Below are 56,740 nucleotides of genomic sequence, written 5' to 3' on the forward strand. Positions count from 1 at the left end.
CTGGGGCCGGAAGTATCCCGCGATCGTGAAACTGTGGGAGAACGCCTGGGAGGAGTTCACCCCGTTCCTGCGGTTCGACACCGAGATCCGCCGCATCGTCTGCACGACGAACGCGATCGAGTCGGTGAATGCCCGTATCCGCCGGGCGGTCAAGGCCCGCGGACACTTCCCCAACGAGCAGGCCGCCCTGAAGTGCGTCTACATGGCGATCATGTCCCTCGACCCCACCGGCAAGGGCCAGGCCCGCTGGACCATGCGCTGGAAGACCGCACTGAACGCCTTCGACATCACCTTCGACGGCCGCCTCTCCGCAGCCCGTCAGTAACTCCAACAACCCCAGTTACACCGCTCGTTTGACAGACCCCCGTTCGCGAGTGCCGGCCGGTGTGTGGCGTGCGCGGGGAACTGCCATCCCGTCCACCGACGCCCCAGGCAGAGCCGAGCAGACGCGGCCCATGGCGTCCAGGTCGTTCGTACAGTGGCGCGCTCCACCTGGACGCCATGAACCACGCCCGCTCCACGATGTGTGGGACGACGGCAGACGGGATGGCAGCCGGGGCGAGCGGTGCCGGTCCACGCTATACGCAGGCGCAACTCAATGTTGTGATCCAGTATTACGAGTTCTATCGACTGGCATTGCGAGCTTTATGAACTAGCATTACGAGTTCTATCGACTGGCATTGCGAGCTTTATGAACTAGCATTACGAGTTCTATCGACTGGCATTGCGAGTCGTGATTGGATTGCGAGTCGTGATTGATTGACTAGATTGGTAATGTGGCGGGGTTTCTGGCGCGCTCTGACCTGCGGGTTTGCACTTTCTGTGTGAGGTGCTCAGAATTAACCCACACGGCTGAAGAAGCTCCCCATAATGAGGGGAGAGGCCACCCGCGCGCCTCGACAACGAAGCGGGTGGCCTCAAGGTCCACAGCCCTTCGCAGGCAGGAACCGGTACCCACTATGAGACATCGACTCCGACAAATCCACCTAGCACCCTCGATCGATGGGTGCACCGTGGTACACCTTGTAGCACTTCTGACCGGAGCAGCGCTGATCGGTACCGGGCGAGCCACGGTGTTTGAGGCGACCGGATACGTGACACCCTTCCTGCTCCTTCAGGAACAGTGGGCAGCTCTCCGGGGTGCTCGCGATCCGCTGTACAGCCGCGAAGTACAGCAACCGCAGGGACCAACGGCAACCGATCCCACCCCTACGCCCACGAGTGACCTGGCGTGCAGACCTCGGCGACCGTTCCGCCCGTAGTTCGCATCGAGGGGGTCAGGGGTTCAAATCCCCTCAGGTCCACAACGCAGCAAGGCTCTCAGCGAGTTGGCTCGCAGAGGGTTCACGAAATCCCGTCCGATCGGAATGATCGGGCGGGATTTCGTCGTTTCTAGGCCGACCGGGGGCGGGTGACGGCGCGGGGGAGAGCGTTGCGGGTGCGGTGCTGGAAAGCGGCGAGGCTGACCAGAGCGGCGGAAATGAACCAGAGCATCTGGATGCCGAGGTGGCCGGCCAGGACAGTGGTGGAGAATCCGGCGGCGCTGCTGGCCTGCATGGCGCCGTAGGAAGGCAGAAGGCTTACTACGGGGCTGTTGGAGCCGGAGCTGGCGATGGGGTTCTGGAGGGCGAGGTCGATGACGGAGATCATGACGATGGTGAACATGCCCTCGACCTCTTTCCGCAGCAGCGAGCCGAGAGCGACGCCGAGGGCGCCGTAGGTCATCGCGGCGCAGAAGAGCGCTGCGGCGAGGAGGAGCGGCTGGCGGGGCGTCCACAGGAGACGGCTGACGGCAGTGGCGTAGGCGGCGACGGCTCCCGAGGCGAGGGTGAGCGCGGTGATCTTGGCGAGGAGCAGGTGGGTACGGGGGTAGCCGGCCAGCGCCAGACGACGGTCGAACGTACCGCCGGAGAAGGCGGAGGCGAACATCATGAAGCCGATGATGAGAGTGACGGCGTTGAGGGCGCCGGTGATCTCGGTCAGCTCGTTGCCGTGCGGGTTCAGGGTGTCCCCGGTGGCGCGCAGCTGGAACCGGATCCTCTGGTCGGGTATCGCCGCGTAGGCCAGTGCGGTCCACAGCGGGATGAAGCCGACGACGAGGGCCATGGCGAACCGGTTGCGCAGGTGCTCGGTCAGCGCGTACCGCGTGGCCGTGACGAAGAGCCGCGCATGGCGGTGACCTGTCATGCGGCTGCTACCTCCTGTGCGGGGTGGAGCAAGCCGCCTTCCAGGCGCCACAGTTCGTCCAGCCGCTCGGTGTCGTACGCGAGGTGGGAGACGACCAGGACGGAGCGGCCTTGCCGGCGCAGCAGTGCGGCCAGGTCCCAGAAGCGTTGGTACGTCTCCCAGTCGAAGCCTTGGTAGGGCTCGTCCAGCAGCAGCACCTGGGGGTCGTGCATCAGGGCCAGAGTGAGGTTGAGTTTCTGGCGGGTGCCTCCGCTGAGTGTTCCGGCGCGCTGCTGGTCGTACTCGCGGAAGTGCAGCTGATCCATGGCCTCCTCGGCGCGGTGGAGATCCGGGAGGTCGTACGCGGTCTGGAAGAACTCCAGGTGCTGGCGCACGGTGAGGGCGTCGTTGAGGACGGCGGCCTGTGGGCAGTAGCCGAACCTGCCGTGGTGGCGGACACCGCCGCGGTCCGCCCGCAGCTCACCGGAGAGAATCTTCAGCAAGGTGGTCTTGCCGGCCCCGTTCTCCCCGACGATCCCGGCCAGTACGCCCTCACGCAGCCGCAGGTCCACCCCGCGCAGGACCGGACGGTGACGACGGTAGGCGTGATGCACGCCGTTGACTTCCACTCCCGTACCCCCCATTCGAAACGATGTAAGTACTTACGGACTGGATGCTCAACAGTCCATCGCGCTGCGAGGACACGGCTTCGGCAGGAGCCGACGCGGCAAAACACCCGATGCGGTGAGACCCGGGGCATGCGGGAGGAGCCGGGCCGCAGGCCGCCCTAGGTTGCAGCGGTGACCCATGAGACCCCCTCGGCGACAGCGCCGTCGCCGCAACTGCCCACGCCCCGCGGCGAGTCAGCCGCCGAGCACTTCGGCACCCCTCACCCCCAGGCAGGTTCGGAAGCCTGGTGCCTCAACGGCCGCCTGCGCGCCGAGAACGGGACGGAGCACGTCTGGGTGCTGTGCGTCTTCCGGCACGAGAACCCGCACGACCCGGACATGCCCGGCTACGGGCTGCTGTTCACCCACACCGGTCCGGAAGGGGTTTCCAGCGGTACCTGGATCACTCCCGCTCTGTTGCAGGCCCTGAGCACCTCCTTCTGCGGGGACGAGGCGATGGATCCCAGGGTCCGTACCGCTCTCGCGGACGTGCTCGCCGAAGGCGTGCCCCTTCCGGACCGGCCGCTGGAGGGCGAGGTGACCGCGGGCACGGAATCGCTGGACCTCGTCCTGGGTGACCGGGCCGTACTGCGCCGGGAGAACGACGGCAGCTTCACGCTGACCGTCCGCAGCGAGGTGGAGCTGGAGCTGCGCCTGATCCCGGAGAGGCCGACGGTGCCGCAGTACGACGCCCGCGGCCACTTCCCGGGGCGACTGCCCGACGGCAGCGACGCGTTCACCTCAGTCTTCATCCCCCGGCTGCACGCCCGGGGCCGGCTCCGCCTGCGGGACGGCGCTCACCAGCGGGTGGAAGGCACCTCCTGGTTCGAGCACGACTGGGGCGGACACCTGTACTTCACCAACCGGGCGCGGGGCACCACCGACCACACCTGGCAGTGGACGGGCATGCGACTCGACAACGGGTGGGACATCACCGCCATCAGGGCCGAGCACACCGACCCGGTCACCGAGGAACGCGTCCCCGTCCTCACCCGGGCGACCGCCGTCCGCCCGGACGGCACCGTCAGCTACCACGACGACCTCACGTGGCAGGTCACCCGGGACTGGACCTCCCTCGCCACCCTGGAGACCTACCCCACCACGGTGAAGGTGAGCGTCCCGAGCCTCGGCCTGGACGTCGACGTCACCGGGCGCATCGCCGGCTCCGAGAACCGCACCATCATGGCGGGCCGGTCCCTCTGGGAAGCCGATTCCTCCGTGTGCGGCACGATGACCGGGACGCCGGTGCCGACCGGGACATCGGTGCCGACCGGGACCGGGGTGCCGACGGACACACCGGGATCGACCGGCGCACCGGTGTCCGGAACCGCCTTTCTGGAGAGCGTGCCGAGCTCCACGGTCGGCGACGTGGAACGCTACATGCGCCGCATCTCCCGGATCTCGCTCACCGAAGCCGCCACCGTCTACCCCGCGGGAGCGGAGACGGACGCCACCGCCCTCCACCTGCTCACCGGCGCCGACACCAGTCCCGCCTTCGACGGTGACACCCTCGACCGCCTCCACCAGTCCCTCATCGCCCCGCTGCGCCACATCCTGGACAACCCCGGCCGTTCCTGGCGCCCCTACATCAGCGCCTCTGTCTTCTGCCTCCTCGGCGTCGACCCCGAGCCCTACCGGCCGCTGACCGCCATCTCCGAACTCCTGCACACGGCCTCCGTCGTCATCGACGACATCGAGGACGCCTCCCTGCTGCGCCGTGGACGCCCCGCCGTCCACGCCCTCTTCGGCACCCCGACCACCATCAACGCCGGCACCCTCACCTACCTCACCTTCGATCCGCTCCTGGACCTCATCCCGCAGCACGACGCCGCCACCATGCTGCGCGTCCACCGCCTGTGCTTACGGGCCCTGCGCACCGGGCACGCGGGCCAGGCCCTCGACCTGACCGGCCCCCGTAACGCCTTCGAACACGCGGTGGCCACCGGCGACCACCACGATCTCCTCGATCAGGTCCGCACGGCTCTTCGGCTGAAGACCGGCGTTCCCGTCCGGTGCATGGCCGAGGCCGCCGCGGTGCTGGCCGGCGCCACGGAAGAACAGATCGGTGCTGTGGGCCGGTACTTCGAAGCCGTCGGCACCAGCTACCAGATCAGTGACGACGTCGCCAATCTTGACGGCGTCACCAGCGCTGCGGACCGAGCACAGGGTCGTACCTCCAAGACGCCCGCCGAAGACCTCATCAACAGCCGCATCACCTACCCTGTCGCCCACGCCACCGGCCTCCTCGACCCGGCCGACCGCCACCGCCTGCGCGACAGCCTCTACCAGGGCACCCCCGACGGCGCCGCACACGCCGCCGACCTCCTCACCCGCAGCGGCGCCCTGCACGCATCCCTGCACGACAGCCGGACGCTCGTCGACCAGGCATGGGCCCCCCTCCAGGAACTCCTCCCGCCCAGCCAGCACAAAGCCACCATCCGAGCCTTGGGCTGGTACGCGGCCCAGCGGCAGACCGACCCCGCCACCGACCCCGCCACGGAACCAGCACCGGTGGCCCGCTCGTAGCGCCCCGGCCGGGAGTGGTCAGGCGAGCGCGGCAATCACTCCGACACGCCCTGGCACTCCCCGGGTTCGACGGTGACCTCGCGACCGTACTCCGGCAGGACGGTGCTCGAACCATCCGCTCCCGGCACCGCGAAGCCGCCGGATCGCGAGGACGTCACGACGAGGCAGAACGGGTACTCGCCCTGGACAGTGGCCAGTTGAAAGCTGTCCTCGCCCGAGGGCATCACTTCGATTTCCCAGAAGGGGCCGATCCCTTCGGCCGCATCGTGCACCTCCTCCTCGATGGCGAACCGAGTCAACTTGCGGTCTGCGGACGACCCCTCTCCCAGGGCCGATGCCGTCGCCACCGCGACCGATCGCACCTCGCCGAGATCCCAGGAGGATTCGTCCGCGAAGTCCATGGCCCGGCACCCCGAGAAAGCGAGGAATCCGGCAAAGACCAACGTCATGACACGACTGACCCCGAGAACCGTGTCCGAGGGCTCGTTGGCCGCCGAGCCATCGTGGCGCCAGGACGTGACCCGCCGGTGGAGGCGGCGTTGATCGGCAAGGCTGAAGGCGGTCATGAGGGCCGCGCAGACGAAGAGGGTGACGATGACACCGGTCATGTCAGGGCCGCCCGACGCACGTCACACACTGGGGATACCTCCGGCGTCGGGGCAGCCCATCGCGAGGGCATACTGCCGCGAAAGATCCTGGAGGACCCTGACGTTCGCCTCCTTGGGGCTCTTCTCGCGCGGCCGGGACCCGTAGAGGAGTCGCGCGTGGACGATCGGCTTTCCGACCCCCGGTACCTCGCAGGCGAACCACAGGTCGGCACTGCCGGAGTCGCCATATGCCCGTAGCCCGACCGGAAGGCGTGCCAGTGCGACTCCCTCGGGTTCAGGCAGCGGAAGCCTCTCAACCTCTTCGAACGATACGTTCATCCGTGACGGACTCTCGTCGGGGTCGGCCACATCCGGCTCGATCACACAATCGGGCAGATCGCCCCCACCTCGCCGGTCGGGATCGTGCAGGCGATCCTTCAGCGCCTTCGCCCCTTCCTCGTAGAAGCGATACTCGAATCGCTTTGTCTCCGAGACCTGCTCCAACGCCCGCGCAGCCTTGGGCGACAAGCCGTCGCACACCTCCGTCGCCGGCACCGTCTTTTTGGCCGCCTCTTCCTTCTCGCCGCCGCCACATGCCGCGAGCGTCAGCCCGAGCAGAAGTCCACCCGCGAGCGCCGAGCCGCGGCGCCTTCGCGCTTGCCACCTCATTATTTGTCCCTTCGGATCCGGGGTGGCCCCGTGATCGCACTGTCGCGATCGCTGTGTTGCTCTCCGCGCCGTTGTGGGTCTTCCACGCGTTCAAGGCTGTTGGCCGCGATGTCAGCGCCGTCGGCTGTGAGTTGGTCGAGCCGCATACGCGTCTCCTACCGCTCCGCCGCAGAGCGTCACCGTATCCGCACCCTCGGACCCACCCGTGAACGGCCCATCACGGATGGGATCCCGTCCGATCGGTGAATCGGACGGGATCCCATCCGTGGTGCACGGGGAGAGTGACACCGTCGGCCTTGCGGCTGAGGCTTACGGCTGCTGCGCGGCGTACGCGCACGGCATGGAGCGGACCCTGTTGTCGAAGTTCGACGGGACCAGGACCGGGGCGTCCGTCGTGCGCAGGTCGGGGACCCGGGTCAGGAGTTCGCGGAACAGGGCCTTCATCTCCTGCTTGGCCAGATACGTGCCCAGGCAGTAGTGCGGGCCGCCGCCGCCGTAGCCGACGTGGGGGTTCGGGGTGCGGGTGATGTCGAAGGCGTCCGGGGCGGGGAAGACGGTCTCGTCGCGGTTGGCCGAGGCGTAGAACAGCACGACCTTGTCCCCCTGGCGGAAATCATGGCCGTTCATGCGGTGATCCTGGGTGACCGTACGGCGGAACTGGATGATCGGCGTCGAGTGGCGCACGATCTCCTCCACCGCCCCGTCCTCGTACGTGTCGAAGTCGCCCAGCAGCAGGGCGCGTTGCTCGGGGTGTCGGGTCAGCAGGTCCAGGCCGTGGGCGATCGCGTTCCGGGTGGTCTCCACGCCGGCGACCATCAGCAGGGAGAAGAACGCGCCCAGTTGGCGCCCGGTCAGCGCCTCGCCGTCGATGTCGGCGGTGACCAGGGCCGAGATGAGGTCGTCCGTGGGGTTCTTGCGGCGCTCGTGGCCGAGGTCCGCAATCATGCCCTGCATCCTGGCCAGCGCGCGCAGCCCCTTGCCCGGCACCCGGAGGCGGCTGCGGCCCGTACGGGAGACGCCGATGTCGCCCGAGGCGCGGTTCACCTGGGCGAGGATCGCTGGGCGTTCCCCGTCCGGGATTCCCATCAGGTTGCAGATGACCTCGAACGGCATCCGGGAAGCCGCTGCCGTGACGAAGTCGTCCGGCCGCAGCGCGAGTACGTCGTCCACGATGCGGGTCGCCACGGCCTCGATGTCCGCCTCCGTGCGGCTGAGGATCCGTGGGGTGAAGGCACGCGAGACGATCCGGCGCAGCTGTGTGTGGTGCGGAGCGTCCAGGTTGACCATGGAGTCACCGAACAGGGCACGCACCCAGCGCGCCGGCTCCGGCGTCGTGGCGCCCGGCGCGCTCGCGAACACTTGAGGATTACGGCTCGCCTCGACCACGTCGGCGTGTGTGACGAGGGCGTGGAATCCCCGCTCCGGTCGCCACCGGCTTTTCGGGCGCTCGACGAAGTACTGGGGTTCGCCCAGCCGGCGGAGCAGAGCGAATGCTTGTACGCGTTCCGAATGCGGAAGTTGCCAGAATGACGGATCCGCGAGATCCGGTCTCTCCGGGTGTTCTCTTTCGGCCGGGGACGGGGGCGGTTGAACCAGGGCTGTCATCTCGATTCCTTCCGTGGATGCGCGAGAATGGCGCGGGAGAAAGGCGTGATCAAGGAGCTTCGCATGGAACAGGCGTCCGCAACGTGCGGCTGGCCAGGTGCGTATGACTGGTAGTGGCACTGGGGAGCGAAAGGCATGGACCGGCGCGGATACGGAGAGATGCGGCTGGCCTGAAGTAGCCATGGCATTCCCCCACTTGGGTGACACCGGCTCACGGATATTCCCCACAGGCCACTACTGTCCCGATGTATGACCTCTACCAACACCGCTTCAAACAGCGTTCAGCACGCGCCCCGGCTGGGCACCCTCTCGGTGATTGCCTGGACCACCGATCTCTCCGAGACCGAACGCAATACGCCTTTTCTGCTCGCCTATTCGCTCGGCGACGGCCGGGACGGGCCGGAGGCCGGTGAGGAGACCATGCGTACGGTTCTTCAGGAGGTCGGGCTGATTCCCGGCGGCGATCTCGTCGATGTCTCGCTGACGACCAATGTGCCGATCAAACTGCTGGTGCAGGCCGGGCGGGCCGTACTGACGATGCCGTATCTGAACGCGCAGTGCCCGGTGCCTCCGGAGTGGGAGCGGGACGCGCTGGACAGCGGAAAGGTCTATTTCATCGTCGCCACCCGCCCGTGGGCCGAGGCGACGCCCGGAAAGCCGGTCAGCGAGGAGCAGTTGCGCGGATTCGCCGGAGACCTGGAGATGCTCTCCAGCGCCGCGCACTGTCTGCTGCCGGTCAGCGGCCTGCGCAGCTGAGTCGAAGAACCGGAGGCGGTGGAGCGGACGTCATGGCAACGGCATTGGACGAGAACACATCGGCCGGCGAAGAGACGGACAGCACCCGTGATGCGGTCGGCGGCGGGCGGGCGTTCGCGCTGCTGCTGGTGGTCACGGGTGCGGCCGGGCTGCTGGCAGCGTGGGTGATCACTCTTGACAAGTTCAAGCTGCTGGAGGATCCGGGTTTCACTCCGGGGTGCAGTCTGAATCCGGTGGTGTCCTGCGGGAACATCATGAAGAGTGAGCAGGCGTCGGTGTTCGGTTTCCCGAATCCGATGCTGGGGCTGGCGGCGTACGCGGTGGTCGTCGGTGTCGGTATGGGGCTGCTGGCGGGGGCGCGTTACCGGCGGTGGTTCTGGCTGGGGCTGAACGCGGGCATGTTGTTCGGTGTCGGGTTCTGCGCCTGGCTCCAGTACCAGTCGCTGTACAACATCAACTCGCTGTGTCTGTGGTGCTGTCTGGCCTGGGTCGGCACGATCCTGATGTTCTGGTACGTCACCTCGCACAACGTCCGCCAGGGCATGCTGCCCGCGCCGGGTTGGCTGCGCGGTTTCCTGGACGAGTTCACCTGGGTGCTTCCGGTGCTGCACATCGGGATCATCGGGATGCTGATCCTGACCCGCTGGTGGGACTTCTGGACCAGCTGACCGGAGCAGCTGACCCGGAGCGACCGTAGCGATGACAGAGCGGCTGTACGGAGCCCCAACTCCGTACAGCCGCCAAGTCCGTCCCGTGTACAACTCCGTCCCGTGTACGACGACTTCCGCGGCCACCGTCGTCGCCGCGGCCACCGTCGTCGTACGACCAGGGCCGACCTCGTCGCACACGACCCAGCGGGGGAGCGCTCTTAACGGGAGAGCACCTTGTCGAGCGAGAGCCCGCCGAGCAGGCCGCCCTTGCCGGTCCCCTTGTTGCTCTTACCGATCTTGCTGCTCTTGCCCTTGCCGGCCTTACCTGCCTTGCCGGTCTTCTGCTTGCCGCTGGCTTTCTTGACGCCCTTGGTGTTCTTGGTGTCCTTCTTCTTGTTCAGCCCGTCCGTGACACCCTTCACCGCGTTGAGGACGGAGCCGGGGTTCTCGGTGTCCAGGGCGTTGGTGTTCAGCGGCTTGGGGTCGCGCAGCCCCTGGCTGGCCACGGTGTCGAGGCCGTTGTTCAGGTTCAGGCCTTCGCCGGCGGCGAAGGCGGGGCTCGCGGCACCCAGAGCCATCACGGAACCGGCGATGATCGCGGCGACCTTCATGGGCTTCATTGTTGAATCCTTCTTTCAGCGATGTCTGTTGCGAGACAACTCTCGTTTCGCACAGGCCTCTTGGAGGTTCCCTTTGTGCGGCCTCGTCATCAGTAACGATTCCCGGGCATGGCGGAAACTCCGGACAGAGGGAATTCTGGGCCGGCCACCCGAAGGAAGGGGACTCACCTTCTCCTCGTGTCCAACACGCCTCCGCGTCGTTGGCGCACGCGAGTTGGCGTACGAGCGGCCGGCTGCCGGGAGGCAGGGGAAGCCCGGGAGGTGCTCCGGGACACGACGGAAAAGCCGCCCCGCCCCGAAGGGAAGAGCGGCTCCGTCAAGGCGACGCCGACGACGACAGTGAATTGTCAGCCGTTGACGCAGGTGTTGCCGAAGGCCGGGTTCAGCAGACCGATGACGTCGATGGTGTTGCCGCACAGGTTGATCGGCACGTGGAGCGGGACCTGAATGATGTTGCCGGACAGGACACCCGGGGAACCGACGGCCGCGGCCTTCGCACCGGCGTCGGCGAAGGCTACGCCGGAGGCACCGGCGACAGCGGCGGCGGCCGCGGTGGAGAGAACAACGGCCTTGGCGATACGCGACATGGAGAAAGGCTCCTCGGATGTGAGTGGGGCGACGTGACGCCGGGCGTGTGTGCCCCGGCTTATGGATCAACGCCGAAAGCACCCATCGGTTGCGCCCCCGAATGAGTGACGCTGTGGGCGGTACCTGGCCGGAGGCCCTCCGGGCCCGGGAATTGGGGGCCCGCCATCCGTGTGCGCGACCGGGTATAGAAGTCATTTTGTAAGGTCAACGAGTTTCCGCGCGTCTGACGTGATTTTCAGTCCGGGCTCTGTAAAGGTCCCTTCTTGTTTCGGTCTCTCGATACGGAGATGCCGTAGGCGGATTTCGTTGGTCTCGCTGTGAGGTGCAGCGGCTGATGGTGACGTTCGAATCAGCCTTCGATTCCGCTTTCCTGTTTTCCACGAGTGGAAAGAGTTGCGCGTGCAGCCTCAACGGCGCCTTTCCGGGACCGGTTTCACGGTGCTCCATCTGGTTCAGCCAGTGGACGGCGGTGTGGCGCGGGTGGTCACGGACCTGGTCGCGGCACAGGTGGATTCCGGTGTCCGCTCCGTCGTCGCCTGCCCCGATCACGGGCCGCTCGCCGAGGCGGCGGCCCGCCGGGGGGCCGAGGTCCATGTCTGGCGGGCGACGCGCGACCCGGGGTTCGGTCTGTTCGACGAGGTCCGGGGGGTCGCCCGGCTTGTGGAGCTGATCCGCCCGGACCTGATTCACGCCCACAGCGCGAAGGCCGGTTTCGCCGGCCGGCTGGCGGTCCGGGGCCGGGTGCCGACCGTATTCCAGCCGCACGCCTGGTCGTTCGAGGCGGTCGGCGGAGTGACCGAGCTGCTCGCGCGGCAGTGGGAGCGGTGGGCCGCCCGGTGGACCGACCGCGTCATCTGCGTCAGCGAGGCCGAACGGCGTACCGGGGAGCGGGCCGGGATCGTCGCCCCTTGGTCCGTCGTCCACAACGGAGTCGACGTCGGGCACTTCACACCGACGGGGACTCTGCCGGGCGATGCCCCGCCGACCGATGCCCGGGCCGCCGATGTCCTGGCCGCCGGCTCCCCGGCCGCCGATCGCACGGCCCGGGACTCCCTGTCGGCCGAGATCCCGTCGGCCGGTGCCCTCGCCGCGCGTGCCTCTCTGCCGCTGCTCGCCGCGCTGGAGCCGGCCACCCCCGTGGTCGTGTGCGTCGGCCGGCTGTGCAGGCAGAAGGGGCAGGACATCCTGCTGCGCGCCTGGCAGCCGGTCGTACAGCAGCTGCCCCAGGCGCGGCTGGTGCTCGTCGGTGACGGGCCCGACGCCGACGAACTGCGCGGCACGGCGCCGCCGTCGGTGCTCTTCGCCGGAGCCGTACGGGACACCGGGCCCTGGTACCGGGCGGCCGATCTGGTTGTCCAGCCCTCCCGCTGGGAGGGCATGGCCGTGGCCCCGTTGGAGGCCATGGCGAGTGGCAGGCCCGTCGTCCTCAGCGATGTGGACGGCGCGCGCGAGAGCCTTCCGCCGGGCCGGGAGGCGTTCTGTCTCACCCCGCCCGAGGACCCGCCCGCGCTGGCGGCCGCCGTGAGCGCCCTGCTCCGCGACGGGCCGCTGCGCGAAGCCATCGGCCGCCAAGGCCATCAGCACGTACTCAGCACCTACGACGTGCGCCGAACCACACGTGCCGTCGCGGATGTGTACCGCGAGGTCGCCGCCGTGCCGCGCCCCGAACGCAGAGAGCCGATTCCCCAGTGACCACGGAAAGCACCAGCGTTCCCCCGCCGTCCGGGCATGCGCGAACGACAGACCAGCTCACGGGACGGTCCGCGGCACGAGTCGCGATCGCCTCGCCCCGTGCCGCCACCCCCGACCGCCTCACGAAGCCGCCCCGCCGCCCGGCGGGCGCCCCGCTGCGCTTCGGCCTGCCGCTGTTCGTGGCGGATGTGCTCGCGGTCCTCCTGTCCACCTTCGTCCTCGACGACGAGCAGCGTGACCCGGCTCTGGCCGTCGGGCTCGTGGCGTGTGTGACCGTACTGAACGCGATCGCCGGGCTGTACCGCCCCGGTGTCGTCCTGTCGGGACTCGACCAGCTTCCCGCGCTCGCCGCCCGTATCGCGGTGTCGTGGTGCGTGGTCGCGGCCGTTCTCGCCGCGCTCTTCCCGGCGCGCGTCCTCGGCTTCGCGGTGATGCTGGCCGGCGGTGCCACACAGCTTGCCGTGGCGGGCTGCTGCCGCTCGCTCATCCATACCTGGCGGCGCGCGGTGGTACGCAACCGGCTGCGGTCCGCGCTGGTCGTCGGTACGGGCCCGGCGGCGCGGCGGCTGACAGCGCTGCTCGTCCGGCATCCGGAGTACGGACTGCGACCCGTCGGGATCGTCGCCCCCGCCCACGAGGACGGGGTGTCCGGCGGGTGGAGCGGGGACGGCGGCGGGGAAGGGGAAGCGGGCGGGAGCCAGGGGGACGGGAGCCGGGACAGCGGCGGTACGGGCGTCCACGCCCTGCCGGTCCTCACCTCGGCCGCCGAGGTCCAGCGCGCCGTCATCCAGACCGGCGTCCAGGAAGTGCTGTTCATCGGGCCCGGTGGCATCGGCTCCGGGGCATTCGAAGCCGCGGGTCCCGACCGGGCGGGTATCACCTCGTCGGGGCTCGGACCGTCGGGCGTCGGTTCCGGCGGTGTCGCGACCGGGACTGTCGGTTCCGGTGGCGGAGGGACCGGTGGCGAGATGGACCGGGCGGCCCTCAGCTCGCTGTTCCACGAATACGGCTGCGCCATCTCGTTCATCGGATCCGGGCCGTGGGACACGACCGTCCCGCCGGGCGGCATGGCGCACCACCTGTGGGGGTTCACCTGGCACCGCGCCGCGCCCCCGGCCGTACGCCGTCGCCGGGGCGGTACGGCGGCCAAGCGGCTGCTGGACGTACTGATCACGGGTCCGATCCTGCTCGCCGCCTCCCCGGTCCTGCTGACCTGCGCCCTCACCGTCCGGCTCTGCGACGGCCCCGGTGTGCTGTTCCGTCAGGAACGCGTCGGCCAGAACGGGCGCTCCTTCACCCTGCTGAAGTTCCGCACCCTGCGGCCGGCCGACGACCACGAGTCGGCCACCCGCTGGAACATCGCCGACGACCTGCGGATGAGCCCGGTGGGCAACTTCCTGCGCCGTACGTCGCTGGACGAGCTGCCGCAGCTGTGGAACGTACTGCGCGGCGACATGAGCCTGGTCGGCCCCCGGCCGGAACGTCCCTTCTTCGTCGCCAACTTCAGCAAGACCCACCCCGGCTACGCCGCCCGGCACCGGATGCCCGTCGGCATCACCGGCCTGGCGCAGGTGCACGGGCTGCGCGGTGACACGTCCATCGAGGAACGCTCCCGGTTCGACAACCACTACATCGACCACTGGTCGCTGTGGCACGACGTATGCATCCTTCTGCGGACCGCCGTCTCCCTGGTCCGTCCGGCGGGCAGCTGATGGCCGCCGACGCCTCCGGTGCTCTGTTCCTGACCGGCCGTCAGCCGGGTACGGGCGGTACAGGCGGTACAGGCGGTACGGGCAGTGCGGGCAGTGCGGCTCGCGCGGCGCACGCGGCCCGTCCGGCCCTGCGGACGCGCGCCGTTCTGCGCCGGGTGGCGCCCTTGCTGCCCGCGATCGCCGTCGTCGCGCTGCTCGCCGTACCCGCGACGCCGTCCGGCGACGGCTCAGGCGGGTCGGGGAGCGTGGCGGACCTGGCGTCCGCGCTGCTCGTCCTGCACTGTCTCGTACGCGTACTGCGGGAGCGGGCCCGCCCGTTGACCCGTACCGCCGCGCTGGTGCTCGGACTGCCGGTGCTGGGCGTCACCGTCGCGGCGATCACCTCGCACGATCCGGCGTCCAGCCTGCCCGGGGTGGCGCGTTACCTCCAGATCTTCGTACTGGTGCCGACCGCGCTGCTGCTGCTCCTGCGCGACCGCGCGGACTTCCGGTTCGTCGCCGGGTCCGTGGTCGCCCTCGCGCTGGTGCAGGGTTCGGTCGGTGTCGTGCAGTATCTGACCGGTACCGGCGCCTCGTACATGGGCGAGAACATCCGCGCGGTCGGCACGTTCGGGCCCAGCGATGTGATGGGCATGGCCACGGTCGTCGCGTTCGGACTGATCATCGCGGTCGGGTTCGCGCTCGGCATGGACGGTGACCACGGCGCCGGCGCGCCCCGCGGACAGCGTGTCGTCGCTCTCGTCTGCGCCGGGCTGCTGTCCGTACCGCTCGTGCTGTCCTTCAGCCGTGGCGCGTGGATCGCCACGGCCGCGGCGGTCGTGCTGCAACTGGCGCTCTCCGGACCGCGCCGGGCCGCCCGGATCGTGCTCGCCGCCGGGGCGCTGGGCGTGGTGCTCGTCGGCGGTCTCGGCATCGGCTCGCAGATGGTCACCGAACGCCTCGACAGCATCACCCGGGTCACCGACGCGCCCGACCGGTCCGTCACCGACCGCTACACCATGTGGGCGGCGGCCACCGGCATGTGGCAGGAGCGACCGCTCACCGGCGTGGGGCTGAAGGGCTTCCCCGCCTACCGCGACAGCCACGCCTCGCTGGCGCTCTCCTCGGCCAGCGACACGGCCGGCGCCGGACAGGGTTTCCAGCGTCAGCCGCTGCTCTCCCCGCACAACATGTATCTGCTCGTGCTCAGCGAGCAGGGGCTGCTGGGCCTGACCGCCCTGGCGGGCAGCTGGGCCGCGCTCCTCGTGTGCGCGCTGCGCGGACTGTCCGGCGCGCGCCGCTCCGGTAGGGGCGCCGACTGCGGCCTCGTCGTCATCGGGCTGCTGGTCTGTCAGTTGGTGAACTTCAGTTACGGGGACATCGGCGGCCCCTCGACCGTACTGACGGCCGTGATGTTCGGCCTGGCGGCGTGGTGGGCGCTGGGGTCGGGCCGGGACGGTTCGCGGGACCGGGTCCGTTCGCGGAATCAGGTCCGTTCGCCGGACCCGGGCCGCCGGGTGAACGAAGGGGCTGCCTCGGCGTGAGCGAGTTGAGCGACGTGAGCGATGTGAGCGACGTGAGCGATGTCAGCGGTACGAGGCGGTCTCTTCCCGCGGTCCCGCAGCCTGCATCCGCGGTTCCCGCTCAATCGGCTCCTTCTCCTAAGGAGGCGGGCACCGAAGGCGGTTCGGCGGGTGCCGGAGAAGGACCGGCGGACAGCGGTGGTGGGCCTCCGGGCTCTGGAGACGGACCGGCGGGCAGCGGAGGCGGGCGCGGCTCCTTCTTCTCCGGCCGGTTCCTGGCGCGGGCCGCGTTCCTCACCGCCCTGATGACCGCTGTCGGCTCGCTGCTCGGCCTGGTCCGTGACCAGACCATCGCGCATCTTTACGGAGCGGGCCCCGACACCGACGCCTTCCTGGTCGCCTGGACGGTCCCCGAGATGGCCTCCACGATCCTCATCGAGGACGCGATGGCGCTGATCCTCGTGCCGGCGTTCAGCCTGGCGCTGGCCCGCCGCGCCGCGCGGTCGGCCCCGGGGCCTGATCTGGCGCCTGACCTGGGGCCGGACCCCGTACGGCACCTCATGCGGACGACCCTGCCCCGGCTGTTCCTCGCGCTCAGCGCCTGCGCGGCCCTGCTGGTGGCCGCCGCGCCCTGGGTGGTGGCCGTGCTGGCGCCGGGGCTGCCCGAACCGCGACTGGCCGTCGACTGCACCAGGCTCACCGCCACCTGCGCCTTCACCTTCGGGATGGCCGGCTACCTCAGCGCCGCGCTGCGGGCGCACGGCAGTTTCGTGGCGCCCGCCGGGATCTACGTGGCGTACAACGTCGGCATCATCACGACGATGCTGGTGGCCGGCGACCGGTGGGGGGTACGGGCCGCCGCCGTCGGGGTCGCCCTCGGCGGCGTACTGATGATCCTGGTCCAGACGCCGGTCCTGTGGCACAGGCTCAGGGAGCGCCGACCGGCGACGGAACCCAGGTCGCTGCCGACGCCATCACAGGTACAGGTGCAGCCACCCACACCGGTACCGGCACCAGCACCGGCGCCGAAGCCCGAGCAGGCCCCCAAGGCCACCCCGAGCGTGTCACCCGTCGCCCTCGGCCTGCTCGCTCCCGTCATCGCGTTCGCGCTCAGCCGGCAGTCGCAGGTCCTCATCGAACGGTTCCTGGCCGCGCCGCTGCCGCCCGGTGCCATCTCGCATCTGAACTACGCGCAGAAGGTCGCGCAGATGCCGATGGTCCTCTCCCTCATGCTGTGCACCGTCACCTTCCCGGTCGTCGCCCGCGCCATGGCGGCGGGGGACACCGACCGGGCGCGATGGCGCGTCGAGCGTGATCTCGCGCTCGCCGGAATCATGGTGCTGGTGGGGGCCGCCACGGTCATCGCCTGCGCGCCGCAGATCATCGAAGTGCTCTTCCAGCGCGGTGCGTTCGACCGCGCGGACACGGCGGCCACCGCCGACGTGATGCGGGTGTACGCGCTCGGACTGCTGGGCCACACCCTGGTCGGGGCGCTCGTCCGCTGCTACTTCTCCGCCGCCCGCCCGCTCTGGTTCCCGGCGCTCGCCATGCTCACCGGGCTCGCCCTGACCACCGGCGCGGGCGCCCTCCTGGTGAACGTCTGGGGCGTGCTCGGCATCGCCGCCGCCAACGCCCTCGGCATCAGCGTCACCGCCGCCCTGATGCTGCACGGACTCGCCCGCCACAGCGTGCCCATCCGAACCCGCCGGACCACCGGGGGACTGGTCAAACTCTGCGCCGCCGCCGCCGCCTCCACCGGCGCCGGCTGGTTCTGCGGAGAACTCGTCAGCTCGCCCGTCCTGGGCGCGGCGGCGGCCTGCGTCGCGGTCGCCGCCGTCTTCCTCGTCACCGCCCGCGCCCTGCGGGCCCCAGAGATCGACACCCTCCTCCGTCCCGTCTCACGAAAGCTCGCGCATGTCTCACGAAAGGTCGCGCATGCCCGCTGACATGGTGTCCGACGGCCCTCCCTCCGCATCGCGCGGGCCGCGGCGCACGTCCTGTGCCCCCTTGTGGGCCGTCATGTACCACTCGGTCGCCGACTGTGCCGACGACCCCTACCAGGTGACGGTCTCGCCCGGCCGCCTCGAACAGCAACTGCGCTGGCTGCGCCGCCGGGGGCTGACCGGCGTCAGCATGGACCGCCTGCTGCGCGCCCGCGCCGAAGGGCGTGGCGCGGGCCTCGTCGGCCTCACCTTCGACGACGGTTACGCCGACTTCGTGGAGCGGGCCGTACCGCTGCTCCACCGGTACGAGTTCACCGCCACCGTCTTCGTGCTGCCCGGCCGTCTCGGCGGCACCAACGAATGGGACAGCCTCGGCCCCCGTAAGCCCCTCCTTACGGAGGACGGCATCCGGGCCGCCGCCGAGGCAGGTATGGAGATCGGCTCCCACGGGCTCAGACACACCGATCTCACCGAGGCGGACGACGCGCTGCTCGCCGCCGAGACCGGGCGCAGCCGCGAACTCCTCCAGGACCTCGGCGTCGGCGAGGTCGCCGGCTTCTGCTATCCGTACGGCACGGTCGACGCGCGCGCCGTCGAGGCCGTACGCGCGGCGGGCTACTCGTACGCCTGCGCCATCGACCCGGGGCCGCTCACCGGCGTGTTCGCCCTGCCCCGCATCCATGTCGGGGAGAAGGACACCGGCCCGCGGCTGCGGCTCAAGTGGGGGCTGCACCCCTGGCGCCGCGAGCCCGTCCCGGCCGACGCGTATCCGGCGCCCGCGGTGTCCGCCGGCCGGAGGACCGGACCGTGAGAGTGCTGCACATCATCACCGGTCTGGGCATCGGCGGCGCCGAACAGCAACTGCGGCTCCTGCTGCGGCACCTGCCCACCGACAGCGACGTCATCACCCTCACCAACCCGGGCGCGGTCGCCGAGGGCATCACCGCCGACGGCGGACGCGTCACCGACCTCGCCATGGCCGGGAACCTCGATGTCGGAGCGCTGCCCCGGCTGACCAAGCTCGTCCGGCAGGGGCGGTACGACCTGGTGCACACGCACCTCTACCGCGCCTGCCTGTACGGGCGGTTCGCGGCCCGCCTCGCCGGTGTACGGCCCATCGTGGCCACCGAACACTCCCTGGGCGCCGTACAGATCGAGGGCCGGCCGCTGTCCAGCGGCGCCCGCGCCCTCTATCTCGCCGGTGAGCGCCTGGGGACCGCGACGGTCGCCGTCTCCGCCACCGTCGCGCGCCGCCTCGAACACTGGGGGGTACGGCGCGACCGCATCCATGTCGTCCCGAACGGCATCGAGGCCGCGCGCTTCGCCTTCGACGCGGCCGCCCGCCGCGCCGCCCGCCGCCGTCTCGGGCTGCCGGGGGACGCCTTCGTGGTCGGCGGTGTCGGCCGGATCACCGCCGGCAAGCGCTACGACACGCTCGTCCGGGCTGTCGCCGAACTGCCCGGTGCCCGCCTCCTCCTGATCGGTGACGGTCCGGAGCGCGCGGCGCTGCGGCGGCTGGCCGGGGAGCTGGGAGCGGCCGACCGGACCGTCCTGCACGGTGCGTGCCAGGACCCACCGCCGGCCCCGCCGGCCCCGTCGTCCCCGTCGGCCCTGTCGTCCCCGACGACCGGGGGCGGGCCGGATCTGCCCTCGCTGCTCGCGGCCATGGACGTCTTCGTCTCGACCTCCCCCGACGAGTCGTTCGGACTCGCCGTCGTCGAAGCCCTCGCGGCCGGGCTCCCCGTCCTCCACGTCACCTGTCCCGCCCTGCACGACCTGCCCCCCGAAGCCGCGCCCGGAGCGCGACGGATCAGCGGCTCGGTGACCGGACTGGTCGCCGACCTGCGGCGGTTCCAGGAGAGCTTCGGCGAGGCCGGGCCGCACCGGCTGCCCGTACCCCCGGCCGTACTCCACTACGACATCTCCCACAGTGCCGAACAGCTGATGACCGTCTACGAGAACGCCGTGCGCGGTCCGGTCCCCAACCGAGAAGTGAGTTGCTCATGAGCACCCAGCCGAGTCCCCTACGGAGCCGTCCACGGCGTCTGGCCGCCTGGCCCGCCCGGTCCCTGTCGCGCCTGAAGGCGCCGTCCGCCCGGTGGTTGGTGCCGGTCGCGGCCCTGATCGGGGCGCTGGCCGGCGGGGCGTACGGGATGCTCCACACCCCCCAGTACACCGCCACCAGCCATGTCCTCATCGTTCCGACGAACAAGTCCGATCCGGCCACCGCGATGGGCTTCGCGACGGCGTACGGACGGGTCGCCTCCCAGGTCGCCGTGATCGGTGACGCGCAGGTCTGGGCCGGGGTGCCGACGGAGAGCCTCAAGACCGATGTCCAGACGGCCACGTCGCCGGACGCGCCGATGATCTCCGTGACGGCGACCGCGACCCGTGCGTCGACCGCGGTGAGCATGGCGGACGGCGTCGCGCGGTCCCTGGTCCTCAACGGCTCCCACATGCAGGGCAGTACGAACGTACGGGTGGTGCAGTTCTCCCGTGCCGTCAAGCCGACGAGCCCGACCTCGCCCACGGCGTGGCTGGCGGCCCTGGTCGGCGGCTGTGCGGGCGGGCTGCTCGGCGGGCTGGGGCTGCTGGTCCGTCCGAAGCGGCGGATCAGTGAGGTCCACGCGTCCGTCCCGGGCCCGGCGACTTCGTCCGCCTCGCAGCAGCAGCAGCAGCCGCAGCCGGAGACGGTGTGATGACCCCCGAGTCGGACCTGCGGACCTCCACGAACGTGGTCCGCGCAGCCTCCACAGCACCCGTAGCCCCTTCCGTCTCGTCCGTCTCGTCCGGCTCCGGCCCGGTGTTCACCACGGAACTGTGCCGCGACCCCGACCGCTTTGCCGCACTCGCCCCGGCGTGGCACGCGCTCTACCGCCGCTCCCGTACGGCCACCCCCTTCCAGAGCCACTCCTGGCTGCACTCCTGGTGGCTCTCGTACGGGACCCCCGGCCGCCTGCGGATCGTGCTCGTACACCGGGACGGGGAACTGGTCGCGGCGGCCCCGCTGATGCTGGTCCGCCGCCCCTTCCCGGTCCTCGTCCCGCTCGGCGCCGGTATCTCGGACTTCTTCGACGTCCTCATCGACGACAGGCACACGGAAGCCGATGCCGATGCCGATCCCCGAGCCGAGGTCCGCGCCGACGATGTGACCGCCGTGCTGGCGAAGGCCCTCGCGGACGCGGCCCGTACGGCGGTGATCGACCTGCGTGAAGTACGGCCCGGAGCCGCGGTGGAACGCGTCTGCGCCCACTGGCAGGGGCCGCGCCGCCAACTGGCCGACTCGGTCTGCCTCGAACTGCCGGCCATCCCCCTGGACGAACTGCTCCGCAGACTCTCCTCCTCACGCGCCCAGCGCGCCCGCGCGAAGGTGCGCAAGCTCGACTCCCACGACCTCGTCGAGCGTGTGGTGCCTCAGCAGGAGATCCCGGCCGCCGTCGGACGGCTGCTGGAACTGCACCGGCTCCAGTGGCAGGGCCGCAAGGTCACCCCCGAGCACCTCAGCGCGCGGTTCTCGGAACACCTGGCCCGCTCCGTCACGTCCATGGTCGAGCACGGCGACGCGCGGATGACCGAGTACCGGCTGGCCGGGACGGTGCGGGCGGTGGATCTCACGCTGATGTCCGGCCAGCTGGAGGGCGGCTATCTGTACGGGGCCGACCCCGAGCTGCGCACCAAGAAGGTGGATGTGGCCCTCATGCTGCTACGCAGCGCGGCGCGGCACATCAGTACGAGCGGCCGCTCCACGCTGAGCATGCTGCGCGGCACCGAGCCGTACAAGTACCACTGGCGCCCCGAGACCGTCCACAATCAGCGGCTTCTGCTGGCCCGGCCCCCACTGGCCCCGTTCCTGCGACTGCTCGTCGCGAGGGCGGCGGGCCGGGACCGGGCCGCCGCCCTCGTCAAACGGCTCCGGCGAAGCGGCGGCAAGGGATGACCTTGCCGCCCCGGAAGCGGCCCCGAGTCAGGATCGCCACATCTCGCGCTGGTGCTTCAGATGGTGGAAGGGGAGGCAGATCTTGCCTCCCAGCCAGTTCTCCAGCCAGGTACCGAGATTCAGCGCGTTGCACTCCGGCGTGGGGTTCGGGGCGGGCGCGGGCGTACGGCCGTACAGCATGGAGCGGAACACCCTCGACGACTTGGGATTCTTCTCGCACATCCATACGCCATGCGGGCAGTAGTCCGTGATGGTGTTGTACAGCGGCTTGTACGTATCCATCCACTGGAGCATTCCCCGCACATATTCGGGATTGTCGCCCTTGCTGAAGAGGCCCCACTCCGGATAGGAGATAACCTTCCCGTGCGCGGCCGCGAAGTCCACATGTTGTTGGAGCCCATAGGGCTCATTGACCTGATCAGCGAAATTCTGGCCCGTCGGCTGGTCGTAGGAATCCATCCCGATGATGTCCACGACATCATCGCCCGGATAGCACTCGGTCCACGGGACATCGTCCCGTCCACGGTTCGGAGCGAAGTCGAAACGGAACTTCTGCCCGGGCACGGCACGCATGGCGGTGACGATGCGGTTCCAGTATTTCTTCCACGCCCCCGGGTCGGGGCCGCAGCGATGGGTGTACGTGACTCCGTTCATCTCCCAGCCGAGCACGATCACCGTGTCGGGGACGCCCAGCCGGACCAGCCGTTCCGCGAGGGTCCGGAAATGGCTGTCGTAGTCGCCCTGCGCACCTTTGCGCAGCTCACGGCGTACGCCACTGTCGTTGACCGGGCCTTCGGTGTTTTCCAGCATGGGCACGTTGAGGGCGAAGATCCGGTCGGCCCGCGCGTTTCGCCAGGTGGCCCAGGCCTCAAGGAATCCAGGGCTTCCCTCGATGTTCGACCACATGTCTCCGGGCAGATAGCTGTGCCCGACCCGCAACTCCGTTCCGCCGAGCCATTTCTGCATGGCGGCGATCCGCCGGACACCTTCCGGGCCGTAGTCCAGATACGCGCCCATCGCGGGCGAGGCGGCCGGCGGGGGTTTCGGCTTGGGTTTTTCCTCCGCTCCCCTTGCTCCTTCCGCCTCACTTGCTCCTTCCGGTCCCCGCGCTCCTTCCGGTGCTCGCTCTTCTTCCGGTCCCCGCGCCTCTTTCCGGTCGGTCGCGTGAGAGGAAGCGGGCAGTGCCGCACCTGAGACAAGGAGACCGGCCATGGCCACACCGAGCCCGGTGATGAACGGCCGTCGACGTCGATGGGGCATGTAACTCCTTGCGAGTTGGGCCATTTTTCCGTGGCCGCGAAACCGTGGTCACGCTCCTTCGAAAGTATTTCTAATAAGCCGAACGGGAACCCGCTCCGGTGTTCCAGTAGACCGTTCGTGATTTTCATCCCCCGCATGGGTCATCGAAATGAAGGGCACCACCGTGCCGAGCTTTGACACCCGCGTCCCGGCCGTACTCATGAGGCTCGACCGGAACCCGTTCCACCACGGCACGCTGGGCGCCGTCCGGTCTCTCGGCCGGGCCGGTATCGAGGTGCACGCGGTGATCGAGGCCGCGCGCAGCCCTGTCGGGCGCTCCCGTTATCTGCGCCGTGCGCATCTACGGCCCGACCGGAGCACGGATCTGTCGGAGATTCAGCGGCTGCTGTCCGAGATCGCGGACGGGCTCGCCACCCCGGCCGTGCTCATCGCGCTGGACGATGTGAGCGCGATCGCCGTGGGACGTCTCCAGCAGCGGCTGGCCGGTCGCTATCTACTGCCTGAGCAGCCGTCAGGATTGCCGGAGCGCGTCGCCGACAAGGCGGAGCTGGTGGAGATCTGCGGTGCGCTGGACATCCCCCATCCGCGGACGGTGATCCCCACCGGCGCGGAGGAGGCGGCGACGGCCGCCTGGTCGCTCGGGCTGCCCGTGGTGGCGAAGTGGAGCAGGCCGTGGCTCCTTCCCGACGGGGCCGGGCTGCGCAGCACCCAGGTCGTACGCTCCCCGAAGGAAGCCCGCGAACTGTACGGGCGCAGCGACGAGGCGGGCAGCCGTCTGCTGCTCCAGGAATTCCTGCCGCCGGGCCGGGACCTCGACTGGTTCTTCCACGGCTACAGCGGCAGCGGCGGCGAGTGCCTCGTCGGGGCGACCGGGCGCAAGGAGCGGTCCTGGCCGGTGGGGGCGGGGCTGACCGCCGTGGGCCGCTGGCTGCCGAATCCGGACGTGGAGCGGATGGCCCGTCAGATCGTCTCGTCGCTCGGCTACCGGGGGATCCTCGACCTCGACTTCCGGCTGGAAACCGCCACCGGCGCGTACCACCTGCTGGACTTCAATCCCCGGGCCGGCGCGCAGTTCCGGCTGTTCACCGACGGGTCGGGCACCGATGTCGTACGCGCGCTCCACCTGGACCTCACCGGCCGGGACGTCCCGGCGCAACCGGCGGCGCACGGCCGGTCGTTCGTGGTGGAGAACTACGCGTTCCTGTCGTGCCTGTCCTCCGGGCCGTTCTCCTGGCGCACGCGCGCGGAACGGGCCCGTGCGGAGGCGGCCCGTGCGGAGGAGGTCCCCGGGGCGCAGGCCTCTGGGGCGCGGCCCCGGTCCGTGGAGACCGCGTGGTTCGCGCTGGACGATCCGCTGCCGGCGTGCTCCATGGCCGTCGCCTGGTTCTTGCACGCGGTACGGAGAGCCTGGCGCCGGGCCTGGAGTCAGTGTTGGCGCCGCCTCAGGCGCACCCGGCCCGACCGGCGGTCGCCCCCGCCCGCCGTACCTCACGCACCCCAAGCGCCTCACACGCCCCCCAAGAGGTCCGTGTCGTCGCCCCGGCCTCGGTAACCGCGACGAGGCCGACGAACTCAACCGACCCGACGGACTCAACCGACTCGACGGACTCAACGACCCCGACGAACTCAACGAACAACCCGACGCCCCTGGTACAGAGAGTGGGATTCAGGATGTACGACCTTGTAGTGGTGGGCGCAGGCCCCTACGGCCTCTCCATCGCCGCGCACGCCGCGGCCGCCGGCCTCGATCTGCGGGTGTTCGGCAGGCCGATGGCCTCGTGGCGGGACAACATGCCGCCCGGGATGTACCTGAAATCGGAACCGTGGGCATCGAATCTCTCGGACCCGAAGGATGCCTTCGGCCTCGACGCGTACGCCGCCACCCAGGGAGTGGAGGTCCGGCACGGTGTGCCGCTGCCGGTCGGCTTCTTCGCCTCCTACGGACTGTGGTTCGCGGAGCGGGCGGCCCCTCCGGTCGACGACCGTACGATCACGGCCGTCGAGCCCTGCCCCGGCGGATTCCGGCTCTCCGTCGGCGACGGCGACAGCGTTCTCGCCCGTACGGTGGCACTCGCGGTCGGCGTGATGCCCTTCACGGACATCCCCGCCCCCCTGCGGGGGCTGTCTCGCGACCAGGTGTCGCACAGCAGTCACCACGCGGACCTGACGCCCTTCGAGGGCCGGGACGTGACGGTCATCGGGGCGGGCCAGGCAGCCCTGGAGACCGCCGCGCTCCTGGCCGAACAGGGCACTGCCGTACGGGTGGTGGCCCGCTCGGACAGGCTGAACTGGAACACCGTCCCGCTGCCGAGGGAACGGCCCGTCCTGGAGTCCGCGCGCAGCCCGCACACCGGTCTGGGCTGCGGATGGAAGAACTGGCTCTACGCGGAGACACCTGGCCTCTTCCGGCGGCTGCCCGCGTCGACCCGGGCCCGCGTCTTCACCTCCGCGCTGGGTCCGGCGGGCGCGTGGTGGCTGCGGGAGCGCTTCGAGCCGGCGGTGGCGGTCAGGCTGGGCGAGAGCGTGGCGGGCGCGACCGCGGTGAACGGGCGTGTACGACTGGAACTGGTCGCCACCACGGGCCGGGTGGAGACCGTGGAGACGGACCATGTCATCGCCGCCACGGGATTCACCCCGGGGGTCGAACGGCTCGGCCTGCTCGGCAGTGAACTGCGGGGCCGGCTGCGGACGGTGGGACCGAGCAGCGCCCCCGAGGCGAGCCCGGTCTTCGAGTCCTCGTACCCGGGACTGTTCCTCGCCGGGCTGCTGAGCGCCCCGTCGTTCGGCCCGTCGATGCGCTTCGTGTACGGGTCGGCCTACACGGCCGAGCGGCTGGTGGCGGGTGTCCGGCGTCGGCTCGGGTCCCGGGGCGGGGCACTCCGTACGGTCCGGCAGAGGCAGGGGGCGCAGGTGCCGACGCCTCAGCCGCCCACGTATCAGTCGCCGACCTCTCAGTCACCCGTCCCCCAGTCACCCGTCCCCCAGCCGTCAGCACCTCAGCCGTCCGCCCCGGCGGCGGATCTCCCGGCCGGCCGCTGATCTCCCGGCCGGTCATTTTCGGCCGGGAGAATCCGGTGCGATTCTCCCGGCCGGGGCGGTCGCGCGGATCAGACGCGCGCCGTCGCGGTGTTGCGCCGGTACGAGGTGCTCCGCCGGTACAGAATGCCGCCGCCGAGCAGCAGACCCGCACTCATCGCGGCTGTCGTGAGGAGATGGGAGTCACCGCCGGTGGAGGCCAGTTCCAGCTGGGAGGCGGGGGAGGGATTCGCCGTGGCCGGGGAGGCCACGTGCGGACGGGCCGGTCCGTGCGATTCCACCGAGCGGGTAGGCGGGACCACGCTCCGGTCGCCGGGCGGCGTGGGGCCCTCGGGCCTCTCGGGGCCAGGGGTCTCGTGCACCGCTTCCGGCGTCGTACCGTTCGCGCAGAAATTGCCGAACACCGGGTTGAGGAGGCTCACCACGTCCACGGAGTTGCCGCAGAGGTTCAGCGGGATGTCGAGGGGCGCCTGGAGACCGTTGCCCGAGAGGACACCCGGTGAGTTCACCAAGGCGGCATCGGCTTCGGCGCCTTGGGCGTGATGGCCCGCGGGCTCCGCGTGCGGCCGGGGGGCGTGAGGCTTGGGCGCGGCGTGGTGAGGGGTGATGGTCTGGCCGGGCTGCGTACGGGGGTCGTCCGCCTGCGGAGCCGGACGGGTCGCGTGCGCGGGGGGAGCCGGGTGCGCCTGAGGAGCCGAGTGCGCCGGAGGTGCCGGGTGGGGGGCGTGTGACGAATGCTTCGGCGTGTTGGACGTGTTGGCACAGACGTTGCCGAAGGCGGGGTTGAGCACCCCGACGGGATCCACGGTGTTCCCGCAGATGTTGACCGGGATCTCCACGGGTACCTGAACGGTGTTTCCCGACAGCACCCCCGGTGATCCGACGGCCGCTCCGTCGGCCTCCACGGCGGTGGCGTAACCGCCGCTCATGGAGAGCACACTCGACGCCGCGGCGGCGGTGAGCAGTCCTTTGCTGATGAGGTCTCGCATATGGGTCTCCTCCTGCTGGCAGTTTTCGCCGAGCAGTTGTGTCTGGTGATAATTCGGTGCCAACTGAGGCCGGTCCCGAAGCGCGTTCCGTTCGCGCTTCGGGACCGGCCGGGAACACCCCGCGGGGTGCCTGAGCGGCGTCAGTGCAACGTCACGAGTTGATGCAGGTGTTTCCGAAGGCCGGGTTCAGCAGGCCGACGACGTTGATGGAGTTGCCGCACACATTCACCGGAATGTGGATGGGCACCTGGATGACATTGCCCGACAGAACGCCGGGGGAACCGACGGCAGCGGCCTTGGCACCCGCGTCGGCCATGGCGGGGGCCGCGCCACCCATGGCCATGATCAGGCCTGCGGCCGCCGTTACGGTCTTCTTGTACTTCATACTGAGCCCTTTCCGCAGCGGCGAATACGTCCGCACGACTTTCGTGGCACGCGAGCGTTTTTTGGTTCTTGGCTCTCACGTCCGCTGCTGGAACTCCAACGAGTGAGTCGTGGCAAGGAAACTGCCCCGTTTTACCGCTCTTCCGGTTCACCCGATTGCCGCGTCAAGGTATTCGTTTCTGCGCTGTTGGCGGGCGTCCAGGTTTTCTGTCGGAAATCGAAAACGGGCCGGCAGGGGCGCCATTGCCCCTGCCGGCCCGTCGGTCCGGATCGCTGTCCGGAGGGTCGCGCGACGTGACAGGCGGTCAGTCGCGGATCAGTCGCGGTCGGCCGTGGATCAGCGGTTGCCCGCGCCGTTGCCCGAGAGCACCGGGATGTCGTCCAGGATGTGCGACAGCGGCTCGTCGCCCTTGGCCTGAGTGGAGTTCTCCGCGCACTGCTGGTTCTGCGGGGAGGACAGGACGTTGACGTCCTGGACGCCGACCGCGGCGAGGACGCCGACGAGCGTACCGACGTTGGCCTTGATCGGAGCGCCGATGCACAGCTTGTTCAGCGAACCCTGGACCAGCTCCAGCTGGGGGCTGTAGTTGCCCCTGGTCGCCTGGTTGCCGAAGGCCTCCTTGGCGCCGTTGCCGCTGAACGAGGTCGTACCGCCGTCGTCGGCGATGGCGAACGCCGAGGGTGCCGCCGCGGCGGAAACGCCGACCACGGAGACGGCGACGGCCGCGCCGGCCATAATCTTCTTGATCACGGTGTGTTCCTTTTCTCAAGAATTCAAGTGGAGCGACCTGAACAACCGTGCCCCAGCTGTTTAGTTCCGCTGCTTCACTCGATCGGCTTGCGGGCGGTGTCGGCCTTGCCGGGCGCGACGGAGCCGCGGATCGCCGGTAATACGCCGTTGGAGTGAACGGCCGGAACCAAACGAGCGGCGGGAAGTTGCTCAGTGAGCCCCCGGGACATTGGGGCATCCTTCAGAAGGGGACTCATCGTGATCAAGAAGGTCATGGCCGGCGCGACCATCGCCGCCTCCGTGGTCGGCGCCTCCGCCGCCGCTGCGCCCAGCGCGCTCGCCATCGGCAACGACGGCGGCACCACGTCCGCCAGCGGAAACTTCGCCACGCAGAGCTACGGCAACATGGCGACCCACGGCAACTGGAGCCCGCAGATCGCGCTCATCCAGGGCTCGTTCAACAAGCCCTGCATCGCGCTTCCGGCCAAGGCGAACCTCGGTTCCCTCGTCGGGGTCATCCCGATCGGTATCCAGGACCTCAACATCCTGTCCTCCCCGCAGAACCAGCAGTGTGTCGAGAACTCGACGCAGGCGAAGGGCGACGAGGCGCTGTCGCACATCCTGGACAACATTCCGATCCTGTCCGGGAATGGCGCGGCCAACGACTGATAAATCGGTCGAAGGCCGGACCGCCGCTGAAGAGCGCGGTGGTTCGGCCTTTTTATCGGTTTTCGAATTAGGCCATTCGGGGGATCCGCCGAAACTAATCCCCTCTCGGGTGAGTTGAGCAAGGCGGACTCCACCGGTGGGGTCCGACTTTCCGGAAAGGTATTTAAATGAAGAAGCTGTGGGCAACCGCCGCTGTAGCCGCGTCGATCGTCGGAGCCACCGCCGCTGCCGCGTCGCCGGCGCTCGCCATCGCCAACGACGGCGGTACCACCTCGTTCAGCGGTAACGGTGCGGAGCAGGCCTTCGGCAACCAGGCGACCAGGGGCGAGTTCAGTCCCCAGCTGGGTCTGGTCCAGGGTTCGCTCAACAAGCCCTGTGTCGGTCTGCCGGTGAAGGCGAACGTCGGTTCCCTCGTCGGGGCCCTCGCGGTCGCGGTCCAGGACGTCAACGTCCTGTCCTCCCCGCAGAACCAGCAGTGTGTCGAGAACTCGACGCAGGCGAAGGGCGACGAGCCGCTGTCGCACATCCTGGACGACATCCCGGTCCTGTCCGGGAACGGCGTCGGCAACAACTGATGACCCCAGAGGCCCGGTCCGGCATCACGCCGGACCGGGCCTCTGTCATGTCCGCTGTCATTTCTCCGTGCCACGTCAGGCAGGCCGCGGCGTGCGCGGACGACCACTCGGCGTGCGCACGGTGGTCCATGACCGGGGTGTGGCACGGGGTCGGTAGTGTGCCGGAATGCCCACCGTGACAAGTGTGAATGTGAATGGCCTCCGCGCCGCCGCCAAGAAGGGGTTCGTGGAGTGGCTGGCGGAGACCTCCGCCGACGTGGTCTGCCTCCAGGAGGTACGGGCCGAGCCCCCGCAGCTCACCGAGGACGTACGGGAGCCCGCCGGATGGCACGCCCTCTTCGCGCCGGCGGCTGCCAAGGGGCGGGCGGGCGTCGCGCTGTTCTCGCGCCGGGAGCCGGAGCGTACGCAGATCGGATTCGGCAGCGCGGAGTTCGACGCGAGCGGGCGGTACGCCGAGATCGACCTTCCCGGTGTCACGGTCGCCAGCCTCTATCTGCCGTCGGGCGAGGTCGGCACGGAGCGGCAGGACGAGAAGCTGCGCTTCATGGACGAGTTCCTCCCGTACCTGGAACAGCTGAAGAAGCGCGCTGCGGCCGACGGCCGTGAGGTGGTGGTCTGCGGCGACTGGAACATCGCCCACCAGGAAGCCGACCTGAAGAACTGGCGCGCCAACCGCAAGTCGTCCGGGTTCCTCCCCGAGGAGCGGGCCTGGCTGACCCGCGTCTTCGAGGAGACGGGGTACGTGGACGTGGTCCGTGCCCAGCATCCGGATCAGGAGGGGCCGTACTCGTGGTGGTCGTACCGCGGGCGCGCCTTCGACAACGACGCGGGGTGGCGTATCGACTACCACGTGGCGACGGAGGGGCTGGCCGGGCGTGCGGTGAAGGCCTGGGTCGAGCGCGCGGCGACGCACGCGGAGCGCTGGAGCGACCATGCGCCGGTGACCGTGGTCTACGGGGCGTAGGGGGACGGAGCCGGGACTCCGCCTCGGCCTGGACCGGGCGTTTTCAGTCCTGCGGGGTGCGCAGGTGGCGGTCCAGGGCCATGGAGAGTTCCGCTTCCACCACGCTCTGCGCCAGCGGGCGCAGTTTGGCCGGGTCCGTGGCGGTGTCGGTGGTGGTGTGGGTCCGGAGAGTGGTGGCGAAGAGTTCGGCCAGGGCCTCCGTGTGGACGCGGACGCGGCGGCCGGCTTCGAGGATCGCCGCCAGGGGGACGCCTTCGCGGACCAGGGCCGCCGACACCTCCAGCAGGCGGCGGCTGATGTGGACCAGTTCCTCGCCGTCCGTGGCCAGGTAGCCGAGGTCGAGGGCCGCCGCGAGATTCTCGGCGGTGACCTCGCCCTCGAAGTAGTCGGCCAGTTCCTCGGGGGAGAGCCGGACCGGGGTCTCCTCGGTGGGTTCGCCCAGGCCCAGGACCTCGCTGACGTCCCGGCCGCTGTCGAAGGCTGCGGCGAGGTCGGCGATGCCGTTGAGGGTGTGGCCGCGTTCCAACAGGGCCGCGATCGTACGGAGTTTGGCCAGGTGGTGGTCGCCGTACCAGGCGATCCGGCCCTCGCGCCGGGGTAACTGGATCAGGCCGCGCTCGCGGTAGAAGCGCAGGGTGCGCACCGTGATACCCGCCTCGCGGGCCAGTTCCTCCATGCGGTATTCGCGGGGCCGGTGACCTTGTGCCATACCGGCAGCGTATGTCGTACCCCCGGTAACTTGTTTGCGCCCAACCCCTACCCACCAGTACGGAGCTGCTCTACTCTCCACATCGTGCCAGTGATCGCTGGCGTGGTCTGGAGGGGACATGGGTCAGCACGAGCACGTACGCGTGGCGGTGATCGGGTCCGGGTTCGGTGGGCTGGGGGCGGCCGTCCGGCTGCGCCGGGAGGGGATCACCGACTTCGTCGTCCTGGAGCGGGCCGGTTCGGTCGGCGGGGCCTGGCGGGACAACAGTTATCCGGGATGCGCGTGTGACATCCCCTCGCATCTCTACTCGTTCTCGTTCGCGCCCAACCCCGACTGGCCGCGCTCCTTCTCCGGGCAGCGGCACATCAGGGCGTATCTGGAGCATGTCGCGGACACCTTCGGGCTCCGGCCCCACCTGCGGCTGGACCACGAAGTGCTGCTGATGCGCTGGGACAGCGACGCGCTGTGCTGGGAGATCGAGACCTCGCGGGGGACGTACACCGCCGAGGTGGTCGTCTCCGCGACCGGGCCGCTGTCGGACCCCAGGACTCCGGAGATACCGGGGCTGGCCGAGTTCCCGGGGAAGGTCTTCCACTCCGCGCGCTGGGACCACGGCTACGACCTGCGCGGCAAGCGCGTCGCCGTGATCGGTACGGGCGCGTCCGCGATCCAGATCGTGCCGGCGATACAGCCCGAGGTGGGGCGGCTGACGCTCTTCCAGCGGACACCGGCGTGGGTGCTGCCGCGCTTCGACCGGAGGATTTCCAGGCCCGAGCGGCGGCTGCACCGGGCGCTGCCGCTCACCGGGGCGCTGCGGCGCAAACTCCTCTGGGGTATCAGGGAGTTACAGGTCCAGGCCTTCACCAAGCGGCCGAACGAACTCGGGCTCGTCGAGTCCCTCGCCAAGGCCAGTATCGCGAAGTCGATCAAGGATCCGGCGCTGCGGGCCAGGCTGACGCCCTCGTACCGCATCGGCTGCAAGCGCATCCTGCTGTCGAGCGCGTACTACCCGGCGCTCGCCCGGCCCAATGTGGAGGTCGTCGCGTCGGGGCTGGCGGAGGTGCGCGGATCCACGCTGGTCGCGGCGGACGGTACGCAGGCCGAGGCGGACGCGATCGTCTTCGGGACCGGCTTTCATGTGACGGACATGCCGATCGCCGAGCGGGTGGTGGGCGCCGACGGGATCACGCTCGCGGAGGCGTGGAAGGACGGGATGCGGTCGCTGCGCGGCGCGACGGCGGTGGGTTTTCCCAACTGGATGACGATCATCGGGCCCAACACCGGGCTCGGGAATTCCTCGATGATCCTGATGATCGAGTCCCAGCTGAACTACATGGCGGACTATCTGCGGCAGTTGGACGGCCTCGGCGGGCGGGGAGGACCGGGTGGATCCGAGGGGCCGGACGGATCTGAGGGGCGGGGTGGATCCGAAGGGCCGGGCGCGCGGGTGGCGTTGGGGCCCCTGCCCTCGGCCGTGAGTGCCTGGAATCATCGGGTGCAGGCACGGATGGAGCGGACCGTGTGGAACACCGGTGGCTGCACCAGCTGGTACCTGGACGAGAGCGGCCGTAACACCACCGTCTGGCCGGGCACGACCGCGGAGTTCCGGCGGGCCACGCGTGAGGTCGATCTCTCGGAGTACGAAGTGATCCGCGCCGGGCGGCAGTTGAGGGTCGTCGAGGAGCCGGATGGCGGGACTCGAACGCCTGATGAGAAGGAAGTTGTCCGATGAGTGGAGTGTCTCAGGTGCGTGAGCTGACCGCCGTTTCCGCCGACGGGTCCCGAATCCATGTCGAGGTCCACGGACCGGTGCGGGCGGGTGCGCGTGCCGGTGATGGTGACCGTGGAGCCGTGGGGCGTCCTGCCGTCGTCCTCGCCCACGGCTGGACCTGCTCCACCCGCTTCTGGGCGGCGCAGATCGCGGACCTCGCCGTCGACCACCGGGTGATCGTCTACGACCAGCGTGGGCACGGCCGTTCGCCCGTACCGGGGCGGGACGGCTACTCCACCGACGCCCTCGCCGACGACCTGGAGGCGGTGCTGGCCGCCACGCTGGAGCCGGGGGAGAAGGCCGTGTTCGCCGGGCACTCCATGGGCGGCATGACGCTGATGGCCGCGGCTCGGCGGCCCGCCTTCCGGGAGCACGCGGGGGCCGCGCTGCTGTGCAGCACGGGCAGCTCGCGGCTGACGGACGAGAGCCTGGTGGTGCCGCTGCGCCCCGGGCGCGTACGGACACGGCTCACCCGGATGATCCTCGGCGCGCGCGCCCCGCTGGGGCCCGTCACGCCGCTGTCGAAGCGGATCCTGCGCTACGCGACGATGGGGCCCGGTTCCGCGCCGGAGCGCGTGACGGAGTGCGCCGGGCTCGTGCACGCCTGTCCGAGGCTCAGCCGGGTGGGCTGGGCGCATGTCCTCGGCACGCTGGATCTCGACGCGGGCGTACGGGAGTTGAGCGTGCCCACCGCCGTGATCGTGGGGACCGCCGACCGGATGACCCCGCCGGTCCAGGCACGTGCACTGGCCGCCGCGCTGCCCGACTGCGTCGCGTTCACCGAACTCACCGGGATGGGACACATGACTCCGGTGGAAGCCCCGGAGGCCGTCACGGCCGCGATCCGGGAGCTGGTCACCACGTACCTGAACGCGAAGGAGGACGTGGCGTGAGCGGTGCGGGTGGAACCGGTACAGGTGGTACGGGTGCGCGTGCCGGGCGACTTGAGGGGAAGGTCGCGGTCGTCACCGGCGCCGCGCGCGGCGTCGGCGAACTGCTGGCGCGCAAACTCTCGGCGCGCGGTGCGAAGGTGGCGCTCGTCGGCCTGGAGGCGGACGAGTTGAAGCGGGTCGCCGCCCGGCTGCACGCGGAGTGCGGCCACTGGTACGCGGATGTCACCGACCACGTGACGATGGCCCAGGTCGCGCGGGAGGTCGAGCAGCGGTTCGGGAAGGTGGACATCGTCGTCGCCAACGCGGGCGTGGCGACCGGCGGTCCGTTCGCGGACTCGGACCCGGACGTGTGGCGGCGGGTCATCGAGGTCAATCTGATCGGTGGCGCGGTGACCGCGCGGGCGTTCCTGCCCGCCCTGAAGGAGAGCCGCGGCTACTTCCTCCAGATCGCGTCCCTCGCCGCGATCGCTCCGGCACCGATGATGAGCGCGTACTGCGCCTCCAAGTCCGGCGTCGAGGCCTTCGCGCACAGCCTGCGCGCCGAGGTCGGCCACCTGGGCGTCCGGGTCGGCGTCGGCTATCTGTCGTGGACGGACACCGACATGGTGCGGGGCGCGGACGAGGACGGCGTGATGCGGGAGCTGCGCGAGCGGCTGCCGTGGCCGGCGAACCGTACGTATCCTCTCGGCTCCGCCGTGGACCGTGTCGTCGCCGGGATCGAACGGCGCTCCGCGCATGTGTACGCGCAGGGGTGGCTGCGCGGCATGCGGCCCGTGCGGGGATACCTCCCGGGGCTCATCGCCTCGGTCGGGCAGCGCGAGATGCGGCGCTTCGAGCCTCGGCTCGCCGGGGTGCGGAAAGGGCTCGTGGGCGCGGGCGGGGCAGCGGACGAGAAGGGCCGTGCGCAGCGTAAGTGATCGAAATGCACGGAATGTCGGCGCGTGTAAGGCTGGTCGAGATCCCACCCCCCGGGTAACCCCCACACCCTTCCAGGAGTGATTTTCCATGGGCATTTCCGACCAGTTCAGGGACAAGGCGCGGGAGCTCGACGACCGGGCGAAGTCGAGGGCGAACGAGGCGAAGGACCAGCAGTCGGGGCAGCGGCAGCCGCAGGAGCCCGGTGAGGGTGGGCAGTCGCGGCAGCCGGGGCAGGGCGGGCAGCCGCAGCGGCCCGGTCAGGCCGACCAGGCGCAGCGGTCCGGTCAGGCCGGGCATGGTGCGCAGGACCAGGCGCGGCACCAGTCGCGTGATGCCCGTGATGCCCGTGATGCCCGTGACGCCAATGACGCCCGTGACGCCCGGGACGAGCTCGACGACAGTGTCGACGCCTGAGTGGTGTTCGCGTACACCTGAGTTGACGGTCTGACGCGTACGAGAGGCGCACCCGGTTCGCCGGGTGCGCCTCTTGCTGCCGCGACGGGCGAACGGGCGCTACGTTCGCAACAGGTGTCGGCTCACTCGTTCTTGCGCGGTGGCAGGTCCGGTCGGCGCAGGTCCGGGACCGCTCCGTATCCCGGCGGTGTTGAGGCCGGGTGCGCGGCCAGCAGGTCCAGCGCCACCCACACCGCGTCGTCGAGCTGCGCGTGCCGGCCCTCCGCCCAGTCCAGCGGCGTGCGCAGGGCCTCGACGTCCGGCGCGACACCGTGGTTCTCGACGGACCAGCCGTACGCGTCGAACCAGGCCGCGTTCATCGGCACCGTGATCACCGTGCCGTCGCCGAGACGGTGGCGTCCCGTGATGCCGACCACCCCGCCCCAGGTGCGCTGCCCGACCACCGGTCCCAGATTCAGCAGCCGGAAGGCCGCGGTGATCATGTCGCCGTCGGAGGAGGTCGCTTCGTCGGCGAGCGCGACGACCGGGCCGCGTGGTGCGTTCGAGGCGTACGAGACGGGCTGGGCGTCGCGCGTGAGGTCCCAGCCGATGATGCGGCGGGTGAGCTTCTCCACGACCAGCTCGCTGATGTGGCCGCCCGCGTTGCCCCGCACATCCACGATCAGCGCGGGCCGGGAGACCTCCAGCCGCAGATCGCGGTTGAACTGCGCCCAGCCGGAGCCGCCCATGTCGGGGATGTGCAGGTAACCGCACTTGCCGCCGCTGATCTCCCGTACGACCTCACGGCGTTTGGCCACCCAGTCCTGGTAGCGCAGCGGACGTTCGTCGATGAGCGGGACGACCGCGATGCGGCGGGAGGCGTCCTTGCGGTCGGCGGGGCGGAAGGTCAGCTCGACCGTTGTGCCACCGGCGGCGGCCAGCAGCGGGAAGGGACCGGCCACCGGGTCGACGGGCCGCCCGTCGACATGCGTCAGGACCGCGCCCTCGCGGATCCCCGTACCGGCGAGCGGCGAGCGGGCCTTGGAGTCGGAGGAGTCGCCGGGCAGAATGCGCTTGATCATCCACTCGCCGTCCCGGGGCACCAGATTGGCGCCGAGCAGGCCGATCGGGCGCTGGTAGTGGGGCGGGCCCTCGTCGCGGCGGGCCGGGGAGACATACGCGTGGGAGGTGCCGAGTTCACCGAGGACCTCGCGCAGAAGATCCGCGAACTCGTCGGGGGAGGCGACCCGTTCGACCAGCGGGCGGTACTGGTCGAGGACACCGTCCCAGTCGATGCCGCACATCTCCGGCTCCCAGAAGTAGGCGCGGATGAGCCGCCCCGCCTCCTCGTACGCGTGGCGCCACTCGGCGGCCGGGTCGACGTCGTGCAGGATCCGGCGCAGATCGAGGAAGACGGTGGAATCGCTGTCACCGGGCTCGGTGGCGGGTACGGCGCGCAACTCGCCGTCGTCCACGACCACCAGCCGCGAACCGTCGCCGCTCGGCGCGAACCAGTCGAGATGGCCGACGAGTTCGCTCTTGCGGGCCTTGGCGATGTCGAAGTGTTCGAGAGTGGGACGGCCCGACATGTCGGCGGGGTTGGCGAACGTCTCGCCGAGCGCCCCGGAGATCGGCCAGCGCAGCCAGACCAGGCCGCCACCGCTGACGGGGTGCAGCGCCGAGTACTTGGACGCGGTGACGGGGAACGGAGTGACCCGGTCCGCCAGGCCCTCGACCTCGACGATGACCGTGCCCTGCCCGGAGGCCGCCGCCGCGGACGTTCCGCCCTCGGATTCGCTGACGGCCGGGTCGAGTCCGCCGGCGGCGGGGCGGCCGTCGGGGGACAGCGCGAACGGCGACGGGGTCGCGGAGGACAGCGGTACGAGATAGGGGCGGCAGCCCAGCGGGAAGGAGAGGTCGCCGGTGTGCACGTCGTACACCGGGTCGAAGCCGCGCCAGGACAGGAACGCGAGGTAGCGGCCGTCGCTGGTGAAGACCGGATTCTCGTCCTCGAAGCGGCCGTTGGTGACATCGACGATCGTACGGGCGAAGCTTCCGGCGATCTTGGCCAGCTTGATCTGGCGGAGGGTACGGCCCACGCCGGGGTGGGACCAGGTGAGCCACTCGCCGTCGGGGGAGAAGGCCATGTCGGTGACGGGGCCGTTGATGGAGCGGATCAGTTCGGTGACGGGGGGTGGGGGTTCGGTCGAGGGCGCGGTTGGGGGTGGGGGTGTTGTGGGTTGGGGTGCGGTAGTTGGTTCGGTGGTGGGGGGTGGGGCGGCGCCGGTCGGTTCCGTGGTGGGGGGTGGCTCGGCGGCCGGTGGTGGCTCTGTCGGTTGGGTGGGGGGTTCGGGCTGGTCCGGTGGCTCGGGCTGCTCCGGTGGTTGGGTCGCTTCCCCTGCGGGGGTTTCCTCCGGATCCTCCGTCGTGTCTATGAGCAGCAGCCTGCCGTCGTGCGTCGCGATCGCGATCCGTTCCCCGTCCGGGTCCGCGACCATCTCCCGTACGCGGCCCAGCTGCCCCGAAGCCAGTCGCCGCGGCTCCCGGTCACCGCTCGCCCTCGGCAGATACGCGATCTCGATCGCGTCCTCGCCCTCCGCGTCGGTGACGTACGCGACCTGGCCGCCGCTGCCGAGCATCTCGGCGAACCGGACCCGGACGCCGGGCGTGTCCGCGATCGTGCGGGCCGGGCCGTCGCGGTGGGTCAGCCAGTACAGGCTGCCCCGTACGTTCACGGCGCTCGCCCGGCCCGTCGCGTCCACGGAGATCCCGTCGACGTGGCTGGCGGCCGGGACCTGGTAGCCGCGCCGCCCCACACGCGGTCCACCGAGCCGTACGTCCAGCTTGCGCGGCACCGAGTCGGGAGTCAGCGCGTCGACCAGCCAGAGGTCGCCCGCGCACTGGTAGACGACGCGGCGCCCGTCCGACGAGGCGTGGCGGGCGTAGAAGGCGTCATGGTCGGTGTGGCGGCGCAGATCGGTGCCGTCGGGCAGGCAGGAGTAGAGATTGCCGACGCCCTCGTGGTCGGAGAGGAACGCGATGCGCCCGCCGACGAACATCGGGCAGTCCAGATGGCCGCCGATGTCCGCGAGCAGCCGTTCGCCGTGCAGCCAGAGCCGGCCCATCGCACCGCCCCGGTACCGCTTCCAGGCGGCGGGTTCGTGCGGCGGCTTGCCGGTGAGCAGGAGCGTACGGCGCTCACCGTCGATGTCCGCGACGGCGATGTCGCTCACCGGGCCCCAGGGCAGCTTGCTGCCGGGGGAGCCGTCGGTGGGGAGGCTGTAGGCCCAGGCGAAGTACGAGAAGGGCTGGCCGTGCGAGGAGACCGCGAGGATCTGGGTGTCGCCGTCCTTGTCGAGGGGCGTCCAGCCGCAGATGCGGGTGTCCGTGGCGCCCCAGTAGGTGAGACGGCGGGACGGGCCGCCGTTCACGGGGGCCAGATGGATTTCCGGGTCGAGGCTGCGCCAGGTCGTATAGGCGATGTGGCGGCCGTCGGGTGAGAAGCGGGGGTGACCGATTCTGGTGCGGTCGACGGTCAACCGCCAGGCGCGTTCGGGGCGGTGCCCGGCCGGCGCGAGGGGGGCGACCCAGAGGTCGTCCTCGGCGGCGAAGCACAGCAAGTCGTCGTGCAGGTGCGGGAAGCGGAGATACGCGACGTCGTCACTCACCCCCCAATGCTGCCCTTTGGGGGCGGGGCGCGCCTCCGGGACGACGTATTTCGCGGTGGGGGGTCGCTGTCCGGCGGTGCGCTGTCCGGCGGTGCGCCGTCCGGCGGGGGCGGGTGCGGGGCGGGGGTGCGGGTGCGGGTGGGGTTTGTGGTGGGTGCGGGGGCCGGGGCCTCCGGAGGCGCATGTCCGGACTGCATGATTTACGCCGCGTGCGGGTTTCGTGGTCGGGTGCGGGCCGGTGTGCGGCACAAATCACGCTCTACGTCCGGACACGTCACCTCCTGCGACCCCGACCCCCTCCCGCCGGATCCCCGCCTGCGGGCCGCCTCGTCCTTTGTACGGCCGCCCCCGGCGGTGTGGGGGTGGGTTGGGGCTGGGGTGGGGTGCCTGGGCGTTCTGGTTGGGTCGTCCGGCGGCGAGTGAGCCGAAGGGGCGCGCCGCTGTCGTAAGGGAGAGCGCGCGCAGGTTTGTGAGGTACGAGCGAACCGAGCACGGTCGACCCGTCGACAGTGGCTGAAAGTGGCCCGGAGGTGAACCGAGCCCAAAAAAATACCGAAACGGTTTCGTTTCGTTCGGGGGTAGGGTTATCTTCGTACTGTACGAAACCGTTTCGTTCGCAACGTCGGAGGTCGGTCATGGCGCGCAGCAGACTCACGCCTGAACGTGAGGCCGAGCTGTATGCCGCCGTGCTCGATCTGCTGCGGGAAGTCGGCTATGACGCCCTCACCATGGACGCCATCGCCGCCCGTACCCATTCCAGCAAGGCCACCCTCTACCGCCAGTGGGGGAGCAAGCCCGAGCTGGTCGCCCGTGCGATGCGACACAACAAGCCGGTGAGTATCGGACAGATCGACACCGGTTCGGTGCGTGGCGACTTCGAGATGATGGTGGCCCGTACCGACGACTGCCAGGTGGAGAAGGACTCCGCGCTGATGCGGGGCCTGTTCCATGCCGTACACGACAATCCGGAACTCCTTGAGGCGTTGCGTGAGCTGCTCATCGATCCCGAGTTGACCGGGCTCGACGAGTTGTTGAGACGTGGCGTGGAGCGCGGTGAGCTCGCCGCGGACAACCCGGCATTGGCTTATATCTCGCACATGCTGATCGGTGCCTTCGCGGCCCGGCAGCTTGTCGAGAACCGGCCGATCGACCGGGAATTCCTCGCCGCCTATATCGATGCCGTGGTCCTCCCCGCCCTCGGCGTCTGACTGCCCGCACCGGCCCCCGCCGGTCCTGAGCGTTGCACCCGCATGCACCGACTGATCCACCTGACGCGTTCCGCTCCCGTCGTCGGGCCGGCTCCCCATGCCCTGTTTTCGACCATAGATCCGGGAGTACGCCCTCGTGGCCACGTTTCTCTACAAGCTCGGACGGCTCGCCTTCCGGCGCCGACGCCTTGTCGCCCTTGTCTGGGTGGCACTGCTCGCGCTCGCCGGAGTAGGCGCGGCGACCGCGTCCGCCCCCACTTCCAGTTCCTTCTCCATACCGGGCACGGAGGCCCAGAAGGCCTTCGACCTGCTTGAACAGCGTTTCCCCGGGGCCAGTGCCGACGGCGCGACCGCCCGTGTCGTCTTCAAGGCTCCGGCGAACGAGAAGATGACCGACGCCGCGCACAAGGCGGAGGTCCGCGAGATCGTCGGCGAGTTGTCGGACGGTTCGGACCAGGTCGCCTCGGTGACCGACCCGTACAACGCGAAGGCCGTCTCGCAGGACGGCTCGACGGCGTACATCCAGGTCTCGTACAAGGTCAACTCGATGGAGATGACCGAGAAGACCCGTACGACACTCGAAGAGGCCGGGGCCGACGCGCGGGCCCAGGGCATGACCGTGGAGATCGGCGGGGACGCGCTCCAGGTCACGCCGGAGACCGGATCCACGGAGATCATCGGGGTGGCCGTCGCCGCCGTGGTGCTGGTGATCACCTTCGGATCCCTGGTCGCGGCGGGGCTGCCGCTGCTCACCGCGCTCATCGGGGTCGGCGTCGGGGTCTCCACGATCACCGCGCTCGCCACCGTGCTCGACCTGGGCTCCACCACCTCGACTCTCGCGATGATGATCGGCCTGGCGGTCGGGATCGACTACGCGCTGTTCATCGTCTCCCGCTACCGCGCCGAACTGGCCGAGGGCCGGGAACGCGAGGAGGCGGCCGGACGGGCCGTCGGTACCGCCGGGTCCGCCGTGGTCTTCGCCGGTCTCACCGTCGTGATCGCGCTGGTCGGGCTCGCCGTCGTCAATATCCCGATGCTCAGCAAGATGGGCTTCGCCGCCGCCGGTACGGTCGTGATCGCCGTCCTCATCGCGCTCACCCTGATTCCGGCGGGGCTCGGCTTCGTGGGCAAGCGGGTGCACGGACGCAAGGACCGTCGGGCCATCGAGAGCCGTAAGGCGGGCGAGGGCGCCGAGGAGAAGCCCAACATGGGCACCCGCTGGGCGCGTTTCGTGCTGCGTCGTCCGATCGCCGTCCTGGTCACGGCCGTTGTCGGGCTCGGGGTCATCGCGGTCCCGGCCTCCTCGCTGGAGATGGGGCTGCCCGACGACGGGTCGCAGCCGACCAGCACCACCCAGCGCAAGGCGTACGACCTGCTCTCCGACGGCTTCGGCCCCGGCTTCAACGGGCCGCTGATGCTGGTGATCGACGGCAAGGCCAACAACAACGCCAAGGAGACGGCCACCGAGGTCGCCGACAAGGTGAAGAAGATGGACGGCGTCGTGGCCGTCACCCCCTCCACCCTCAACAAGGCGGGCGACACCGCGACCATCACGGTGATTCCCAAGGACCGCCCGTCCTCGGTCGAGACCGAGGATCTGGTCCACTCCATCCGTGACACGGGCGACGGGATCGAGGCGGAGCGTGGGGCCGATGTCCTGGTCAGCGGCGCCACGGCGATGAACGCCGACTTCTCGCAGAAGATGAACGACGCGCTGATCCCGTATCTCGCGCTCGTCGTCGGCCTGGCCTTCCTGCTGCTGATGCTGGTCTTCCGGTCCGTGCTGGTGCCGCTCAAGGCGGCCCTCGGCTTCCTGCTCTCCGTGGTCGCCGCTCTCGGCGCCGTGGTCGCGGTGTTCCAGTGGGGCTGGCTCGGAAGTCTGCTCGGTGTCGAGCAGACCGGTCCGGTGATGTCGATGATGCCGATCTTCATGGTGGGTGTGGTGTTCGGCCTCGCGATGGACTACGAGGTCTTCCTGGTGACCCGGATGAGGGAGGCGTTCGTCCACGGGGAGCGGTCCGGCGAGGCGATCGTCACCGGCTTCCGGCACGGTGCGCGGGTGGTCACGGCCGCTGCGGTGATCATGATCGCCGTCTTCGCGGGCTTCATCGGCTCCAGCGAGTCGATGATCAAGATGATCGGCTTCGGGCTCGCCATCGCCGTGTTCTTCGACGCGTTCGTGGTGCGGATGGCGATCGTGCCGGCCGTGCTCGCGCTGCTCGGGAACAAGGCGTGGTGGCTGCCGCGCTGGCTGGACCGGGCGCTGCCGAACGTGGATGTGGAGGGTGAGGCCCTGCACAAGCAGCTCGCGGACACGCCCGGGGGCCCGGACGGTGGTCCCGGCTCGGAGCGTGAGCTGGTGCGCACCTGAGGTTCGGCTCTCTCCTGCTCCGGGCCGTCGCTTGAGCGGAGCGACGGTTCCGGGACGCGCCGGCGCTGTGGGGACGGAGCCGGAGCGGTGCATGCGGCCCGGTCGTACGCCCTTGAGGGGTGTGCGGCCGGGCCGCTGTGCTGGGCTTTCAGGTTCTGTGGAGCAGGCGGCCCAGTTCGTTCTCCACCTGTATGTCGTGCCGCTCCTCGCCGGCCGGGACCATCGCGTACGAGTCCTTCAGGAACCGGCGCAGCGGTGCGGAGTCGAACTGCACCACCGCCACCCCGTCCGGCGAGTGGAATTCCAGTACGGTCTGGGCCCGTCCGCAGGGCCACACCTGTACGTCGCCGGTGCCCGACGGCAGTCGCAGGCCCTCGTCGAGCAGGTCGCGGGCGAACGCCCAGATCACCTCGCCCTTCTGGTCGAGGGAGACCTCGGGCGGGAAGACGATGCGCATGGCGAGCGGATCGGCGCCGTCGTAGCGGAGGGTGACGGTGACCGTCCTGGGGTGGGGGGCGTCCGTTATCAGACGGGCTGTGGCGGGCTGTTCGACGATGGGGGGCATCGACTGGCTCCTTTGAGCTCTCCCCGAATAACGAACATTCCGTTCCAATCCTACAAAACTCGGTCAATTAACTCACGGTCGTGGCGATGTCACATCCGATGGCCGGGTGGGGTGCCGTTCCGGCGTCATCCATGTCATCTCGCATGGGGTCCGCTCTTGCGCATCGTTCGCAATAGGGCACTATCATCGAACGGCTCACCACCGCGCCGTCCCCGCCGTCCCCGCAGGAAGCGGAGTCCTCCATGCATGTCCCCGACGGATTCATCGACCTGCCGGTCTCGGCCGCCACCGGCGCCGTCGCCGTGGGCGCCGTGGCGGTCAGCCTGCGCGGCGCTCGCCGGGAGCTGGACGAGCGCACCGCGCCGCTCGCCGGGCTCGTCGCCGCCTTCATCTTCGCCGTGCAGATGCTCAACTTCCCCGTCGCGGCCGGTACGAGCGGTCATCTGCTGGGCGGGGCCCTGGCGGCGATACTCGTCGGTCCGTACACCGGTGTGCTCTGTATCTCCGTCGTGCTGCTGATGCAGGGCATCCTCTTCGCGGACGGCGGGCTCACCGCGCTCGGCGTGAACATCACCGACATGGCCGTGGTGACGACCGTCGTCTCGTACGCGCTCTTCCGCGGGCTGGTGAGGATCCTGCCCCGGACGCGCCGCTCGGTGACCGTGTCCTCCTTCGCCGCCGCGCTGGTCTCCGTACCGGCCGCGGCTCTCGCCTTCACCTTCTTCTACGCGGTCGGCGGGACCACCGACATCCCGATCGGCAAGGTGCTGACCGGGATGGCCGGGGTCCATCTGCTGATCGGTATCGGCGAGGCCACCATCACCGCGCTCACGGTCGGCGCGGTCATCGCCGTACGGCCCGACCTGGTGCACGGCGCCCGGGGGCTGTCCGCGCCGCTGAAGCTGCGGGTCGGCGGGGAGCTGGTCGACGCGGCGCCCGAGTCCTCGCCCGTTGCGGCCCCCGCGGCGGCCCGTTCCTCCCGCACGGTCTGGGCGACCGGTCTGGTCACCGCGCTCGTCCTGGCCGGGTTCGTCTCCTTCTACGCCTCCGCCGACCCCGACGGCCTGGAGAAGGTCGCCGCGGACCAGGGCATCGACAAGAAGACCGAGCCGCACCACAACGCCGACTCCCCGCTCGCCGACTACGGCGTCGAGGACATCTCCGACGCCCGGGTCTCCGGCGGCCTCGCGGGGGCGATCGGCGTGGGCGCCACGGTCGCCGTGGGCAGCGGCGTCTTCTGGGCGGTGAGCCGCCGCCGTACGGCCACGGCCGCCGCGTCCGGCTCCGCGTCCCGGTCGGCCGGCGGGCGGGTCTGACATGGGCGCGGGCCACGCCCACAAGCTCTACCGGCACGGGCACTCGCCGGTCCACACACTGCCGCCGCACTGCAAGCTCGCCGCGGTCTTCTGCTTCGTCGTCGTGGTCGTCTCCACCCCGCGCGAGGCGGTCTGGGCGTTCGCGCTGTACGCGGCGCTGCTCGCGGCGGTCGCAGCGGTGGCCCGTATCCCCGCCGGATTCCTGCTGCGGCGGATGCTGATCGAGGTTCCGTTCGTGGCGTTCGCGGTCCTGATGCCGTTCGTGGTGCCGGGCGATCAGGTGCGGTTCCTGGGGCTGTCGTTGAGCGTTCCCGGCCTCTGGGGCGCCTGGAACGTACTCGCCAAGGGCACCCTGGGCGTCGCCGCGTCCGTGATCCTCGCGTCCACCACCGAACTGCGGTCCCTGCTGCTCGGCCTCCAACAGCTGCGCCTGCCACCGATGCTGGTGCAGATCGCGTCCTTCATGATCCGTTACGGCGATGTCATCACCGACGAGATGCGCCGGATGTCGATCGCCCGCCGTTCGCGCGGTTTCGAGGCACGGGGCGTACGGCACTGGGGAGTTCTGGCGAAGTCCGCCGGGGCGCTCTTCATCCGCTCGTACGAGCGCGGGGAGCGCGTGCACCTGGCGATGGTGAGCCGGGGGTACGCGGGCACCATGCCGGTCATCGACGAGGTGAGCGCGAGCCGGGCGCAGTGGACGTACGCCGCCGTGCTCCCGCTGTCGGCGCTCACCGTCTGCCTGCTCGGCTGGTTCCTGTGACATCTCCTGACATCTCCCGGTTGGTTCCTGTGACTTCTCCCTTGTCCTCTCCCGTGTCCTCTCCCGCCGTACCGCCGTCTCTTGAGGTCAGCGGGCTCGCGTACGCCTACCCCGACGGCCATCAGGCCCTCTTCGGCGTCGATCTGACCGTCGGGCGCGGGGAGCGGGTGGCGCTGCTCGGACCCAACGGGGCCGGCAAGACCACACTCGTCCTGCATCTCAACGGCATCCTGACCGCCGGGGCCGGTTCGGTCGCGGTCGCCGGGCTGCCGGTGGCGAAGCGGAACCTGGCGGAGATCCGGCGCCGGGTCGGCATCGTCTTCCAGGACCCGGACGACCAGTTGTTCATGCCGACGGTGCGGGAGGACGTGGCGTTCGGACCGGCCGCCGCCGGACTGCGCGGGCCCGAACTGGAGGCCCGGGTCCGGGACGCGCTCGGCCGGGTCGGGATGGCGGAGTACGTGGACCGGCCGCCGCACCATCTGTCGTTCGGGCAGCGGCGGCGGGTGGCCGTGGCGACCGTACTGGCGATGCAGCCGGAGATCCTCGTCCTGGACGAGCCTTCGTCAAACCTGGATCCGGCGTCCCGGCGTGAACTCGCCGATATCCTGCGGTCGCTGGACATCACCGTGCTGATGGTCACACACGACCTGCCGTACGCACTCGAACTCTGCCCCCGCGCGGTGGTCCTCAGCGACGGCGTGATCGTGGCGGACGGCCCCACCCAGGGACTTCTCGGCGACGAGGAGTTGATGGCGGCGCACCGGCTGGAGCTGCCGTTCGGTTTCGACCCGCGTTCCGTGTCACCGCGCCACGTTGCACCATAGAGGGGGTCGCGCCGCCGGGGCGTGATGTGACGGACGAGCGGTACGGCGAGCGGACGCGAGCGGTACCGACGGGCAGGAGTGCGGGCGTGGACGTCCAGGGGACGGTGGCAGCGGGCTTCGAGCCGGTCAGGGACGCTTTCGTACGGAACTTCGATCGGCTCGGTGAACACGGCGCGGCGGTCGCCGTGTACCGGGACGGGCGGAAGGTCGTGGACCTGTGGGCCGGTACGCGCGATGTGGACGGCCCGGAGCCCTGGGCGCTGGACACCGCGCAGATCGTCCGCTCGGCGACGAAGGGCGTGGCCGCCGCCGTACCCCTGCTGCTCCACCAGCGCGGACAGATCGATCTCGACGCGCCGGTCGGTACGTACTGGCCGGAGTTCAAGGCCGCGGGCAAGGAGCGCGTGCTCGTACGGCACCTGCTCTCGCACCGCGCGGGCGTGCCCGTACTGGACCGGCCGCTGACCCGGGCCGAGGCCGTCGACGGCGAGTCGGGCGCTCGCGCGCTGGCCGCCCAACGGCCCGTCTGGGAGCCCGGAACCGACCACGGCTATCACGCCCACACCTACAGCTGGCTGGTCGCCGAGCTGGTCAGACGGGTCACCGGGCGCAGCATCGGCCGGTGGATCGCGGAGGAGATCGCGCGCCCCCTCGGCCTGGACTTCTGGGTGGGCCTGCCCGAGGAGGAGGCGCACCGGGTGGGGCGGATCGGCCCCGTCGGGGAACTGCCGTCGGCGGGCGGCGGCGAGCTCAAGCTGCGGCCCAAGAGGTCGGTCACGGAGGCGTACCAGAACCCGGAGTCGCTCACGCGGCGCGCGTTCGGGGTGATCGATCCGCTGCCGGACGAGAACGACCCGGCGTACCGCGCCGCCGAACTCCCGGCCTCCGGCGGCATCTCGACCGCCCGCGCGCTGGCCCGCGTCTACGCGGCGATGATCGGCCCGGTGGACGGCCACCGGCTGTTCGCGCCCGCCACCCTGACCCTGGCCCGTACGGAGGAATCGGCGGGCCCGGACCGGGTCCTGGTCGTCGCCACCCGCTTCGGCCTCGGCTTCATGCTGCACGGCCCGTCCGCGCCGCTGCTGGCCCCCGGCTCCTTCGGACACCCGGGGCGCGGCGGCTCGCTGGGCTTCGCCGATCCCGAGTCGGGCATCGCGTTCGGGTACGTGACCAACGGCATGCGCAAGGGAGTCACGGCCGACCCGCGCGCACAGGCCCTGGTGCGGGCGGTGCGGTCGGCGACGTGAGGGGCCGGTGAGACGTTCCGCGGGGTACCCGGTGAGACGTTCCGCGGGGTACCCGGTGAGACGTTCCGAGGGGTAGGGGGACTGATCGGCCGGTTAGCCGGCCGACAGCACCGACGCCACCACCGGGCCCGCCGCGTCGCCTCCGTGTCCGCCGGCCTGGACGACCGCGGCGGCGGCGAGATCGTTCTCGTACCCCGTGAACCAGCTGTTGGACGTGGTCTGGCCGTCGACCTCCGCCGAACCGGTCTTCGCGCCCTTGTCCCCGCCGAGCCCGGACATCGCCTTGGCGCCGGTGCCGTTCGTGGCCGTCAGGCGCATCATGGAGCGCAGTTGGTCCGCCGCGTCCGGCGACAGCGAGCGCGCGGCGGTCGCCATCTTCCGGTCGTCCAGCGTGCGCGGCACGATGACCGGCTGCTTGAACGCGCCGTTCTTGGCGGTGGCCGTGACGGACGCCATGTTGAGGACGTTCATCTGGACCGTGCCCTGGCCGATGTACTGCGCCGCCGCCTCGCTGCCGGTCCCGGCCGGGACGCTGCCGTCGAAGGACGGGATCCCGGTCTGCCAGTTCAGGCCGATACCGAAGACCTCCTGGGCCTCCTTCGCCAGCGCGCCGTCGTCCTCGGTGTCGTCGATCAGCTTGATGAAGGCGGTGTTGCAGGAGCGGGCGAAGCTCTGCGCGAAGGTGCCGTTCGGGATCGAGAACTCGTCCAGGTTCTGGAACTTACGGCCCTGGTATATCGCGTTCTTCGGGCATTCGGCCGGCTTGTCCGCGCCGACCAGGCCCTTCTCCAGCAGCAGCGCCGCCGTCATGATCTTCATCGTGGAGCCGGGCGCCTGCTGGCCGAGCATCGCCGCGTTCCAGCCGTCCTTACGGTTGTTGGCGACCGCCAGGATCTCGCCCGTACTGGGCTGGAGGGCCACGACCGACGCCTCGCTGTACTTCTTCACCGACTGCTCGGCCGCCGCCTGGACGCCCGCGTCCAGCGTCGTCGTCAGCTCGCCCGGCTTCCCCTTGGAGAGCGTCAGCAGCGACTGGTCGGCGGCGGCCTTCGCGTCCGCCGTGGTGCCGCTGCCGTCCTCGCTCCCGCTGTCGGCCTTCAGCATCAGTTCGATGCCCGCCGAACCGCCCGCGTCCTCGCCGTACTTGGTCCGCAGCTGGTCCAGAACGGCCCCCAGCGACGGGTACTTCTCCTTCGTCAACTCCGTGCCGTCGCGGTCAACGGCCTTGATCGGCGGGGCCGATGCCTCGCCCGTGACCAGGACCGTGGAGTCCGTCAGCTTCGGGTGGATCACGGACGGCGCCCAGTCGACCAGCGGGCGCCCGGTGGTCTTGCCGCGCACCACGGTCAGTTCCGAGCTGTACGACCAGGGCTTGCTCTGCCCCTTGAACGCCACCGTGGCCTTGACGGTGAACGGCACCTTCGCGCCGGCCGCCGTGCCCGGTGTGATCACCGCTTTGGTGACATGGGCCTGGTCGCGGTAGCCGCTGATGGCCGGCCCGGCGGCGGTGGCGTTGTTGGTCAGCTGCGCGACATCGGCCGCGTCCGTCCCGTCCGCCCAACCGGTCAGGAAGTCCTTCGCCGCCTTGTCGATCTCGGCCGCGCTGAGCGGGCCGGTCTTGACCTCCGCGCTCCTGGTGGTGGCACCGGCGCCGCCGCCCGATCCGCCGTAGAGGCTGTACGCGCCGTACCCCACTCCACCGGCGAATACGATGAACACCCCGCCGATTACGGCGGTCTTCGCTCCACTACGCATGAGTGCGGCCCCTCCCCAGAAGTCCAGCCGACTCTACGGGACGTGTGTGCCGCCCGGGACGAGGGCTGTAGGACCGCGGACAAGCGTTATCGGACCGCGACGCCCTCGGCGGAACCGGGTGGCCATGAGCTCCGGGGGCCGGCTTTCGGCGCCGGGACAGACGCCCCGGCCGCCGGACCCCCCCGCCATCAGACCCAGGTGTCGAACCACATCCTGCTGCGCCACGCGTCGATCGGGATCGACGTCCCCGTGTACAGCGGCCAGAAATAAATGAAGTTCCAGACGATCAGCAGCACCAGCACGCCCGCCCCGACCGCGCCGATCGTCCTTCGTCTCTCGTCGGAGCCCGCCGGCCCCACCATCGCGCCGATCATCATCGCCACCGCGAGACAGAGGTACGGCACGAAGACGACCGCGTAGAAGAGGAAGATCGTCCGCTCCTGGTACAGGAACCAGGGGCCCCAGCCCGCCGCCACCGCGCAGGCGATCGCGCCCGCGCGCCAGTCGCGGCGGAAGAACCAGCGCCACAGGACGTAGCAGAGCGCGAAGCCCGCCGCCCACCACAGCAGCGGGGTGCCGAGCGCCAGTACCTCGCGGGCGCATTCGCCCTTCGTCGCGACCGGGCAGCCGTCCTTGCCGGCCGCCGGATCCTCGTAGAAGTACGAGACCGGGCGGCCCAGGACGATCCAGCTCCACGGGTTCGACTGGTAGGTGTGGCCCGAGGTGAGGTTGACGTGGAAGCTGTAGACCTCGTTCTCGTAGTGCCAGAGGCTGCGCAGCCAGTCGGGCAGCCAGGTCCAGTCGCCGCCCTTGCCCGCGGTCGCGGCCCAGTTCCTGAAGTAGCCCTTGTCGGTGACGATCCAGCCGGTCCAGGAGGCGACGTACGTCACGACCGCGACCGGCACCGTCGAGAAGAAGGCCGGCACGATGTCCCGCTTGAGCACCGCCAGGTACGGCCGGACCGCGCCCGCCGTCCGGCGCGCGCCCACGTCCCACAGCACGGCCATGATCGCGAAGGCGGCCAGGATGTAGAGGCCGTTCCACTTCGTGGCGAAGGCCAGGCCCAGCATCACCCCGGCCGCGAGCCGCCAGGGCCGCCAGCCGAGCCGCAGGGTCTCGGCGACCGGGGCGTCCGGGCGCAGGACGCCCTCCTCGTCCTCGGGAAGCGCCGCCGCCAGCTTCCGCCGTGCCCAGTCGCGGTCGATCAGCAGACAGCCGAAGGAGGCCAGCACGAAGAACATCAGCACGAGGTCGAGGAGCGCCGTACGGCTCATCACGAAGTGCAGCCCGTCGACGGCGAGCAGCGCGCCCGCCAGACATCCCAGGAACGTGGAGCGGAACAGCCGGCGCCCGATCCGGCACAGCATCAGCACCGAGAGCGTGCCGAGCACCGCGACCATGAAACGCCAGCCGAAGGGCGTGAACCCGAAGAGCTGCTCGCCGAGGCCGATGACCCACTTGCCGACCGGCGGATGAACGACGTAACCGGGCTCGGTCGGGATGGGCACCGAGGACGGGTCCTTCAGGATCCGCGCGTCGATGTCCTTGGGCCAGTTGCCCTCGTACCCCTGGTTGACGAGCGCCCAGGCGTCCTTGGCGTAGTACGTCTCGTCGAATATCACCGCCTTGGGGTTGCCCAGGTTCCAGAACCGGAGCGCGCCCGCGACGAGGGCCACGAGCAGCGGCCCGCCCCACGCCGACCAGCGGATCAGCCGTTCCGCGAGGGAGGGCGGCACCGCGAGCACCGCCCACAGTCGCTCGGAGGGCCGGGTGTACGGCGGTACCAGCCGCTCGCGCAGGCCCGTCACCGGCCGGGGCACATGGCCGAATCGGCGGAGCCGCTGAGGCCAAGAGGGCGGCTTGTCGCCGGCGTCGTGCCCCTGGAGGGCTTCTGGCGCAGTACTGGTCACCGCGCCATCGTAGGGAACGCCGCTGTGCGAGGGGCGCGTCGCGCCCTGCGAGGATGGCGGATGTGAACGCGACGCCTGGAACAACGCCTGGATCCACCCCCGAATCAACTGGGTCAACGCCCCGATCGGCCGCCGGACCCGCGTCCGGATCGAGGTCCGGATCGAGGTCTGGACCGGGGGCCGGAGCGGGGGCCGGTTCGGCGTCCGGATCCGGGCCGGGGGCCGGATCCGGGGCCGGATCCGGGCCGGGGACGCTGGTGCTCGCGGGGACGCCGATCGGCGATGTCGCGGACGCGCCGCCCCGGCTCGCCACCGAGCTGGAGACCGCCGATGTGATCGCCGCCGAGGACACCCGGCGGCTGCGCAGGCTCACCCAGGCGCTCGGCGTACACACCAGTGGCCGGGTCGTCTCGTACTTCGAGGGCAACGAGTCCGCCAGGACCCCCGAGCTGGTCGACGCGCTGACGGGCGGGGCGCGGGTGCTGCTGGTCACGGACGCGGGCATGCCGTCCGTCTCCGACCCCGGATACCGGCTGGTGGCGGCGGCCGTCGAGCAGGACATCAAGGTGACGGCCGTGCCGGGCCCCTCCGCCGTACTGACCGCGCTGGCGCTCTCCGGACTGCCCGTCGACCGCTTCTGCTTCGAGGGCTTCCTGCCGCGCAAGGCGGGCGAGCGGCTCAGCAGGCTGCGGGACGCGGCGGGCGAGCGGCGCACGCTCGTCTACTTCGAGGCACCGCACCGGCTCGACGACTCGCTCGCGGCGATGGCCGAGGTCTTCGGAGCCGACCGCAGGGCCGCCGTCTGCCGTGAGCTGACCAAGACGTACGAAGAGGTGAAGCGCGGCGGCCTCGGTGAGCTGGCGGCCTGGGCGGCCGACGGGGTACGGGGCGAGATCACCGTCGTGGTCGAGGGCGCGCCGGAGTCCGGGCCCGGGGATCTGGACCCGGCCGAACTGGTGCGCCGGGTACGGGTGAGGGAGGAGGCGGGGGAGCGGCGCAAGGAGGCGATCGCCGCCGTCGCCGCCGAGGCCGGGGTGCCCAAGCGCGAGGTGTTCGATGCTGTCGTCGCGGCAAAGAACGCGGAGCGCGCGGCCCCTATGGACGGTAAAGGACCCTCGTGAAAAGCAAAGAGCAGGCCGGGTGCCGGTCTATTTGGGCATGGGAAGGTTAAGACCCCTCCATTAATCGACAGGGGCTGATGCGCTCCCGCCGGCAAAGGCGTCCACTGGGTCAGTGGAGAGGAGCTGGCATGAGTGAGATCACCGGCACAGCAACAGCTCATGAGGCATATGCGTTCTGCTGTATGCGTTGTGGACACGGCTGGGAGCAGGCTTACGACATAGAGCACTATGTCGACGGCTCGGGCAAGAATGTCGTCGTCTACAAGTCGGAGGGCATACGGGTGCCTTCCCCGCTGTCGAGCCCGACCTGCACCAACTGCGGGGGGCATGTCGTACGGATCATGCGTTCCGGGCAGGTCTCGTCGGTGCACGCCCTGATGGCGGAGCAGCACCACCCGGCGAAGCGCGGGCGGGATGCCGCCGCGGTGGGGAAGACGGGGGCCGAGGGGATTCCGGCGCAGCCGGGCGGGGAGATATCCGCCGGCGCCGGCGGGAACGACGGGCACGGCCCGGACGCGGACGGGCGCGCGGGCAAGGACGGGCACACGGGCACGGACGAGGACTCGGACACGGGGCACCACCACTGGCACCTCTCCGATCTCCTGCACCCGTTCCACCACCGCAAGTAACCCCGCCTCGTACCCCCTCGTACCCCCTCGTACGACCGGGTGCCACCGGGTGCGGACCGTGCGACGCAGGTGAGAAGCGCGCATGAAAAGCACAGGTGAGAACCGCGGGTGAACCCCATGGGCGCGGTCCTCGTAGGATCGCGCCCATGAGTTCGAAGCAGGCTCCGCCGCCGCTCCCCGAGCCCCTCCGGGTGCCGGTCGCGGATTCGCACACCCATCTGGACATGCAGGACGGCACCGTCGAGGAGGGCCTGGCCAAGGCCGCCTCGGTCGGCGTCACGACGGTGGTCCAGGTGGGGTGCGACCTCAAGGGTTCCCGCTGGGCCGCCGAGACGGCCGCAGCGTACGAGAACGTGCACGCGGCCGTTGCCCTGCACCCCAACGAGGCGCCGCGCATCGTGCATGGCGACCCCGACGGCTGGTCGCGGCAGGGCGCGCGCGAGGGCGGCGGCGACACGGCGCTGGACGACGCGCTGGCCGAGATCGACCGGCTGGCCGCGCTGCCGCGCGTACGGGCCGTCGGTGAGACGGGACTCGACTACTTCAGGACCGGGCCCGAGGGCATGGCCGCCCAGGAGCGCTCCTTCCGCGCTCATATCGAGATCGCCAAACGCCACGGCAAGGCGCTCGTCATCCATGACCGCGAGGCCCATGCCGATGTGCTGCGTATCCTCGCCGAGGAAGGCGCCCCGGAGCGCACGGTCTTCCATTGTTATTCCGGTGATGCTGAAATGGCGGAAGTGTGTGCCGCTGCCGGTTATTACATGTCTTTTGCAGGCAATGTCACCTTTAAAAACGCTCAACCGTTGCGGGATGCGCTCACAATAGCGCCGCTGGAGCTTGTTCTCGTCGAGACGGACGCACCTTTTCTTACGCCGGCGCCCTACCGGGGCCGGCCCAATGCGCCGTATCTCATTCCGGTCACCCTGCGTGCCATGGCCCAGGTGCGGGGGATCGACGAGGACGCCATGGCCGGGGCGATTTCGCACAACACGGCGCGTGCGTTCGGTTATTGACGCCCCGCAGTGCGCGGAGCGTCCACGGCGGGGTGGTGCAGCGTAGCGGCGCGACGCTGCGTGGTCGAGTCACTTTGGAGAGTGACGGAAGCTCCGCTAGTGTCCGGGCCCGCCCCGTCTTCCTTCCCGGCGGGGCGGACCGGATCTTGTGGAGCGTCGTGAGCAATGCGCAGGGCAGTCACCGTGCCGCACGCGGCGGGCGCCGCGCCGCCAGGACCGCGGAGCGGGAGCGGGAGCGGTACGAGCAGCGGCCACCGTACGAGCAGCACGACGCCCCCGAGCCGTCCGGCAGCCCCGAGCCCGGCCCCGCGCCGTCCGACGCACCCCGGCCGTCCGACGCGCTCCGGCCGTCCGACGCACCCCGGCCGTCCGACGCACCCGAGCCCGCACCCGGCCCCGGGTCGGGGAGCCGTCGTTCCCGCTCCCGGCGCCTCCCCGGCGGGCGCCGCCGTAAAGCTCCCCCGTCCCCCGAGGCCCTGCGCCGGCTCGTCCCGCAGGCCCTGGTCGTCGCGTTCCTGGCCGGTGGCACCTCGGCGTTCGTCGTCCACGACAAGGCCGTCAAGCTCAGCGTCGACGGCGAACCGCGCACCCTGCACACCTTCGCCGGTGACGTGGAGGAACTGCTCGCGGACGAAGGGGTGGCCGTCGGCGCGCACGACCTCGTCGCCCCCGCGCCCGGTGACCAACTCAGCAGCGGGGACGAGGTGATCGTCCGCCGCGGCCGGCCGGTCCTCCTCACTCTCGACGGGCAGCGCCGCCAGGTGTGGACGACCGCCCGTACGGTCGACGGCGCGCTGCGTCAGCTCGGGGTGCGCGCGCAGGGCGCGTTCCTCTCCGTCTCGCGCTCCTCCGCGATCTCCCGCGGCGGGCTGGAACTGCACGTACGGACCGAACGGACCGTGACCTTCATGGCCGACGGCCGCGAGCGCACCATCCGTACCAACGCGGCGACCGTCGCCGAAGCGCTGGAGGAAGCGGGCATCGCGACGCGCGGGCAGGACACCACGTCCGTACCGCCCGACAGCTTCCCGCGCGACGGCCAGACCGTCACCGTCATGCGCATCACGGCCGGCGAACAGGTGCGCGAGGAGCTCATCCCGTACGACACGGTCAAGACCCGGGACCCGGCCCTGTTCACCGGTACCGAGGTCGTCGACCGGCAGGGGCGGCCGGGCGCCCGGCGGGTCACGTACGCGCTGCGCACCGTCAACGGCGTCAAGCAGAAGCCACGCAGGATCCACGAGCAGGTGGTGCGCCGGTCGGTCACCCAGCTGATCAGGGTCGGTACGCGGGCGATGCCGTCGTCCGTGGCCGGCGCGGACGGGCTGAACTGGGCCGGGCTCGCCGCCTGCGAATCGGGCGGGCGGCCCGGGGCGGTCGACGCGTCGGGTAACTACGGCGGGCTCTACCAGTTCGACACCGGAACCTGGCACGCCCTCGGCGGCAGCGGACGCCCGCAGAACGCCCCGGCCGCGGAGCAGACGTTCCGCGCGAAGAAGCTCTACGTGCAGCGGGGGGCGAGTCCGTGGCCGCACTGCGGCCGTAGGCTGAGCGGGTGAGCACCACTGAGCCCGACGCCCCTGACGTCCCTGACGAACCCGACGTCCCCGAGGAACCCGACGTCCCCGAGGCACCGGACGCCTCCGGCGCCTCTGACGCCCTTCTGGGGCCCGCCGAGATCCGCGAGCTGGCCGCAGTGCTGGGCGTACGCCCCACGAAGCAGCGCGGGCAGAACTTCGTCATCGACGCCAACACCGTCCGCAGGATCGTCCGCACCGCCGAGGTGCGGCCGGACGACGTCGTCGTGGAGATCGGCCCCGGGCTCGGCTCGCTGACGCTGGCGCTGCTGGAGGCGGCGGACCGGGTGACGGCCGTGGAGATCGACGACGTCCTGGCCGGCGCGCTGCCCGCGACGGTCGAGGCCCGGATGCCCGCGCGCGCCGGGCACTTCGCGCTGGTGCACTCCGACGCCATGCGGGTCCAGGAGCTGCCGGGCCCGGCGCCGACCGCGCTGGTCGCGAACCTCCCGTACAACGTGGCCGTACCGGTCCTGCTCCACATGCTGGAGCACTTCCCGACGATCGAGCGGACCTTGATCATGGTCCAGGCCGAGGTCGCCGACCGGCTCGCCGCGCGACCGGGCAACAAGGTGTACGGGGTGCCGTCGGTGAAGGCCAACTGGTACGCGGACGTCAAACGGGCCGGTTCCATCGGCCGTACCGTCTTCTGGCCCGCGCCCAATGTGGACTCCGGTCTGGTCTCGCTCGTGCGCAGGCCCGAGCCGGTGAAGACGACGGCCTCCCGGACCGAGGTCTTCGCGGTGGTCGACGCGGCCTTCGCGCAGCGCCGCAAGACGCTGCGGGCGGCCCTCGCCGGATGGGCGGGTTCGGCCCCGGCGGCGGAGGCGGCGCTGGTGGCGGCGGGGGTCTCGCCGCAGGCGCGCGGTGAGGCACTGACGGTGGAGGAGTTCGCGCGGATCGCGGAGTCGAAGGGGGCGGGCGCGTGAGCGTCGAGGAACAGGCGCAGGCAGCGGAACAGGCCCAGGCTGAGGTACGGGTACGCGTACCGGCCAAGGTCAACACGCAGCTCGCCGTCGGCGCCGCCCGCCCCGACGGCTTCCACGACCTGGCGAACGTCTTCCTCGCCGTCGGCCTCTACGACGAGATCACGGTCACGCCCGCTGACGAACTGCGCGTCACCTGCTCGGGCCCCGACGCCGGTCAGGTGCCGCTGGACGCCACGAATCTCGCCGCCCGCGCGGCGATCGCACTGGCGGAACGGCACGGCATCGACCCGCACGTCCATATCCACATCGCCAAGGACATCCCCGTCGCGGGCGGCATGGCGGGCGGCAGCGCGGACGGCGCGGGCGCCCTGCTGGCGTGTGACACCCTCTGGTCGCTGGGCTCCTCCCGGGACGAACTCCTCGCCATCTGCGCCGAGTTGGGCAGCGACGTGCCGTTCAGTCTGATCGGCGGGGCGGCGCTGGGCACGGGCCGGGGCGAGCAGCTCACGGCGCTCGATGTCGGCGGCGACTTCCACTGGGTGTTCGCGGTCGCCGACGGCGGACTGTCCACGCCGACGGTGTTCCGCGAGTTCGACCGGCTCACCGAGGGCACGGACGTCCCCGCCCCGGCCGCCGACCCCGCGCTGCTGGACGCCCTGCGTACGGGAGACGTCACGGCTCTCGCCGATGCCCTGGCCAACGACCTCCAGCCCGCGGCCCTCTCCCTGCGCCCGTCCCTGGCGGACACGCTCGCGGCGGGTACGGCGGCGGGCGCCCTGGCCGCCCTGGTCTCCGGCTCGGGCCCGACGACCGCGTTCCTCACCAAGGACCCGGACACGGCGGCCCGGGTGGCGCAGGCGCTCCTGGCCTCGGGCACCTGCCGTACGGCCCGCGTCGCGGAGTCCCCGGCGCAGGGCGCAACGGTG

The 56,740-nt window shown here is 70.4% G+C and carries 49 protein-coding genes (1 of these 49 cut by a window edge); 33 read left to right on the forward strand and 16 right to left on the reverse strand.

Annotation, left to right across the window (positions count from 1 at the left end; translation table 11 throughout):
* Window positions 1–325 (forward strand): transposase (locus ACIQD6_RS29010; protein ID WP_401887933.1); only part of this gene is annotated, 325 nt, incomplete at its 5' end.
* Between the two features lie 1,067 nt (window positions 326–1,392).
* Here the strand turns inward: ACIQD6_RS29010 and ACIQD6_RS29015 are convergent.
* Together ACIQD6_RS29015 and ACIQD6_RS29020 are read right to left on the reverse strand one after the other, a co-directional pair.
* Window positions 1,393–2,187 carry an ABC transporter permease gene (locus ACIQD6_RS29015; RefSeq protein WP_401887936.1) on the reverse strand — a complete coding sequence of 265 codons (795 nt, stop codon included), beginning with the start codon at window positions 2,185–2,187 and terminating at the stop codon, window positions 1,393–1,395.
* Window positions 2,184–2,810 carry an ATP-binding cassette domain-containing protein gene (locus ACIQD6_RS29020; RefSeq protein ID WP_401887939.1) on the reverse strand — a complete coding sequence of 209 codons (627 nt, stop codon included), beginning with the start codon at window positions 2,808–2,810 and terminating at the stop codon, window positions 2,184–2,186. The genes ACIQD6_RS29015 and ACIQD6_RS29020 overlap by 4 nt, the downstream gene beginning before the upstream one ends.
* Window positions 2,811–2,966: 156 nt before the next feature.
* Between ACIQD6_RS29020 and ACIQD6_RS29025 the strand changes: the two genes are divergently transcribed.
* Entirely contained in the window at window positions 2,967–5,360 is a 2,394-nt protein-coding gene (locus ACIQD6_RS29025) for a polyprenyl synthetase family protein (RefSeq protein WP_401887942.1), read from the forward strand.
* Window positions 5,361–5,395: 35 nt separating this feature from the next.
* Here the strand turns inward: ACIQD6_RS29025 and ACIQD6_RS29030 are convergent, their stop codons facing one another.
* From ACIQD6_RS29030 to ACIQD6_RS29040, 3 genes are all read right to left on the reverse strand, one after another.
* Window positions 5,396–5,968 (reverse strand): hypothetical protein, encoded by a 573-nt coding sequence (locus ACIQD6_RS29030; protein ID WP_401887944.1) that lies wholly within the window; start codon window positions 5,966–5,968, stop codon window positions 5,396–5,398.
* Between the two features lie 21 nt (window positions 5,969–5,989).
* Window positions 5,990–6,616, reverse strand: coding sequence for a hypothetical protein (locus tag ACIQD6_RS29035; RefSeq protein ID WP_401887946.1), 627 nt, complete (start codon window positions 6,614–6,616; stop codon window positions 5,990–5,992).
* A gap of 309 nt (window positions 6,617–6,925) precedes the next feature.
* Entirely contained in the window at window positions 6,926–8,221 is a 1,296-nt protein-coding gene (locus ACIQD6_RS29040; protein ID WP_401887949.1) for a cytochrome P450, read from the reverse strand.
* 249 nt (window positions 8,222–8,470) lie between these two features.
* On the opposite strand from ACIQD6_RS29040, the gene ACIQD6_RS29045 reads away from it, so the two are divergent.
* On the forward strand, window positions 8,471–8,977 hold the full coding sequence (locus ACIQD6_RS29045; RefSeq protein ID WP_401887952.1) for a DUF5949 family protein: 507 nt from the start codon (window positions 8,471–8,473) through the stop codon (window positions 8,975–8,977).
* 32 nt (window positions 8,978–9,009) lie between these two features.
* A complete protein-coding gene (locus tag ACIQD6_RS29050) occupies window positions 9,010–9,645 on the forward strand; it encodes a vitamin K epoxide reductase family protein (protein ID WP_401887955.1) in 636 nt (211 codons plus the stop codon).
* 200 nt (window positions 9,646–9,845) lie between these two features.
* Here ACIQD6_RS29050 and ACIQD6_RS29055 read toward each other — a convergent pair whose 3' ends face one another.
* Both ACIQD6_RS29055 and ACIQD6_RS29060 read right to left on the reverse strand, forming a co-directional pair.
* On the reverse strand, window positions 9,846–10,247 hold the full coding sequence (locus tag ACIQD6_RS29055) for a hypothetical protein (protein WP_401887958.1): 402 nt from the start codon (window positions 10,245–10,247) through the stop codon (window positions 9,846–9,848).
* A 347-nt stretch (window positions 10,248–10,594) separates the two neighbouring features.
* Window positions 10,595–10,834, reverse strand: coding sequence for a chaplin (locus ACIQD6_RS29060; protein ID WP_401887961.1), 240 nt, complete (start codon window positions 10,832–10,834; stop codon window positions 10,595–10,597).
* A 400-nt stretch (window positions 10,835–11,234) separates the two neighbouring features.
* Between ACIQD6_RS29060 and ACIQD6_RS29065 the strand changes: the two genes are divergently transcribed.
* The 8 genes from ACIQD6_RS29065 to ACIQD6_RS29100 all read left to right on the forward strand — a co-directional run bounded on the left by ACIQD6_RS29065 (window position 11,235) and on the right by ACIQD6_RS29100 (window position 21,621).
* Window positions 11,235–12,527, forward strand: coding sequence for a glycosyltransferase (locus ACIQD6_RS29065; protein ID WP_401887963.1), 1,293 nt, complete (start codon window positions 11,235–11,237; stop codon window positions 12,525–12,527).
* On the forward strand, window positions 12,524–14,239 hold the full coding sequence (locus ACIQD6_RS29070; RefSeq protein ID WP_401887966.1) for a sugar transferase: 1,716 nt from the start codon (window positions 12,524–12,526) through the stop codon (window positions 14,237–14,239). The genes ACIQD6_RS29065 and ACIQD6_RS29070 overlap by 4 nt, the downstream gene beginning before the upstream one ends.
* Window positions 14,239–15,762, forward strand: a complete 1,524-nt coding sequence (locus ACIQD6_RS29075; protein WP_401887969.1) for an O-antigen ligase family protein — start codon at window positions 14,239–14,241, stop codon at window positions 15,760–15,762. The genes ACIQD6_RS29070 and ACIQD6_RS29075 overlap by 1 nt, the downstream gene beginning before the upstream one ends.
* Complete coding sequence (murJ, locus tag ACIQD6_RS29080; protein ID WP_401887972.1) at window positions 15,759–17,687, forward strand: murein biosynthesis integral membrane protein MurJ; 1,929 nt, start codon at window positions 15,759–15,761, stop codon at window positions 17,685–17,687. The genes ACIQD6_RS29075 and murJ overlap by 4 nt, the downstream gene beginning before the upstream one ends.
* Window positions 17,688–17,760: 73 nt before the next feature.
* A complete protein-coding gene (locus ACIQD6_RS29085; RefSeq protein ID WP_401887974.1) occupies window positions 17,761–18,495 on the forward strand; it encodes a polysaccharide deacetylase family protein in 735 nt (244 codons plus the stop codon).
* Window positions 18,492–19,691, forward strand: coding sequence for a glycosyltransferase (locus ACIQD6_RS29090; protein WP_401887977.1), 1,200 nt, complete (start codon window positions 18,492–18,494; stop codon window positions 19,689–19,691). The genes ACIQD6_RS29085 and ACIQD6_RS29090 overlap by 4 nt, the downstream gene beginning before the upstream one ends.
* Window positions 19,688–20,383, forward strand: a complete 696-nt coding sequence (locus ACIQD6_RS29095) for a lipopolysaccharide biosynthesis protein (protein ID WP_401887980.1) — start codon at window positions 19,688–19,690, stop codon at window positions 20,381–20,383. The genes ACIQD6_RS29090 and ACIQD6_RS29095 overlap by 4 nt, the downstream gene beginning before the upstream one ends.
* Window positions 20,383–21,621 carry a GNAT family N-acetyltransferase gene (locus ACIQD6_RS29100; RefSeq protein WP_401887983.1) on the forward strand — a complete coding sequence of 413 codons (1,239 nt, stop codon included), beginning with the start codon at window positions 20,383–20,385 and terminating at the stop codon, window positions 21,619–21,621. Before ACIQD6_RS29095 ends, ACIQD6_RS29100 begins: the two co-directional genes overlap by 1 nt.
* A gap of 27 nt (window positions 21,622–21,648) precedes the next feature.
* Here the strand turns inward: ACIQD6_RS29100 and ACIQD6_RS29105 are convergent, their stop codons facing one another.
* The gene (locus ACIQD6_RS29105) at window positions 21,649–22,881 is read right to left on the reverse strand and encodes a glycoside hydrolase family 26 protein (protein WP_401887986.1); all 1,233 of its coding nucleotides are present in this window, start codon (window positions 22,879–22,881) and stop codon (window positions 21,649–21,651) included.
* A 163-nt stretch (window positions 22,882–23,044) separates the two neighbouring features.
* Between ACIQD6_RS29105 and ACIQD6_RS29110 the strand changes: the two genes are divergently transcribed.
* Window positions 23,045–24,433 carry an ATP-grasp domain-containing protein gene (locus ACIQD6_RS29110; protein ID WP_401887989.1) on the forward strand — a complete coding sequence of 463 codons (1,389 nt, stop codon included), beginning with the start codon at window positions 23,045–23,047 and terminating at the stop codon, window positions 24,431–24,433.
* Window positions 24,434–24,552: 119 nt separating this feature from the next.
* Window positions 24,553–25,920 carry an FAD-dependent oxidoreductase gene (locus ACIQD6_RS29115; protein ID WP_401887990.1) on the forward strand — a complete coding sequence of 456 codons (1,368 nt, stop codon included), beginning with the start codon at window positions 24,553–24,555 and terminating at the stop codon, window positions 25,918–25,920.
* A gap of 68 nt (window positions 25,921–25,988) precedes the next feature.
* On the opposite strand, the gene ACIQD6_RS29120 is transcribed toward ACIQD6_RS29115, so the two are convergent.
* The 3 genes from ACIQD6_RS29120 to ACIQD6_RS29130 all read right to left on the reverse strand — a co-directional run bounded on the left by ACIQD6_RS29120 (window position 25,989) and on the right by ACIQD6_RS29130 (window position 28,038).
* On the reverse strand, window positions 25,989–26,906 hold the full coding sequence (locus ACIQD6_RS29120) for a chaplin (RefSeq protein WP_401887993.1): 918 nt from the start codon (window positions 26,904–26,906) through the stop codon (window positions 25,989–25,991).
* Between the two features lie 151 nt (window positions 26,907–27,057).
* Entirely contained in the window at window positions 27,058–27,291 is a 234-nt protein-coding gene (locus tag ACIQD6_RS29125; protein WP_401887995.1) for a chaplin, read from the reverse strand.
* 336 nt (window positions 27,292–27,627) lie between these two features.
* A complete protein-coding gene (locus ACIQD6_RS29130; RefSeq protein WP_401888381.1) occupies window positions 27,628–28,038 on the reverse strand; it encodes a rodlin in 411 nt (136 codons plus the stop codon).
* Window positions 28,039–28,278: 240 nt separating this feature from the next.
* Here ACIQD6_RS29130 and ACIQD6_RS29135 point away from each other — a divergent pair, with 240 nt between their 5' ends.
* The 3 genes from ACIQD6_RS29135 to ACIQD6_RS29145 all read left to right on the forward strand — a co-directional run bounded on the left by ACIQD6_RS29135 (window position 28,279) and on the right by ACIQD6_RS29145 (window position 30,228).
* Entirely contained in the window at window positions 28,279–28,689 is a 411-nt protein-coding gene (locus ACIQD6_RS29135; RefSeq protein ID WP_401887998.1) for a rodlin, read from the forward strand.
* 167 nt (window positions 28,690–28,856) lie between these two features.
* Window positions 28,857–29,264: a rodlin gene (locus ACIQD6_RS29140; protein ID WP_401888001.1), complete on the forward strand. Its 408-nt coding sequence runs from the start codon at window positions 28,857–28,859 to the stop codon at window positions 29,262–29,264.
* A gap of 166 nt (window positions 29,265–29,430) precedes the next feature.
* Complete coding sequence (locus tag ACIQD6_RS29145) at window positions 29,431–30,228, forward strand: exodeoxyribonuclease III (protein WP_401888004.1); 798 nt, start codon at window positions 29,431–29,433, stop codon at window positions 30,226–30,228.
* Window positions 30,229–30,271: 43 nt separating this feature from the next.
* Here ACIQD6_RS29145 and ACIQD6_RS29150 read toward each other — a convergent pair whose 3' ends face one another.
* The gene (locus ACIQD6_RS29150) at window positions 30,272–30,904 is read right to left on the reverse strand and encodes a MerR family transcriptional regulator (RefSeq protein WP_401888383.1); all 633 of its coding nucleotides are present in this window, start codon (window positions 30,902–30,904) and stop codon (window positions 30,272–30,274) included.
* A 151-nt stretch (window positions 30,905–31,055) separates the two neighbouring features.
* Here ACIQD6_RS29150 and ACIQD6_RS29155 point away from each other — a divergent pair, with 151 nt between their 5' ends.
* The 4 genes from ACIQD6_RS29155 (at window position 31,056) to ACIQD6_RS29170 (ending at window position 34,933) form a co-directional block, all read left to right on the forward strand.
* The gene (locus ACIQD6_RS29155) at window positions 31,056–32,669 is read left to right on the forward strand and encodes a flavin-containing monooxygenase (protein ID WP_401888006.1); all 1,614 of its coding nucleotides are present in this window, start codon (window positions 31,056–31,058) and stop codon (window positions 32,667–32,669) included.
* Window positions 32,666–33,601, forward strand: a complete 936-nt coding sequence (locus tag ACIQD6_RS29160; protein WP_401888009.1) for an alpha/beta fold hydrolase — start codon at window positions 32,666–32,668, stop codon at window positions 33,599–33,601. The genes ACIQD6_RS29155 and ACIQD6_RS29160 overlap by 4 nt, the downstream gene beginning before the upstream one ends.
* Window positions 33,598–34,518: an SDR family oxidoreductase gene (locus ACIQD6_RS29165; RefSeq protein WP_401888012.1), complete on the forward strand. Its 921-nt coding sequence runs from the start codon at window positions 33,598–33,600 to the stop codon at window positions 34,516–34,518. The genes ACIQD6_RS29160 and ACIQD6_RS29165 overlap by 4 nt, the downstream gene beginning before the upstream one ends.
* A gap of 88 nt (window positions 34,519–34,606) precedes the next feature.
* On the forward strand, window positions 34,607–34,933 hold the full coding sequence (locus ACIQD6_RS29170; RefSeq protein WP_401888015.1) for a hypothetical protein: 327 nt from the start codon (window positions 34,607–34,609) through the stop codon (window positions 34,931–34,933).
* A gap of 122 nt (window positions 34,934–35,055) precedes the next feature.
* On the opposite strand, the gene ACIQD6_RS29175 is transcribed toward ACIQD6_RS29170, so the two are convergent.
* Window positions 35,056–38,580, reverse strand: coding sequence for a S41 family peptidase (locus ACIQD6_RS29175; RefSeq protein ID WP_401888018.1), 3,525 nt, complete (start codon window positions 38,578–38,580; stop codon window positions 35,056–35,058).
* 635 nt (window positions 38,581–39,215) lie between these two features.
* Between ACIQD6_RS29175 and ACIQD6_RS29180 the strand changes: the two genes are divergently transcribed.
* Both ACIQD6_RS29180 and ACIQD6_RS29185 read left to right on the forward strand, forming a co-directional pair.
* Entirely contained in the window at window positions 39,216–39,788 is a 573-nt protein-coding gene (locus ACIQD6_RS29180; RefSeq protein ID WP_401888020.1) for a TetR/AcrR family transcriptional regulator, read from the forward strand.
* Window positions 39,789–39,924: 136 nt separating this feature from the next.
* Window positions 39,925–42,159 (forward strand): MMPL family transporter, encoded by a 2,235-nt coding sequence (locus ACIQD6_RS29185; RefSeq protein WP_401888023.1) that lies wholly within the window; start codon window positions 39,925–39,927, stop codon window positions 42,157–42,159.
* Between the two features lie 148 nt (window positions 42,160–42,307).
* Here ACIQD6_RS29185 and ACIQD6_RS29190 read toward each other — a convergent pair whose 3' ends face one another.
* Entirely contained in the window at window positions 42,308–42,724 is a 417-nt protein-coding gene (locus ACIQD6_RS29190; RefSeq protein ID WP_401888026.1) for an SsgA family sporulation/cell division regulator, read from the reverse strand.
* A 242-nt stretch (window positions 42,725–42,966) separates the two neighbouring features.
* Here ACIQD6_RS29190 and ACIQD6_RS29195 point away from each other — a divergent pair, with 242 nt between their 5' ends.
* The 4 genes from ACIQD6_RS29195 to ACIQD6_RS29210 all read left to right on the forward strand — a co-directional run bounded on the left by ACIQD6_RS29195 (window position 42,967) and on the right by ACIQD6_RS29210 (window position 46,877).
* Window positions 42,967–44,040: an energy-coupling factor ABC transporter permease gene (locus tag ACIQD6_RS29195; protein WP_401888029.1), complete on the forward strand. Its 1,074-nt coding sequence runs from the start codon at window positions 42,967–42,969 to the stop codon at window positions 44,038–44,040.
* Between the two features lies 1 nt (window position 44,041).
* The gene (gene cbiQ / locus ACIQD6_RS29200) at window positions 44,042–44,803 is read left to right on the forward strand and encodes a cobalt ECF transporter T component CbiQ (protein WP_401888032.1); all 762 of its coding nucleotides are present in this window, start codon (window positions 44,042–44,044) and stop codon (window positions 44,801–44,803) included.
* Between the two features lie 41 nt (window positions 44,804–44,844).
* Complete coding sequence (locus ACIQD6_RS29205; protein ID WP_401888034.1) at window positions 44,845–45,630, forward strand: energy-coupling factor ABC transporter ATP-binding protein; 786 nt, start codon at window positions 44,845–44,847, stop codon at window positions 45,628–45,630.
* Window positions 45,631–45,716: 86 nt separating this feature from the next.
* Window positions 45,717–46,877 (forward strand): serine hydrolase domain-containing protein, encoded by a 1,161-nt coding sequence (locus tag ACIQD6_RS29210; RefSeq protein ID WP_401888035.1) that lies wholly within the window; start codon window positions 45,717–45,719, stop codon window positions 46,875–46,877.
* 93 nt (window positions 46,878–46,970) lie between these two features.
* On the opposite strand, the gene ACIQD6_RS29215 is transcribed toward ACIQD6_RS29210, so the two are convergent.
* Window positions 46,971–48,632, reverse strand: a complete 1,662-nt coding sequence (locus ACIQD6_RS29215; protein WP_401888037.1) for a penicillin-binding transpeptidase domain-containing protein — start codon at window positions 48,630–48,632, stop codon at window positions 46,971–46,973.
* Window positions 48,633–48,820: 188 nt separating this feature from the next.
* Window positions 48,821–50,542, reverse strand: coding sequence for a dolichyl-phosphate-mannose--protein mannosyltransferase (locus ACIQD6_RS29220; RefSeq protein ID WP_401888039.1), 1,722 nt, complete (start codon window positions 50,540–50,542; stop codon window positions 48,821–48,823).
* 257 nt (window positions 50,543–50,799) lie between these two features.
* Between ACIQD6_RS29220 and rsmI the strand changes: the two genes are divergently transcribed.
* The 6 genes from rsmI to ACIQD6_RS29250 all read left to right on the forward strand — a co-directional run.
* Window positions 50,800–51,663: a 16S rRNA (cytidine(1402)-2'-O)-methyltransferase gene (gene rsmI / locus ACIQD6_RS29225; RefSeq protein ID WP_401888041.1), complete on the forward strand. Its 864-nt coding sequence runs from the start codon at window positions 50,800–50,802 to the stop codon at window positions 51,661–51,663.
* A 128-nt stretch (window positions 51,664–51,791) separates the two neighbouring features.
* Entirely contained in the window at window positions 51,792–52,292 is a 501-nt protein-coding gene (locus ACIQD6_RS29230; RefSeq protein ID WP_401888043.1) for a hypothetical protein, read from the forward strand.
* A 146-nt stretch (window positions 52,293–52,438) separates the two neighbouring features.
* Entirely contained in the window at window positions 52,439–53,308 is an 870-nt protein-coding gene (locus ACIQD6_RS29235; RefSeq protein WP_401888045.1) for a TatD family hydrolase, read from the forward strand.
* A gap of 158 nt (window positions 53,309–53,466) precedes the next feature.
* Window positions 53,467–54,867, forward strand: a complete 1,401-nt coding sequence (locus ACIQD6_RS29240; protein ID WP_401888047.1) for a ubiquitin-like domain-containing protein — start codon at window positions 53,467–53,469, stop codon at window positions 54,865–54,867.
* Window positions 54,868–54,971: 104 nt separating this feature from the next.
* On the forward strand, window positions 54,972–55,814 hold the full coding sequence (gene rsmA, locus ACIQD6_RS29245) for a 16S rRNA (adenine(1518)-N(6)/adenine(1519)-N(6))-dimethyltransferase RsmA (protein ID WP_401888386.1): 843 nt from the start codon (window positions 54,972–54,974) through the stop codon (window positions 55,812–55,814).
* On the forward strand, window positions 55,811–56,740 hold the 5' portion of the coding sequence (locus ACIQD6_RS29250) for a 4-(cytidine 5'-diphospho)-2-C-methyl-D-erythritol kinase (protein ID WP_401888049.1). It continues 18 nt past the right edge of the window; only the first 930 of its 948 coding nucleotides appear in the window; the start codon lies at window positions 55,811–55,813; its stop codon lies beyond the right edge, outside the window. The genes rsmA and ACIQD6_RS29250 overlap by 4 nt, the downstream gene beginning before the upstream one ends.

Origin of the sequence: Streptomyces sp. NPDC088400 (assembly GCF_044753355.1) — a bacterium.
GTDB lineage: Bacteria > Actinomycetota > Actinomycetes > Streptomycetales > Streptomycetaceae > Streptomyces.

What these genes read in the sequence shown, in the direction of transcription:
- ACIQD6_RS29125 (WP_401887995.1), bottom strand. Translation starts at nt 27,291, where the DNA reads ATGAAGTACAAGAAGACCGTAACGGCGGCCGCAGGCCTGATCATGGCC.
- ACIQD6_RS29160 (WP_401888009.1), top strand. Translation starts at nt 32,666, where the DNA reads ATGAGTGGAGTGTCTCAGGTGCGTGAGCTGACCGCCGTTTCCGCCGAC.
- ACIQD6_RS29235 (WP_401888045.1), top strand. Translation starts at nt 52,439, where the DNA reads ATGAGTTCGAAGCAGGCTCCGCCGCCGCTCCCCGAGCCCCTCCGGGTG.
- ACIQD6_RS29075 (WP_401887969.1), top strand. Translation starts at nt 14,239, where the DNA reads ATGGCCGCCGACGCCTCCGGTGCTCTGTTCCTGACCGGCCGTCAGCCG.
- ACIQD6_RS29020 (WP_401887939.1), bottom strand. Translation starts at nt 2,810, where the DNA reads ATGGGGGGTACGGGAGTGGAAGTCAACGGCGTGCATCACGCCTACCGT.
- ACIQD6_RS29190 (WP_401888026.1), bottom strand. Translation starts at nt 42,724, where the DNA reads ATGCCCCCCATCGTCGAACAGCCCGCCACAGCCCGTCTGATAACGGAC.
- ACIQD6_RS29215 (WP_401888037.1), bottom strand. Translation starts at nt 48,632, where the DNA reads ATGCGTAGTGGAGCGAAGACCGCCGTAATCGGCGGGGTGTTCATCGTA.
- ACIQD6_RS29100 (WP_401887983.1), top strand. Translation starts at nt 20,383, where the DNA reads ATGACCCCCGAGTCGGACCTGCGGACCTCCACGAACGTGGTCCGCGCA.
- cbiQ (WP_401888032.1), top strand. Translation starts at nt 44,042, where the DNA reads ATGGGCGCGGGCCACGCCCACAAGCTCTACCGGCACGGGCACTCGCCG.
- ACIQD6_RS29155 (WP_401888006.1), top strand. Translation starts at nt 31,056, where the DNA reads ATGGGTCAGCACGAGCACGTACGCGTGGCGGTGATCGGGTCCGGGTTC.
- ACIQD6_RS29085 (WP_401887974.1), top strand. Translation starts at nt 17,761, where the DNA reads ATGTACCACTCGGTCGCCGACTGTGCCGACGACCCCTACCAGGTGACG.
- ACIQD6_RS29045 (WP_401887952.1), top strand. Translation starts at nt 8,471, where the DNA reads ATGACCTCTACCAACACCGCTTCAAACAGCGTTCAGCACGCGCCCCGG.
- ACIQD6_RS29015 (WP_401887936.1), bottom strand. Translation starts at nt 2,187, where the DNA reads ATGACAGGTCACCGCCATGCGCGGCTCTTCGTCACGGCCACGCGGTAC.
- ACIQD6_RS29035 (WP_401887946.1), bottom strand. Translation starts at nt 6,616, where the DNA reads ATGAGGTGGCAAGCGCGAAGGCGCCGCGGCTCGGCGCTCGCGGGTGGA.
- ACIQD6_RS29180 (WP_401888020.1), top strand. Translation starts at nt 39,216, where the DNA reads ATGGCGCGCAGCAGACTCACGCCTGAACGTGAGGCCGAGCTGTATGCC.
- ACIQD6_RS29140 (WP_401888001.1), top strand. Translation starts at nt 28,857, where the DNA reads ATGAAGAAGCTGTGGGCAACCGCCGCTGTAGCCGCGTCGATCGTCGGA.
- ACIQD6_RS29050 (WP_401887955.1), top strand. Translation starts at nt 9,010, where the DNA reads ATGGCAACGGCATTGGACGAGAACACATCGGCCGGCGAAGAGACGGAC.
- ACIQD6_RS29040 (WP_401887949.1), bottom strand. Translation starts at nt 8,221, where the DNA reads ATGACAGCCCTGGTTCAACCGCCCCCGTCCCCGGCCGAAAGAGAACAC.
- ACIQD6_RS29095 (WP_401887980.1), top strand. Translation starts at nt 19,688, where the DNA reads ATGAGCACCCAGCCGAGTCCCCTACGGAGCCGTCCACGGCGTCTGGCC.
- ACIQD6_RS29170 (WP_401888015.1), top strand. Translation starts at nt 34,607, where the DNA reads ATGGGCATTTCCGACCAGTTCAGGGACAAGGCGCGGGAGCTCGACGAC.
- ACIQD6_RS29105 (WP_401887986.1), bottom strand. Translation starts at nt 22,881, where the DNA reads ATGCCCCATCGACGTCGACGGCCGTTCATCACCGGGCTCGGTGTGGCC.
- ACIQD6_RS29150 (WP_401888383.1), bottom strand. Translation starts at nt 30,904, where the DNA reads ATGGAGGAACTGGCCCGCGAGGCGGGTATCACGGTGCGCACCCTGCGC.
- ACIQD6_RS29145 (WP_401888004.1), top strand. Translation starts at nt 29,431, where the DNA reads ATGCCCACCGTGACAAGTGTGAATGTGAATGGCCTCCGCGCCGCCGCC.
- ACIQD6_RS29230 (WP_401888043.1), top strand. Translation starts at nt 51,792, where the DNA reads ATGAGTGAGATCACCGGCACAGCAACAGCTCATGAGGCATATGCGTTC.
- ACIQD6_RS29115 (WP_401887990.1), top strand. Translation starts at nt 24,553, where the DNA reads ATGTACGACCTTGTAGTGGTGGGCGCAGGCCCCTACGGCCTCTCCATC.
- ACIQD6_RS29055 (WP_401887958.1), bottom strand. Translation starts at nt 10,247, where the DNA reads ATGAAGCCCATGAAGGTCGCCGCGATCATCGCCGGTTCCGTGATGGCT.
- ACIQD6_RS29120 (WP_401887993.1), bottom strand. Translation starts at nt 26,906, where the DNA reads ATGCGAGACCTCATCAGCAAAGGACTGCTCACCGCCGCCGCGGCGTCG.
- ACIQD6_RS29030 (WP_401887944.1), bottom strand. Translation starts at nt 5,968, where the DNA reads ATGACCGGTGTCATCGTCACCCTCTTCGTCTGCGCGGCCCTCATGACC.
- ACIQD6_RS29060 (WP_401887961.1), bottom strand. Translation starts at nt 10,834, where the DNA reads ATGTCGCGTATCGCCAAGGCCGTTGTTCTCTCCACCGCGGCCGCCGCC.
- ACIQD6_RS29195 (WP_401888029.1), top strand. Translation starts at nt 42,967, where the DNA reads ATGCATGTCCCCGACGGATTCATCGACCTGCCGGTCTCGGCCGCCACC.